Origin of the sequence: Parabacteroides sp. 20_3, from assembly GCF_964238835.1 — a bacterium.
GTDB classification, from domain to species: Bacteria; Bacteroidota; Bacteroidia; order Bacteroidales; family Tannerellaceae; genus Parabacteroides; species Parabacteroides distasonis.
Genome location: NZ_CAXSNO010000001.1, coordinates 865071 through 917485 on the forward strand (window position 1 = coordinate 865071; position 52415 = coordinate 917485).

Sequence of the window (52415 nt, forward strand, 5' to 3'; positions counted from 1 at the left end):
CCCGGATCCTCCACCATCGAGGAGATTCGCGTCAAGACGCTACGGGAGGCCGACGCTACCCAACCCAATGAACTGACACCCCTCTGGCACGCGCTCGACACGCTCGTGATCACCGGCGACCGCCACGAGGAGAAAGAGATATCGTTGGCCAAGAACACCAACAAGCTGCGCGTCGTCCTGCAAGATACCGAGGGATACAGCATGGACGTGAAGGACTTCTCCTTCCGGATCGTGGCCGACAACGGATACATGGACTATGACAATTCCCTGCTCGACGACGACACGATCTCCTACCTGCCCTACCATACGGAGAGCGTCGACATCGCCGCCGGATCCGCGGACGACCAGATCAACGGGAAGCCCGCCAACCAGTACGTGGCCGTGGCCGAGCTGAACACGCTGCGACTCATGGCCGGCGAGAACTACCGCCTCATCGTGCGCCACAAGGATTGGGAGAACGACGTGCTGAACGTCAACCTCAACCAGTACCTCCTGCTCACCCAGATGGAGGGGCACGACATCTCGGCGCAGGAATACCTGGACCGGCAGGACGAGTACTCCATCGTATTCTTCCTCACGCCCATCATTTGCCCTGACTGCCCCGATCCTGATCCTGACCCCGATCCCGATCCGGAGCCTGATCCCGATCCAGACCCGACACCCGATCCAGACCCGGAAATCCCCGATCCCGAGGTGCCCATCGTAGGCTACGCCTGCTACAAGATACAGGTGAAAGACTGGGTGATCCGACTCAACAATGGCGAACTTTAAAAACACGTAAACAAGAATGAGAAACAAACGATATTTTTCCATCCGGACAGCGGCAGTGGCGTTCACGCTACTGCTTCTGTCGTTCCTGCCCGCCTGCTCCGACGAGAACGGCGGCAACAGCCCGGACATACCCGACGGCAAGCTTTATACCCTGACCATCCACCTACAGCCCTCCGCCAACCATACCCCGGCCACAAAGGCGACGACGAAGGCCGAGGAAGACGAGGTGCCTGACAACGCCTACGAGCGCAAACTGGAACACTGGTGGCTGCTCGTCTACGGCATACATCCGGACACGCGGCTGGACGGCCTGATCGATGTGATATCCGACGAGACCTATAAAACGAACTCTACCGGCGAAGACTCCAAGACACCGGTAACGCTAGAACTCCCGATCGGCGAATACAGGCTGTACGCCTTAGCGAACCTCAATTCCTTGGATAATGGAGAAGAGCTTATAAAGAAGCTAAAGGATAAAAGCATCGCGGAGGATGAGCTGAAAGAAGCGACAGCGAACCTTAAAGAGATAAACAACTTCAACCCCACCGGTGGATCTGCGAGGCAAGCCATCCCCATGAGCAGCTACGCCACGAAAGCGCCCGTGAGTGAAAACGGGGAGAACACCGCCGATGTCACCCTGTTCCGTATGCTCGGAAAAGTCCGCATCGACCTATATAACCGGATGGGTACGACAGAGAATGTGACTCTGGAAAAATTATCGATGGGACAGTTCCGTAAGGGACCGATCTGGCTGTTGCCATACGGAGATGGGCCGGAGTTGCCGGAAATAGGTCCGAATTTCCCTGAATACAAGGAGGGTGTTGAGTTCTTAACTTACACGATCGTAGAGAATGGCTCGATTGCACTACCAACAAGTCCGGACGAATCGCGGTCCTATCCGTTTTATCAATATGAGACCAGTTATGCGAACACGGACGACTCAGATAGAGACTTTACCATCTCCGTAAAAGCGGGAAAGAAGGAACTGACAGATTACAAGATCGATTTCAACTGGATGCGCCGCAACGACTTCCTGACCATCCCGATCTACATCTCCAACATAGAGACCACACTCTCTTGGAGCGAATCCCGCATGCCGATCGGCGGCCTGCCGGAGAAAAAAGTTTATGGACCGGACAATGGCATACAAGTCGGCACCCCATTTGCCTGTACGGTAAACCATGCCGGTGACGTGACGGTGGAATATGAATTGGAATCCATAGCGGGGATAGGCGATGATGATTTGGCACTCAAATATAACCCCGGTGGTGAACAAGTATCAGGCCAAAAATTCTGCGAGGCAACCTTGGTGAACAACACGGCGACAGCCGGCCAAACCGTAGGCCTGTTGATCGACAAGAATAACGTGGTGTTGGAAGACAATGCTGAGATCACCTTGACCCTAGACAAAACAAACCCACGCAAAGGCAGTTTCACCGTCCGCACCCAAGAACTGGGCAACGCTTCCTCCGCCGAGATCAAGCTGACGCTGGTAGCCACGTATGGAACGGAGACCCCTAAACGTGAGATCGAAATCCCATACACCATTATCATAACGAATGAAAAGAAAGGAGGTAACTCATGAAGAAACACTATACATTATATAATATAGGCAAGCTACTCATCTTGTCCTGCGTGCTCCTACTCGGGGGAACCGAGGTGGCGATGGGGCAGCGGATTAACCCACAACCTGATAAGACGTTCCCGCAAGAAAACGTACCAACATTGGTAGATACGATTTATATCGATGGCGGAGAGTCTCGTACATTGACAATACCCAATAATCGAGATTATTACTATATACGTTGGTATAGGAAAGGAGGGAATGGCTCAACCATAGATAAATTAAGTATAAATCAGGGTTCTTCTCTTGATAAAACCTCCAGTGGAGATGCATCTTTTTTTTGGCTTAATGGTATCGGAGGTGATAGAAAGGACGCATTTGAAATAAACTATACAAGCGCCACTAATCTGACAGAAGATTCCGTCTTTTGCGATCTTAGCTTTAACGTAGACGGGTTAGGTATTAAACCCAGCGAATCTCCCTATACGGAGCCAACTATCGGTAAACGCTATAAGTTCTATATTAAGAATGCGGATGAGATGAGGAAGCGATTGAATAGCTTATCAGGTGAGCCTTTGGAAACGATTCACATTACGGTTCCCAAGGGGGCTACAAACGTGAATTTACAGATGAATATGGCACCGGAGAATTATTATTGGAATAATAGTCAAGGAAATGATTTTCAAATTACAGGTGTCACTAGAGCCACTTCTGATGGAAAACTTATTAAATTAGGAAATAATAGTATAAATACAGAAACAACAGTAAATGTATATGCTCTATACAATAGAACTCGAGGCCCACTCCTCGCCAAATATATTCTGACTCCGCAGGAAAACTCCGGATTTATGACAGAGAGGGAGATCCAAAGCTACGAAGACCGTAACCCGGCTAATAATGAAGATAAATATCAGCAAGTCGGGGTTGTTGATTTTGACTATGGAGGTCCTATACAGAGAGGAGCACTTAACGCAAACAACAATATGAGTTCCACTCCTATAGATCCGTCCACGGCGACGTATAGCTTTATGAATCCAATGTTGAAGTCTATATACGAGTCTAAGTTGATGCCGGAGGATTCCTACGGATTGTATCGCTCGGCGAATGTACCTAACATTTCGGAGAGAGACTCTTATGGAAGTCTCTGGGCTGAATCATATCTCCCAAATGGAAATCGTCAAAATAAATCATACGGCTGGTATTATACAAATATAGCAACGATTAATGACCGACAATTATTCGATAGAACGTATCACAATACCAACAGTCAAGAGTGTGGATATTTTTGCTATGTAAACGCTTCCAAAGAAGCCGGACGGGTAGTAACGATTCCTATAGAGGGTACGATTTGCCCCAATACGGAGTTGACGGTCGTAGCTTGGGTAGCAGACATAACCAATATTGAAACACCTCCGAATGTGAACTTGGTTTTGCACGGAAAGAATACGCAGACAGGAGAGTCCGGAATACTTCATCGTTTCTCATCCGGAGATATGTCGCGTTCAAATAGTAATGATCGTGCCATTTGGAAACAACTTTGCTACAAAATCACGATAAGCAGTGAGATGCTTGGATCGTACGACGAGTTTTCCGTAGAATTCCAGAATAATACGCCGAATTCAGATGGAGGAGACTATGCCATCGACGATATCCGCATCTACAAGACCCTGCCGAATATCTCCGTGCGTCGCAAGGACGCTTGCGATGCCTCCACCCTGTATGTCAGCTCGGATTACGCGACAATCCTGCGAAACATGGGATGGAAAAGGAACTCCGATGTCTTGAATGTTGATGAGCTGAATGATGTCAAATACCGTAAATATCGCTACGGATTGATGGGTGCTAACCCTTATGCGGATATTGACGATATCGCACATACAAATATCGGTAATGTTTATTATTCCTTCGCGTATCCGGGTGCGGATCGTACTGGCGCGGATCCCAATGATTGGGTGGTAGTCCGGAAAGATCTCAAGGAAGAACAGGCATTAACTAAGTTGGGCTTAGACAAGACCATGCGCGTATTTATCCCGACAAACCTAAATGAATACACAAGTGGCGGTCAAGAGGAACAATTGCCTACGGACGTTGCGGACGTACCTCATTTGGAGATCGTCATGAACGTGCGGGCGATGAACGACTTCATAGCGGATACAAAACGAGGGCCAGAAAGAGAAGATGATTCTGAGAAGTACTGGAGTGAAGAAGAGTTAAAGGATTTCGGAGTCTTCGAGGAGATCTCCTTCGAAAAGTTTAGAGATGAATTATTCCCGTCACTTTGTAAACTTGATGGTAATACTATCGAAGAGGTTTATTGGGAGAAAATTGTCGATAATACCGAAGGCTTAGGCGATGCCTATACATTATGTATCAGAGCATTATACGAATTTCTGGAAATCCCCCGTATCCATTGCCCGTGGACAGACGAGTCAAAAGAGAATATCTTTTTAGGCACGATCGACGTGGCCAACACGGATTTGCGATATAGGAACGAGATAAGACCCGGAGAAACACAGCCTGCCACAGGCGAATACCGGGTCGTGCTGTTCAGCGCACGAGAAGTAGCCGAGGGCATAGGGCAGTTTATCTCGTTGCAAGACGCATGTACCTTGATATCCGATTTTACGGTAGAGCCGGCAACGACCATCACAATCAAAACAGAGGCTAACGCTAGCACGGCCACTTGCGCCGGCGCGCTCCGAAAAGTGGAAGCCGTCTTGAATGGATACGACGCAAACGGCAATCCGATAGACGATCTGGGAAAGGTAGGTATTTCTTATCTTTTCGATTGGTTCCTTGGCTCGCAAGAGGCGTATGAGGAGGATTCCATCCAAAACCAAAGAAGTCTCAAATATGATTTGGAAACATTTAGAGGGGCAACCAATCATACGAGTACGATAACGGTTTCCGATCTTGATAACTGGGATGGGCAAGACACTGAAGGTAACAGTATACCTAACGCAAGCCGTATAAAAGAACGATTAAAAGGTTTACTGACAACCCCGGACGCGAACGGCAATATATTACTGAGAACCGGAGAGGCCGATACACAAAACTACGATCTGTTAATTACGGGAAACGAAATCATAGCGATGCCATATGTATATTCCGATAACAGTACTGGAAATTATGTATATTGCTCGAATGAGACTCCCGTGAATTTCGAAGTGGCAGACGCGGACACCCCGCAAATGTTCACCGGATTCGCTAATGTGCAGTATCCGATTGAGGGTAGCGCAGCCCTCCGTTTAGGACAGTTGAACCTAGGAGAGACTACATCATTGCATATTCCTGTAAGGGGAATTTCTAATATGGTTACTGATGAAACCCCTGTAGGAGTAAAAGATGAAGCACAAGTACTTCTCCAAACGGATGACACGGAATTACCCGTGGTAGGAACCGTATCCGCTTTTAAAATCACCTCAAATACCCCAAATGCCAACATTCCTATTAAATGGAATGAGGATGCGAAAAAGCTAATGAAGGAGGGGCAATCTTACGAGTTGCTGATCCCATTCGTGCAATTTGATGGAGATGAAGTATTAGCGAATGCTTGCGATGGATTGGTTTCCTTTACCGTCAAGATCGTTCCCGAATACCTGACATGGAAAGGCTCTAATTCGGATGCTTGGTACAATGACGGAAACTGGCACCGATCCACGAAAGCCGAGTTGTACAAGGATGATAAAGACGCGAATGAAGATGTCAACGGCAATACAGATGTAGAGAATGCTTTCTCTCCGCTGTATTTCTCAAAGATCACGATTGATCCGAAAGGGAGCAATGTGCTGACCCTAGAAGACATTGCTTCTTCGGGTAATGCCCCCATTGATGGCTTAGACGGAAGCAAAGCGACCTCAAATATCCAATACGACATGGCCGTAACGGATGAAAACGGAGGTATATCCTCTTATTATGTTAACAAGGTAGACCAAATCTACTTCAAGCCGGAAGCGAAGTTGATGGATCAACATTACTTGAATTACGAAAAGGCTTGGGTAGAATTCGAGATTGCCAACAACGCGAAACGCTGGATGGCCTCCCCGCTGCAAGACGTGTACGCCGGGGATATCTACGCTCCTAACAACGGTAAGCAAGAGACGGAAGCATTCAAGGATATCAACTATACAACGGACTCCTATAGCCGTTGGACCCCGGCCTTCTATCAAAAGGCGTGGAACAAGGCGATCCAATACTTCCCGCAAAATCCTACAGATGGTAATACGGGAGCTGAAGAGGTAGCAGCCGTTAAATCCAACTGGAGCATCGAATACAATGACGTAAGAGTTCCTTACAAGATCGGTAAAGGTTTCTATCTGAGCGTGGAGGATGTTCCGACTACAGATGGTACTGAAACAGCCTTGGTACGTCTTCCGAAAGCAGACACGGAGTATGCGTATGAGGCCAAATCCTCTTTGCGAAGTGGTGAGGGATTGGACAAAACTGATTCCGGCAAATTGGTAGAGTTTACAGATGGTAAATATACACTTACATTGGATAAGGACGTAGATGGTGACGGTACCCACTTCTTGGTAGGAAACCCGTTCATGACGTATCTGAATATGGAAGTCTTCTTGAATGCAAATGAAGAGGTATTAGCCCCCAAATACTGGACATTGGCAAACGGCGCACCGGATGCCTCGGTAGGCACACCGGACGTAGACTTTGAGGATGAAAGCACGAATGGCACGGTAGCCCCGATGCAAGCATTCTTCGTGGAGCTGAGCGACGCTGCAAAGGCAAGTACAGATGCGAAGAGCATCACCTTCACCCCCGCCATGATGTCGGCAACCGAAACACCCGCGACCGAGGCGACCACCAAATCCGCCTCCGCCACCAATCCGGTCATCACCCTGACCGCCGAGCGCGGCGACGTGAAGAGCAAGGCCAGCCTACTGGCCTACGACAAGGCCGACAACGGCTATAAGGCCGACGAGGACGCGGTCGTACTCCTCGACTCCGAGCTGGACGCACCGATGGTCTACACCGTATCCGGCAGCAAGGCGGCGCAGGTGAACGCCGTGAAGTCCATCCGAAACATCGGCCTCGGTGTCTATAACGAGACCAACGACGAGGTGACGCTGACCATCGAGGGACTCAGCCGCCTGGCCGAGCCGCTCTACCTCTACGACGCCCATACACGCAAGAGCGTGAAACTGGAAGACGATAGCTACAGCCTGCAAGTAGCCGGCGACAGCCACGGACGTTACTTCCTTCGCGATAGCGAGCTAGGATCCGAGCTGGAGAACACGATCTCGATCTACTCCGCACGACGCGGACAAGTGATCGTCTCCTCCCTCCGGCCGGTGAAGGAGATCAAGGTATTCGGCCTGAACGGTTCGCAAGCGCGTCAGTTCTCCGTGAACACGACGCAATACAGCTTCGACCTGCCCGCCGGTATCTACATGATCCACGCCAGCGACGGCGAGCAAGCCCATACGGAGAAAGTAATCGTTCGATAAATCAATCTACCTAATTATCTTAAACAAGCAGAAAGCCCCGGTGCCCTTTGCGGCATCGGGGCTTTCTCATTTCCCCCCCTCCCCCGACCGCCGCCGGCAAACACCGGTATAGGCATCGGGCCAAAACAGTAGTGGCGTAAGCCCACACCGATAGTGCTTACGCCACATGCCGATACCGATAGTTTCTTTAATGGCCTGCCCCTTAGTATTCCCGATACAAACAGTACTTTTGTCATAAATCCCGGAAGGAGGCTGTCATCACATGCTAGTGTTTTCTGCTCAAACATGCGCGAAGTGTGCAAATTCCTTCACAAAGTTCTTTGTTATAAAGAATGTTTGATTACTTTTGCAACGCAAGATTAATAAATAAGTAGAAGTATTATATCAATATAAAAATCTAATATTCCTATATAAAATGAGTTTAAGAATTATTGTTTTAGCGAAACAGGTCCCGGATACACGAAACGTGGGAAAGGACGCCATGAAAGCGGACGGTACGATCAATCGCGCCGCCTTGCCTGCGATCTTTAACCCGGAAGACCTGAATGCGTTGGAACAAGCGTTACGCTTGAAAGACGCTTACCCCGGGACGACAGTTACGCTGCTGACGATGGGCCCGGGACGTGCCGCCGAAATCATCCGCGAGGGTTTGTATCGTGGTGCTGACGGCGGTTTTTTGTTGACCGACCGTGCGTTTGCCGGAGCCGACACGTTAGCCACATCCTATGCGCTTGCCACGGCTATCAAGAAAATCAACGATTATGATATTATCATCGGTGGTCGCCAAGCGATCGACGGCGATACGGCACAGGTAGGTCCGCAAGTCGCCGAGAAATTGGGACTGACCCAGATCACGTATGCCGAGGAAATCCTGAACGTAGATAAAGAGGCCGGACGTATCACCGTAAAACGTCATATCGACGGGGGTGTCGAGACCGTGGAAGGTCCGCTTCCGATCGTAATCACCGTGAATGGTTCCGCCGCTCCCTGCCGTCCTCGTAACGCGAAGTTGGTACAGAAGTACAAATACGCCATGGGCAAGCAAGAGCGGAACACGCAACCCGCCTGTCACCAAGATGGAGAACCAACCGTTCGCTACCCGGAATTGTACGAGACCCGCCCGTATCTGGATATCCAGGAATGGAGCGTAGCCGACGTGAATGGAGACTTGGTTCAATGCGGCCTTAGCGGTTCGCCGACAAAGGTAAAAGCGATCCAGAACATCGTCTTCCAGGCCAAGGAAAGCAAGACGATCTACGGTTCCGACCAAGATGTAGAGGATTTGATTGTCGAACTATTAGCTAACCACACCATCGGATAAGATTATGAACAACGTATTTGTATATTGTGAGACAGAAGGCACGAGCGTTGCCGATGTAAGTCTTGAGCTTCTGACCAAAGGTCGTAAGCTAGCCAATCAATTAGGCTGCCAACTGGAAGCGATTGTTGCCGGCTCCGGCCTTGAGGGTGTAGAGAAACAAGTATTGCCTTTTGGCGTCGACAAGGTTCATGTGTTCGACGCTCCGGGTTTATTCCCTTATACATCACTTCCTCATTCTTCCATCTTGATTAATTTGTTCAAGGAGGAGAAACCGCAGATCTGCTTAATGGGCGCTACGGTGATCGGTCGCGACTTGGGTCCTCGTGTATCCTCGGCCTTGACAAGCGGCTTGACGGCCGATTGTACCTCTTTGGAGATCGGCTCGCACGAGGATAAAAAAGCGGGTATTACCTATGAGAACTTATTATATCAGATCCGTCCGGCGTTCGGTGGTAACATCGTAGCCACGATCATCAACCCGGAACACCGCCCGCAAATGGCGACCGTTCGTGAGGGCGTGATGAAAAAGGAAGTCCTTGACGAGAACTATAAAGGCGAAGTGATCCGCCACGACGTAGCGAAGTATGTCCCCGAGACAGACTATGTGGTGAAGGTGATCGACCGTCATGTAGAGAAAGCGAAGCACAACCTGAAAGGCGCTCCGATCGTAGTGGCCGGAGGTTATGGCGTAGGCTCCAAGGAGAACTTTAATTTATTGTTCGATTTGGCGAAAGAGCTTCACGCCGAGGTAGGCGCCAGCCGTGCGGCTGTCGATGCCGGTTTCTGCGACCACGACCGTCAGATCGGTCAGACCGGTGTCACGGTGCGTCCGAAATTGTATATCGCTTGCGGTATCTCCGGGCAGATCCAACATATCGCCGGCATGCAAGACGCCGGTATCATCATTTCGATCAATAATGATGAGAATGCCCCGATCAATACGATCGCCGATTACGTAATCAATGGTACGGTAGAAGAGGTGATTCCTAAGATGATTAAGTATTACAAAAAGAACAGTAAGTAAAGATGGCTAATTATTATACAGACATACCGGAACTCAAGTATCACTTGAACAATCCGATGATGGAACGTATTTGCGAGCTGAAGGAACGCGAGTACAGAGACAAGGAAGAGTTCGACTACGCGCCGCAAGATTATGCCGATGCGATAGACTCGTACGATAAGGTGCTGGAGATTACCGGAGAGATCACCGGAGAGATCATCGCCCCTAACGCGGAAGGCGTAGATGCCGAAGGTCCTCACTGCGCGAATGGCCGTGTGGAATATGCTTCCGGCACGAAGCAGAACCTCGACGCGATGGTAAAAGCCGGTTTGAACGGTATGACGATGCCTCGCCGTTTCGGTGGCTTGAACTTCCCGATCACGCCGTACACCATGTGCGCAGAGATCGTAGCGGCGGCTGACGCCGGCTTCGGTAATATCTGGTCATTACAGGATTGTATCGAAACCTTATATGAGTTCGGCAACGAGGATCAGCACAGCCGTTTCATCCCACGTATCTGCGCAGGAGAAACCATGTCTATGGACCTGACCGAGCCGGACGCTGGCTCCGACCTGCAATCCGTGATGCTAAAGGCTACCTTCGACGAGAAAGAGAATTGCTGGCGGTTGAACGGCGTAAAACGATTCATCACGAATGGCGACGCGGATCTTCACCTCGTATTGGCCCGTTCCGAGGAAGGTACCAAGGATGGACGTGGTTTGTCCATGTTTATCTACGACAAACAGGAAGGGGGCGTAAACGTACGCCGTATCGAGAATAAATTGGGAATCCACGGCTCTCCTACTTGCGAATTAGTTTACAAGAACGCGAAAGCAGAGCTTTGTGGCGATCGCAAACTGGGCTTGATCAAATACGTGATGGCCTTGATGAACGGCGCGCGCCTAGGTATCGCCGCACAATCGGTAGGCCTCAGCCAAGCCGCTTACAACGAAGGATTAGCCTACGCCAAAGACCGCAAGCAGTTCGGTAAGGCAATCATCGACTTCCCTGCTGTTTACGACATGCTCGCCATCATGAAAGCGAAGCTGGATGCCGGACGTGCGTTGTTATACCAAACCGCTCGTTACGTGGATATTTACAAGGCACTGGACGACATCGCCCGTGAGCGTAAACTGACTCCGGAAGAGCGTAAGGAACAGAAGCAATACGCCAAATTGGCGGATTCTTTCACCCCGTTGGCAAAAGGTATAAATTCCGAATACGCCAACCAGAATGCCTATGATTGCATCCAAATACACGGAGGTTCCGGTTTTATGATGGAGTATGCTTGCCAACGTATCTACCGCGATGCCCGTATCACCTCCATCTATGAAGGCACGACGCAATTGCAGACCGTAGCGGCCATACGTTACGTGACAAACGGGTCTTACCTGGCTACCATCCGTGAATTCGAGGCGATCCCTTGCTCTGCCGAGATGGAACCGCTGAAGGCTCGTTTAGTAGAGATGGCTAATAAGTTCGAGGCTAGCATGGCGAAAGTAAAAGAGTCTCAAGATCAGGAATTACTCGATTTCGTGGCTCGCCGCTTGATGGAGATGGCCGCTGATATCATCATGGCTCATCTATTGATCCAAGACGCGACGAAAGCGCCGGAGCTGTTCGCTAAGTCCGCGGTTGTTTACACCAATTACGTAGAGGCTGAGATAGAGAAACATCAGGGTTATATCGGACGATTCAACCCAGAAGAATTGATCTCATACAGACAACGATAAACAACTATCATTCCACATAACAAAGAAGGCGAGACTTGATTATCAACCAGATAGAAGTCTCGCTTTCTTTATTTATTACAATGGGCATTATAAGCTCCTTATACTGGGCATTATAAGCCGCTTACGATGGGCATTGTCAGTTGCTTATAATGGGCATTGTAATCTTCCTATATCGCCAAAGTATCCATTGCATACCACCTCGCAAGGAGAGATATCCAAGGAAAGCCATCCATAACGCATGATTTCCCATCGATCGATAAAACAGGTAATAAATAATAAAGAAAGTAGCCGAGGCCACAAGCATCGAGTAAAGCATCTGGCGTGTAGCCGTGGCCCCGATAAAGATACCGTCCCAAAGGAAAGCGGAGAATCCACATAAAGGGATCGCCAATACCCAATAGAAATAATCCCCGGAAGCCTTAATGACCGAGGTATCGTTCGTCAACAGCCCCAGAAAATCCCTCCCCAAAAACGCATAAAGAATCGTGAATGATAAAGAGAGGCCGATTCCCCATAGAAACAATAAACGAATGCATCTACGTAACCCCACATCGTTTTTAGCCCCAATAAACCGGCCGGCTAATGCCTCTCCCGCATAAGCGAAACCATCCATTATATAAGAGAACAAGGTAAACAACTGCATCAACAAGGTATTTACGGCCAATATCACATCCCCTTGTCTCGCACCTGTAGAAGTAAAGAAGGTAGTAACAGCGACCAAACACAAGGTCCGGAAAAATATATCACTATTGACCGAGAAGAAGCGACGCATCTCCTCCCCACCCCAAAGACCATTCCAATCGATATACGCTTTCAGACGCCCATAATATTTCAACCAAAGAGCAAACGCCATGAAGAGGCCCGCATATTGGGCGATCAGTGTTCCCAACGCTACACCTTCCACTTTCATACCCAACACAAACACGAAACATAGGCTGGCCGCAATATTCACGATATTCTGCGTGATAGCGATAAACATCGGGAAACGAGAATTCTGCATACCGATGAACCAACCGGCAAAGCCATATAAACCCAATATGGCCGGCGCTCCCCAGATACAGATATTAAAATAGAGAGAGGCCCATCGCTTCACCTCCTCCGTCGCGTCGATCAAAACAAACGCACCCCTCAGGATCGGGGATTGAAGGATCCAAAGCCCGAGGGAGATCAAAAGCCCTACCCCGACAGCCCGCAGCAAGGTCCGGACTACCTCCGTCAAGTCCCGTTTCCCATAGGCTTGGGCGGTCATCCCACTTGTCCCCATCCGGAGAAAGCCGAATATCCAATAGATCATGTTAAACAGCATCCCGCCCACGGCGATCGCCCCAATGTACGACGCCGATCCCAGATGCCCTACGATCGCCACATCCACCAGGCCCAACAAAGGCACGGTTATATTGGAGACGATAGAAGGTATGGCCAGCTGAAGTATTTTTCGATTCATATCCTATCCTAAATTTATCCTACGCAAGAAATTATAAACGTCACTTGATAACCCGGCACAGAGCGCTGCGCCAAACAAAGATCCCCGCCTTGCCGCACCATCATCTGCCGGGAAAGCGACAAGCCGATACCGGAACCCGTCCTTTTAGTCGTGAAGAAAGGAATAAAAATCTCCCGTTCGATAGCCACCGGAATAGGCGCACCATTGTTGCTGACCCACAACCCCTTCTTCCAACGCACATCCACGGTCGTAGCCCCTGCCTCGCAAGCATTCCGGATCAGATTAATCAGCACTTGCCGCAACATATTCTGATCCGTACGCATCATAGCAGACAAAGGAATGGAAAGATGCCACTCTAAATCGGGATAAAGAGCCCGGATCCCTTCCATAAAATCAGTCAAATAGACCTCTCCGATAACAGGTTCTTGCAGTTCCGCCAGTTTCCGGTAGCTGTCCACGAACAGGGCAAGTCCCCGGCTGGTATCGTGAATGGCACGGATCCCCTCCTCGTAAACCGTTCCGGCAATCACGGGATGCTCCAGATAGGCCTGGCTGATACTGGCGATAGGCGTAGTGGCATTCATGATCTCATGCGTAAGCACACGGGTTAGCCGTTGCCACGATTCCACCTCATTGCGGGCAAGCAACCGCCCGATGTCCCTGCCCGTCTCGTTAAGGGCCTCTTGCAACGCCCGCTCCCCGAAGAACAGGCCTTTCACAGGAAGACGAAACGTAAATTCTTGGTTACGAATCGCCTCACGCATCAGATGCGCCCGGTCTCTCAACAATACCTGATGGCGGTAGAACCATCCGATAAAGAGAACGACAACGACTCCCAAAGTGCCTATCAACATCATCGCTTTTTTATTTTAGCATACAACGTCTGCCGGGTAATTCCCAACAATTCGGCGGCCCGGCTGATATTGCCGTGGCAACGCTCCACCACCTTGCTCACATGCTCCGCCTCGACCTGTTCCAATGGAACCACTTTACGCCCGGCATCAATCGCATCTTTTAAGACACGGATCAGCTCTTGATTATCCCACGGCTTGGCAACAAAGTCTGCCGCCCCCATCTTCAAACCACGCACCGCCAACTTGATATCAGCGTATGCCGTCACCAGTACCACCGGGATAGCCGGATGCTTCTTGTGGATCGCCCGAAGCCAAAGCAAGCCGTCTTGTCCGGAGTTTCCCCCTTGCGTGAAGTTCATGTCGAGCAAAATCCCGTCCACCACCTCTTGTGCCAATACCGTAAGAAGCGTGTCGGGAGAAGCGAGTGTCAATACCCTGTCAAACTCACCGGCCAAGCAGATCTTGACCGCCGTAAGAATCGCCGGATTGTCATCTACCACCACTATTGTCCCGTAATTCGCCATATCCGATTCGTTTGTTTTTCCTTTATCTCTTTTATCGGGGATAAAGGTACGGAAAAAGGCTGTATGAATATCATACAAGCGGGTGTATGATTTTCATACAAACTACCGCAACCGGGCATCCAAGCCCTTGCCAGATGCCAACCGCTCTATACCTTTGTATCAAAAACAAGCAAAATATGAAATCGTACTTTACCTTTCTCGGCCGCAACAAACTCTACACAGCCATCCAGTTCTTCGGATTAGCTATCGCACTGGGAGTTGTCATCCTTCTGACCTCGTATGCCGACACCGAATTTAATATCGGTAACAATCAATCGTACTCTCACCAATTATATGCTGTCGGCTATGGAGATGGGATCGGTATGACAACCGGGACTGCCCCGGAATTGTTCCCTTCCATTCCGGAAATAAAAGAGTGGACACGCCTGATCCATATTGAAGCGGCCGACTTCATGGTAGACAACCAATATTATCAAGTAAACGGCATCGCGGCAGATCCTAATTTTTTCCAGATGCTCAACTATACGCTCATCGGATGCGACCGCAACAAAGCACTGATCGGAACAGACGAGGTCATCCTCTCCGAGCCATTCGCCCACAAAGTATTCGGGAATGAAAATCCGATCGGCCGTACCGTGATGTACTTGAACCAGACACCGCTACGGGTCATTGGGGTTCTCCCGGCTTTCAGCTCGACAGAGCTGTTGAAACCGATAGACATCTTGATTCCTTTCAAACTGGCAGAAAAGGATTATGCATGGATGGACAGTTATGGTTCAACGCAAATACTCATTACGTTGGAAGAAGGGGTAACTCCCGATGTTGTTACCCGTAAACTACTCGATAAGTATAAAGGCTATTGGGAATACTGGAAAGAAGACAACAGCACGAACAGGCTTTTTTGGGGTTCTTCGGTGACACGCATGGACGAGATTTATTTCTCTCCCCTGAACCAATACGGCCCTTTCCGTAAAGGGACACGGAAACAGGTACAAATCTTGTTCTCGTTGGCATTCGTGTTGCTCCTCTCGGCTATCTTCAATTACATCAACCTAACTGTATCGCAAACCAGCAAACGAGCCCATGAAATGGCAACCCGCCGGTTGATGGGTGACTCGGCGGGGCAAATCGTATTGCGCTACCTCGCAGAGTCCGCCATCTTCACAACCGGTTGTTTCATCGGCGGTTGCTTAGTTGCCATCATCGCAAAACCCTATTTCGAGTACTTGCTCTCCACCCGGATCACTTTGGTCTCTTCACCGGCGATAGTAGCCTATTCACTGTTGCTATGGGTAGGAATCGCTGGCATATCGGGATTGTTACCAGCCATTATCACCTACAAATACAGTCCGATAGATATCGTAAAAGGAAATTTCCGAATGCACAACAAGCAATTGTTCAGCCGTTTGTTCATCATCGTGCAGAATGTCATCAGCACGGTACTCATCACCTTGGGACTCACCATGGCCTTCCAAATATACCACCTTGCCACCCTGCCGACCGGTTATAATACAGACCTTGTATTTGTCAAGACATGGGAATTAGGACATACCTACGACAAGCAAGTCATCCTCCAGAAACGCTTACAGGCATTACCCCAAGTGACAGAAGTAGCATTGGCACGAAGACTGCCTTTCTTCACTGGTCACGATGGTGTACTGCAATCGGAAGAAGAAGGATACTCGTGGCTCCACCTTTCGGATATGGACAGCGCCGCATTCCGGCTGTTGGGCTTCGAAGTGGTAGAACGTTGGTCTGACCCACTGCCCGGCATGGTTTGGGTAACGGAAGAGACTTGCCGTCGTTACCAGCTTTCATCCGGCAGACCCCATTTTGGAAAAAATAGCGACAAGGGCGGCTATCGATACAACGTCTGTGGTGTCATCCGCAACTATCGTTCGCTGGGCGCGTTGAACACACCCCAACCCGATTCGCATGGAGCCGTTATGGTGTTGAACCCACAAGGCTACATCATCCGTCAAATCGTCAAGACACAAGGCGATCGGGCGGAAGCCTTAGCCGCCATCCGCCGCACTTGCAGGGAAGTGTCCAATGAAGTGATCGGGATACCGAAAGACTTGGAAGCCGATTATATCGACGATTATATGGACAAGGATTTAACCCATGAGAAGAACACGTTGATGCTTGTCCTTTGCTTCATGACCATCTCCATCCTCATCTCTGCCTTGGGACTGCTGGCCATGTCGATAAGCTACACCGAACAGCAAAGCAAACGGATCGCCTTGTGTAAGGTGATGGGAGCCGAGACAAGTGGCGCGGTATGGGAACTTTCCAAACGATTCATGGCACTCTCGTTGCTTGCCGCCTGTTTCGCCCTGCCCATCAGCGTGAAAGCGGTTCAAATCAGTTTAGAGTCGTTCTATAACCGCATCGCCTTCCCGTGGTATCTCATAACTGCGGCAGTTTTGGCAACCATAGCCATCGCTTTCGTGTCAATCATCGGGCAAACCCTAAAAGTCGCCCGCCGTAACCCCATCAAAAGTATCCGGACCGAATAAAAGCAACATTCTATAATAGGTATACATTCTCACAAAAACAAGACAAGTCATGATTCAAATAAAGAACCTCAGCAAAAACTTCCGGACGGAAGAAGTAGAAACCATCGCGCTCAATGGCATAAGCATGGAAGTGAAAAAGGGCGAGTTCATCGCCATCATGGGACCCAGCGGATGCGGCAAATCAACCCTGCTGCATATTCTCGGCCTGCTAGATAACCCGGACGAGGGCAGCTATCTATTAGAAGGCGAAGAGGTGGGACACCTAAAGGAGAAAGACCGTACACGCTATCGCAAGGGACGCATTGGTTTCGTCTTCCAAAGCTTCAATCTCATTGACGAGCTTACAGTCGAGGAAAACGTAGACCTCCAATTGAAATACCTCGGCATCCCCAAGGCTGAGCGCAAACAACAAGTACTCGACATCCTGCGCAAAGTACGCCTCAGCCAACGTGCCAAACATTATCCGCAGCAACTCTCCGGCGGCCAGCAGCAACGTGTCGCCATCGCTCGCGCCGTCGTAGGTAAACCGATGCTGATATTGGCGGACGAACCGACTGGAAACCTCGACTCTAAAAACAGTCTTGAAATTATGAAATTACTCAGTCAACTGAATGCCGAAGGGACTACGATCGTCATGGTGACACACTCGCAACATGATGCGACCTACGCCGACCGTATCATCAATCTCTTCGATGGGCAAATCGTCGACGAGCTGGAAGGAAAACTTTAGCCTCTTCACACAAAAACGAAGGCCGCGGGATTCACATCCGACGGCCTCCTACACTAACCCTTAACTTTAACCAATGAAAAACAATAATCTACTACATTTATTTCAATGCAGCTAAAGCCGCATCGTAATTCGGCTCGGTAGTAATCTCGGGAACAAGTTCCTCATAAACCACCTTACCAGCTCCATCGACCACTATCACGCCACGGGCTAATAACCCTTTCAGCGGACCGTCTACCAGAAGCATCCCGTACTTATCCTCAAAACATGAACACCGGAACACAGACAATGTAATCACCTTATCAATACCTTCCGTAGTACAGAAACGTCCATGCGCAAAAGGTAAATCTTTAGAAACAGCTAATACTACCGTATCCGGATGCGAAGCGGCTTCTTTATTGAAGCGTCTTACCGAGGCCGCACATACACTTGTATCCAAGCTCGGGAAAACATTTATCACCACTTTCTTTCCTTTCAAGTCGCTTAACGACAATTCGGATAAATCACTTTTTACACCCTTGAAGTCCGGAGCCTCTGTCCCAACTTTCGGCAACTCGCCGTTCGTATGAATCTCGTTACCTTTTAATGTTACTTTTGCCATCTTTGTATGTAAATTTAATAGTCTTACTTAAGTTGGCTGCACAAATATAAGCAGCTTTCTGTCGATAAAACAAACGAAAATAAACAATGTTCTTTTATTTAACTCTATTTAACTACTGTTGCAAAATACAGATTACCTATCTTTGACGTCAAAATCAAAAACAGATGGATTGGATTATTATCGGCGGACTTCTTATAATCATCGTGATGCAAATCCTTTTGCGTCCTAAACAGCTAAATAATAACAAAGAAGACCTGGAAAAGTTGCTAAACGAGATACAACGCTCGTTCGACCGTATCGAGAAAAACTTTAGGGAAGACTTCCGCCTGAACCGGGAAGAAAGCCGTTTGGTAGCGAAAGATAACCGAGAAGAACTGGCTCATTCCATGAACGAGTTCAGGGAAGCTTTCGAACGTGGTATCGATTCTTTTAACAGGTTGCAGAAAGAGAAATTCGCCGCCTTGGACGAACGCCAGCAGAGATTAGTGGATAACACGGAAAAAAGACTGGAAGAAATCCGAGTCACCGTAGACGAGAAACTTCAAAAGACATTGAACGACCGTATCGGGCAATCTTTCCGTTTAGTCACCGAACAATTAGAAAGTGTACAAAAAGGACTGGGCGAGATGCAAACCTTAGCGCAGGATGTAGGAGGATTAAAACGGGTACTTAGTAATGTTAAGACCCGGGGAAATATCGGGGAGATCCAACTCAGTATGTTATTGGAGCAGTTATTGGCCCCCGAGCAGTACGAGGCGAACGTGCGTACCCGGAAAGGTTCGGACGCTGTCGTTGAATTCGCAGTCAAGCTCCCCGGGCGGGATGATGCCCGAGAATTCGTATACCTTCCCATAGACGCTAAATTCCCGAAAGATGTATACGAACAGCTCCTAGACGCTTACGATGCCGCAGATTCCCAAGCGATCGAGACAGCCGGAAAATTATTGGAGACAACGATCAAGAAGATGGCTAAAGATATTTCGGACAAATATCTGGCGCCTCCCGCCACGACCGATTTCGGCATTATGTTCCTGCCGTTCGAGGGCATTTACGCCGAGGTCGTACGCCGTTCCGCTTTATTGGAGGACTTGCAACGAAACTACAAGGTAGTCGTAACAGGTCCCACTACCCTAGCGGCCATACTAAACAGTTTACAAATGGGCTTCCGTACATTGGCGATCCAAAAGCACTCAGGGGAGGTATGGACGATCTTAGGGGCCGTGAAAAAAGAATTCGAGAAAGTAGGCGGTATGCTCGAGAAAGCCCAAAAGAACTTGCAAACCGCCAGCGGGCAAATAGAAGAGGTTTTAGGTACCCGTACCCGTGCCATCCAACGTAAACTCAAAGACGTAGATACGCTTAGTGACCGTGAGGCCCGAGCTATCCTTCCCGAGATCGGAATATTAACAGAAGAAGACGAAAAAACAGAATCATGAAAAAGAGACAAATACCCCACACATACGTAATTATCTTTTACATCATCTTATTTTGCGCCATATTGACATGGGTTATTCCCGGTGGGCAATATACGGAAAGTATCAGCCCGGACGGAGAGCGAACCGTTGTATATGAATCCGTGGAAAGCGTACCTCAGACTTGGGAAGTACTCTCCGCCTTTTATAAAGGATTTGTAGACAAGGCGGATATCATTGTCTTTATCCTTATCATCGGTGGTGCATTCTGGATCGTGAACGACAGTAAGGCATTTGATATCGGAACAGTCAGTTTCCTGCGGAAAGCACGCAAAATGGAGAACAACCCTATCCTTCGTAAAATAGGTGTGGACAATTTCTTATTAACTGCTATCATGCTACTTTTCAGCCTATTCGGAGCCGTATTCGGGATGAGTGAGGAAACCATCGCTTTTTGTCTGGTCTTGGTCCCGATGGCGATATCTATGGGGTACGATTCCATAACTGGCGTATGTATGGTTTTTATAGCGGCGGGATTAGGTTTCGCCGGGGCGATTTTAAACCCTTTCACGATCGGTATAGCGCAAGGCTTGGCGGGGATTCCTCTTTTCTCCGGTATCGAGTATCGCATCGTTTGCTGGTGTATTATCAATGTGGTAGGCTTCACATGGATATTGCGTTATGCCGCCAAGGTAAAAAAGAACCCTCAATTGTCACCAGTCTATGAGGATGATCAATATTGGAGAGATTTGCATAGTACCAATTCCTTGGAAATCGTATACAGAACCCCGAAAGCCGCATGGATCAGTTTCGTCCTATTGGCTATCGTACTCGTTATCTTTTCGTTCTATTACCCCCAGACATCCTTAAAAATAGGAAATAGCGTAATCAAGGGACTACCCTTAATTCCGATTCTTAGCGTAGCGTTCGTGATCAGCTCGATATTTGCCCTACGGAAAACCGTGCACTTATATATATTGAACCTTTTATTCTTCACGATCTTTTTCTTGATAACAGGCGTAATGGGCTACGGTTGGTATATTATGGAAATAGCGACCTTGTTCTTCGCCTTGGGCATAGCGGCGGGAATTGCCAATGGACGCGATCCGAATGAGCTTGTGAAACTATTCTTAGAGGGCTGCAAGGATATTATGAGCGCCGCCTTGGTTGTCGGCTTAGCTGGAGGTATTATCGTAATCCTGCAAGACGGTAAAGTGATCGATACGATTCTCTTTAACCTAGCGAAAGGGATGGAAGGTTTGGGACAAGTAGCTACGGTCGGGATGATGTACGTTATTCAAACGCTTATCAATTTAGTTATTCCTTCCGGAAGCGCCAAAGCGGCCCTTACCATGCCTATCATGGCCCCATTCTCGGAGTTGATCGGTTTATCCAAGCAGGCCACCGTCATGGCCTTTCAGTTTGGCGATGGCTTCACGAACCTGATAACTCCCACATCAGGTGTCCTGATAGCGGTTCTAGGAGTAAGCCGTATCCCGTATGATAAATGGTTCAAATGGGCATGGAAGTTCATCCTTGTCCTAGTGATCCTTGGATTCCTTTTATTGATCCCGACGGTATTGATCCCGATGAACGGCTTTTAATCAATATAGCTTTGCACCTTCTGTAAAAGGCTTCCGTGGTCCATCACGCCGGAAGAGCGCCATACGATCTCACCTTTCTTGAAGATGATCAAAGTGGGTACAGATTGAATCCTCAACTGTGTGGCAAGTGCCTCGTTCTTATCTACATCAATTTTAAGGACACGCACTTGTCCCGCCAACTCCTTCCCCAATGCCTCGACCGTCGGACTCAACACCTTACACGGGCCGCACCATGTCGCAAAAAAATCCACCAATACAGGTTTATCCCCTTTAATGATATCGTCAAATGTTTCCATCTTATCTACTTTTTAAATATTTACAATCTGTTTAATCTCAAATACAGGAATCCTGCTTAATAGCCCTTATCCCATCAAAAACAAAATTATGAAATTCTATCTCGAAATCTTCTATATAATAACCGATAGATAACACTCAAAGTTTTCCATAAAAGATCAATAAACAACGATCAAAACAAGCAAAAGAAAAAAACTGGCATCTGATTATAACAAAAAAAGGGAGACTCTAAAAGAGTCTCCCTCGTGATCGGGCTGGGATTCGAACCCAGGACCCACAGCTTAGAAGGCTGTTGCTCTATCCAGCTGAGCTACCTGACCATCCTTATTTTCGTGGTGCAAAGGTAAGGATTTTTCTTTTCCTTGCAAACTTTTAGTACACTTTTTTACATATTGAATTTAGAATGGATAACCAACGGCAAAATGCAAGGCGAAATTATCCTTGAAATTAGGACGGGTTATCGCCCAACGCCTAGACTTTTTCTCCTGAGGATTATAAGCCTTGAAGCCTGTATCTAAACGTAGTAGAAAGAAATCAAAGTCCAAACGAAGTCCCAAACCATAGGAAACAGCGATCTCCTTGTAAAAACGAGAGAAATCAAAGTTTCCAGCCTTATAGCGTTCATCTGATACATTCCGGGTCCATATGTTTCCGGCATCTATGTAAGCCGCCAATTCAAACTTCCAAAAAAGTTTCGTTCGATATTCCAAGTTCAAATCCAAGCGGATATCCCCCGATTGAAGAGCGAAAGAAGTCGTGCTGTCAACTTCCATACTACCCGGACCTAACTCTCGTACAGACCATCCCCGGACACTATTCGCTCCCCCCGAGAAATAAGCACGCTCAAAAGGTAAATAGTTTGAGTTACCATAAGCCATCCCCACTCCCACTCCTATATGGAAAGCTAACTTGTTACGACTGTCAAGCACGATTCCTTTACTAAAATCGAAATCCAATTTCACATATTGCGCATATTCCGTACCAAACAACTCATAATAACCGTCATCATTTTTCTTCGCCCCCGTAAGATGCGAAAAGGCACTCAACAAATTCCCTGCGACCTCGACCGACGCACGTAGGGAATGCGTGTTTCTCAAACGATTCTGGGGAGAATAATTACTGAAGGAATAAGTATATCCCGAACTCATGATAAAATGGTTCGTATAGTTATACAACACCATATAATCCGGCAAGCTATTGATAAAGTCCATATTCTTATCCGGCAAATACACATAATTCAAGTCTACAAGCTTAAAGGTATGGCGTGCCTGTGTATTGCCCCGATCTTGCCAAATATAACTCCAACCACCAGATAGAATCGCCCTCGTATACTCCGGACGTTTTTGCAGGTTGTAACTTATTTTCGCTTCAGTTGACGCACGTAGCCGCCTACGAAAATCCGAACTCAAGAATGGGAACAAGAAACGAGGAAACAGCAAGGACCCTTCCGCACCTAACTCCCAGTAATTACCAAAGCCATTCGCCTTATTTCCGGATAACGCCTCGTAAGCCCCTCTCACCCTCGCCGAGAATAGCTCCGATCCTCGGAAGATATTCCTATGCTGATAATTCAAGCTGGAGGCAAACCCATAATCACCCGCCGAGTTAGTACCTTCCAAATCCACTCCCACCGTATTTATCTTCGCGGGAGAAGTGAGAATGTAACAATCCAACTTCATCGTATCCCGCTCCTCTACTTCCGTAAAACGTATATTTACGTTCCTCAAAGCCCTTAGAGAAGCGAACGCCGAATAGGTCTGCTCTATATTCTTCTCACTAAATAATTGCCCCGGACGAATATAAGTACTCCTCCGGAGCACGCTCGGACGGATACTCTTCCCGTTCCGGCCATATACGATATTCACCCCTGCGCTGAGCATCGTATCTGTAGCCATGAAACTAGCGTCCTCTCCTACCCCCATCGGATTATAATCGGTTAAGACCGTTACATCCTTAATATAATACTGACGATGCGGCTGATCCTCTACCGACCCATTGGGCAACACCTTCCGATAAGGTTTCATGGACATATCAAGATCCACGACATTTTGGTTAAAAGAACTATCAGCGATATATCCTAAATAATCCCGATTAAAACCATAATATCCGTTCCAGCGAAGTAAGGTCGTAATACGCTCCCGCTCCTTGTCCAATATATCCCGGTCAAATAAAGTTCCTTCCTTAACTAATTGGTTATACTCTTCCTGTGAGGACCGGAACGCAGAAGCTAAGGGAGAGCGGCGAGGCGCTTTCAGATGTGCCAAACTATCAATTTTCGGATCGGGGAACTTCATCGTGTAATTGCGTATCCTATACGGATCGTTCGCCTTTATATGGTAAGTTACAACCGCTTTCTTATGGCGTGTCGTATCGATCGTCGTTGATACATCCGCATGGACATACCCTTTATTAATGTAAAAACGCTCTAGTTCCATGGCGGACTGTTCCACCAACATCGTATCCAGCACCACGGGAGGCTCACCAATCCTACGTAACTGTTTATTGATCCATTTCTTCTCATTCTTACCAGACCAATCATAGACAAACAACTGCCACTTCATCAGACCAAACACCTTGAAGTTGGGTTGCTGCCTAAGATAAGATTTTAAATCCGCAGACTTATAATCCTTGTTATCCGACACGATCTCCACCTTATCCAGCAAATATTCCCCATCCGGCACAAACTTGGTCGTACTACAAGAGGCTAGCAGTAGTACGATACAGATAAAATAGCATATACGTAGAGATCGATTCATCATTCCAAGCTTTTTACGATCGCGAATGTACTGGAATTTAAAGAATTTACCGTACTTTTGTTTTGTAAAAAGAACTAAGATGCTAAGCAAGACCAAAGTCAAATACATCCGTTCTCTGGAATTAAAGAAATTCCGGAATGAAAATAATGTTTTTGTAGCCGAAGGAAATAAATTGGTAGCCGATATGTTACCGGCCTTTGAATGTGAGTTATTAATAGCCAAGCCATCTTGGATGGCTACACAAGGCGATATTCCGGCCAAGGAGTTATTGGTAGCGGAAAAAGATGATATTCGTAAAGCCAGCTTCCTGAAAAATCCCCAAGATGTACTCGCGATCTTTAAACGCCCCAATTGGGATATAACGGAAATAACGCCGGAAAAGGAGCTTGTTCTCGCATTAGACGGAATCCAAGATCCGGGCAACTTAGGTACGATCATCCGGTTAGCGGACTGGTTCGGTATTTCCCATATCGTATGCAGCAAAGATACCGCCGATGTTTTCAGTCCAAAAACCGTACAAGCCACTATGGGTGCGCTCGCCCACGTAAAAATACATTACACCGATCTGGAAACGTTCTTACAGGCCCAATCAGCCCAAGCCATACCTTTATACGGCACCTTCCTTGGCGGAGAAAACTTATATGAGAAAACCTTATCCGGAAACGGTATCTTGATAATGGGTAATGAAGGAAATGGAATACGTCCCGCCATCGAGGCTTTTGTAAACGAAAAATTATATATCCCGAACTATCCGGAAGGAAGAGACACCTCAGAGTCTCTCAATGTGGCCATCGCTACAGCTGTGGTCTGTGCCGAGTTTCGCAGACGCCAAGGGAATCCCGCTTAAACGATATATATGGACTGAACAACCCGGCGTAATCTTTTCGGTTAACGCCGGCCAAGATCCCATCACCTGCTTAAAACCAATCGCCGGTTCCGAGGAAAGAACCGGCACCAGCACTCCATCATAAAAAGCGGTTCCAGCTATCTCCTCATTCAACGGGTAAACACCATGAAACGCACCATTATCATCCAGTTCGATATAATGCATACGATAAACCTGCTTACACCAAACGTAATGAGCGGCAATTCTTCTCATAAGTACAATAAACAAATAGAGAGATTACTTAATAGAATCCTTTGGTAATTCGGCAAGCTCCTTACCATAGTTATATTTCATCAAGCTTAAGCTATCTATATACACCTTATAATAAGTCGTATCCATATTATCCATACGGATATATCCAAACACACGCTTTACTTTCTTAGTTGGTATAGTCTTCAAGATCGTCTCGTGATATCCATCTTTCGTGATCTTACTATTCACAGTCAAGGTCGTATCACCTTGGTCTGCGCTTAAACGTACCTCCGGCTTATAAGCCATTTTGTTATTCAATCCCCAGACACGCATGCCCAGCACGAAACTACTGCCCGAGGAATAATTCGTTTCCGGACGTATATCGAAAGTCACCCCATTAAATACAGAGGTAGGAGACAAGACCAGATAAGAACGGCGAGGCCAAATATCCACGGAATCCCGGTTAGATACGGGCGCAGCGTCTGCCTGCACATCCCCTAAGTTATTGATCCGTTTATTAAGATCGGCCAAGACCCGGTTGTAGACCTCCATGTAAATATCCAAGTTACGGCCGTACCACACCAACGAGCTATCATACACCGCTTGTGTAATATCATGCTTACGGAATACAGACTCATACAAGGCAAGCTTCATGGTATCGGATTTATAAGCGTTATAATCCACATTTACCATGGCCTCAGCCAGCAACATATCCGTCAAGACACCCTGCATCTTTTTCTCCGACAGAATACCATCCGGAACCTTACTACATGCCGCCAGCAACGTCGTGGCTAATAAAGCCATACCATATATCCGTAATTTTCTCCGCATTTATTTCTCTTCTTTCGAAAGGCTAGCCGACAAAGTATGCCGATAAAATATTAACAAAAGGAAAACTCCCACGCAAATCGCCGAGTCCGCCAAATTAAAGATCGGACGGAAGAAAACGAACTCCTGTCCACCCCAGATCGGAACCCAATCAGGGAATACGGTCTCTATCAATGGGAAATAGAACATATCCACCACCTTACCATGCAGCCAAGAGGCATAACCACCTCCCTCCGGCATAAAAGTAGCAAGTTGCCCGAAACTATGGTCGAAGATCACGCCATAGAATATCGAGTCGATTATATTTCCCACCGCCCCTGCGAAAACCAAAGATATACAGGCAATAAAACCGAATTTATAATTTTCTTTAACCAGCTTATACAAATAATATCCGATAAACAATACAGCCACGATACGGAATACGGAAAGGAATAATTTCCCAATCACCTCTATACCGAATGCCATACCCGGATTCTCGGTAAAATAGAGATAAAACCACGGAGTTATCTCTATACTCTCATGCAACTGCATGTGGGTCTTAATCCATATTTTCAGCGCTTGGTCAAGAAGAAGGAGCAGTATTATGATTAACACTGCTCCCCAACCTTTAGAATATCTCATTTACTTTGCACCTCCTTGTTTTGCTTCGATACTTAAAGTCGCATGAGGCACGGCACGTAGCCTTTCTTTCGGGATCAATTTACCAGTCTCCCGGCAAATACCGTAGGTCTTATTCTCGATACGGATCAAAGCGGCCTGCAAATTCTGGATGAATTTCATCTGGCGTTGCGCCAAACGGCCCGCCTCTTCCTTCGATAACGTAGAAGCGCCTTCCTCCAGCACCTTGAATGTAGGAGACGTATCAGCCACGTCGTTACCGTCGGAATTCGTAACCCCTGATCGCAAAAGCTCGTAATCCCTCTTCGCGATTTCCAGTTTCTCTAATATAATAGCGCGGAACTCCTCGAGCTCAGCGTCTGAATATCTTGTCTTCTCTGCCATGGTTCTAAAAAAATTTAGGTTCAACAATCGTTCAAATATCAATCAAAAAGAAGAATTAAGAATGAATATAAAATCATATTATTTCTTCTTTGCATGCAAAGATAATATAATTATCGATTTTCCTATATTTCATTCCTAATTCTTCCGCAAGAAATGCTATTCTATTTTTAAGCTTTCTCGATCTTTACGGACAATTTAAAGTCCTCGAAATCGAGTTCCGTAGCGTCGCTGATCGCATTATCCATGATTTCGATAGATTCCGCCAATACTTGGTTAGCGATATAATCCTTATAATCATGGATCGCCTCATCCATCTCCTCGCAAGAAAGAATGGATACATGGATCTTATCCGTTATATCGAAACCGCTGCTCTTACGCAAGTTTTGGATACGATTCACCAACTCACGGGCCAGCCCCTCCTTACGCAAATCCTCGGTTACGGTAATATCCAAAGCGACTGTCAAGCGACCTTCATTAGCGACCAACCAACCCGGGATATCCTCAGAGATGATCTCTACATCCGTACGCTCCAAAACGGCCTCCTGTCCATCTACCATCAAGGTAAACGTTCCGGCTTTCTCGAAAGCGTTGATATCTTCTTGGCTCATCGATTGAATCGTGGCGGCCAACGCCTTCATGATCTTTCCGTAGCGCGGGCCCAACTTCTTAAAGTCCGGTTTGATCTTCTTCACCAAGATACCTGCCGTATTATCCACGAACTTCAGCTCCTTCACGTTCACCTCGTTCAAGATCAGGTTCTTCACGGCCTCGATACTCTCTTGTTGATGAGCGTCTACAACCGGAATCATTACCGTATGCAACGGCTGGCGAACCTTGATATTCACCTTGCGGCGAAGAGCCAATACCATAGAAGAAACATCTTGAGCCATTTGCATACGCTCTTCCAAATTCTTGTCGATCTTAGACTCGTCGTAAACCGGGAAATCGGACAAGTGTACGGACTCAACGTTCTCACGTCCCGTAACAGCGACCAAGTCTAAGAATAACTGATCGGCATAGAACGGAGCGATCGGAGCCATCAACTTAGCCACTGTCTCCAAGCAAGTATATAAAGTCTGGTAAGCGGACAACTTATCCTCCGTCATACCACCACCCCAGAAACGGCGGCGGTTCAAACGCACATACCAGTTACTCAAGTTATCATTTACGAAATCAGAGATAGCACGTCCGGCACGAGTCGGCTCGTAAGCCTCCAAGTAGCCATCCACATCCTTCACCAAGCTGTTCAACAGAGAAAGGATCCAACGGTCAATCTCCGGACGCTTGCTCCATTCCACATCCGGATCGGAGTAGTCGAAGCCATCCACGTTCGCGTACAAAGCGAAGAATGAATACGTATTATATAATGTACCAAAGAACTTACGGCGAACTTCCTCGATACCATCGATATCAAACTTAATATTATCCCATGGTGAAGCGTTCGTGATCATGTACCAACGCAACGGGTCCGAACCATATTTCTCGATCGTAGAGAATGGATCAACAGCGTTGCCCAAGCGTTTAGACATCTTGTTTCCGTTCTTATCCAATACCAGACCGTTAGACACGACAGCCTTGTAAGCCACGCTATCAAAGATCATGGTGCCCAGAGCATGCAGGGTAAAGAACCAACCGCGTGTCTGGTCAACACCCTCAGCGATAAAGTCAGCCGGATAGATCTGACGATTATCGAACTCCTTCAAGTTCTCGAACGGATAGTGGATCTGGGCATAAGGCATAGCACCGGAATCGAACCATACGTCGATCAAGTCTGTCTCACGCTTCATCGGCTTGCCGGAAGCGGAAACCAAGATAATATCATCCACATACGGACGGTGCAAATCGATCTTCTCGTAGTTTTCCTTCGTATAATCTCCCGGAGCGAAGTCCTTATAAGGGTTAGACTCCATAAAGCCGGCCTTCACCGATTTCTCGATCTCGCCGAACAGCTCTACCACGGAACCGATACACTTCTCCTCGCTACCATCTTCCGTACGCCAGATCGGTAACGGAGTACCCCAATAACGACTGCGGCTCAAGTTCCAGTCTTGCAAGTTCTCCAGCCATTTGCCGAAACGTCCCGTACCCGTGCTCTGCGGTTTCCAGTTGATCGTATTGTTCAACTCGATCATGCGCTCACGGCAAGCGGTCGTGCGGATAAACCAGCTATCCAACGGATAATACAATACCGGCTTATCAGTACGCCAGCAATGCGGGTAATTGTGGACATGCTTCTCGATCTTGAACACCCGGTTCTGGGCCTTCAGCATCATGCAGATCTCAATATCCAATGTCTCATCTTTATCCGTCTTCGTATCATCGTAAGCGTTCTTCACGAATTTTCCTTGCCATGGATCATAATCAGAAGCGTTCATACAATTTTGTACAAACTCCGGAGCCAAGTCTTCTAGCTTATAGAACTTACCGGTCATATCCACCATAGGGCGCATATTTCCATCCTTATCCTGCATCATCAAAGGAGGGACCCCGAATGTTTTCGCCACACGGTTATCGTCCGCACCAAACGTCGGCGCAATATGTACGATACCCGTACCATCCTCTGTCGTAACGAAATCACCCGTGATCACACGAAATGCACCTTCACCCGGATTTACCCATGGGATCAATTGCTCATATTTCATACCGGCCAACTCGGAACCCTTCCACTCACCTACTACGCTGAAAGGAACCAGCTTGTCACCCGGTTTGTAATCAGACAAAGAAAGCTCCGCAGCTTTCGGATTGAAATAAGCAGACAATAAATCTTTCGCTATAACAGCAGTCATCGGGATACCCGTGTAAGGGTTATAAGTCTGTACAGCCAGATAAGTAATATTCGGGCCTACGCAAAGCGCCGTATTGGAAGGCAACGTCCAAGGAGTCGTTGTCCATGCCAAGAAATAAGGATCGCCGAATTGTGCCATCTCCGGTTTCGGGTCCAATATATGGAACTGTGCCGTACAAGTCGTATCCTTCACGTCACGATAACAGCCTGGTTGGTTCAACTCGTGCGTGCTCAAGCCCGTACCCGCGGCGGGAGAATACGGTTGGATCGTATAGCCTTTATATAAAAGGCCTTTCTTATAAAGCTCTTTCAATAGATACCACAAGGTCTCGATATAGCGGTTATCATATGTGATATACGGATTCTCCATATCCACCCAATAACCCATCTTCTGCGTCAGATCCTCCCACTCTTTCGTGAACTTCATCACGTCCTTACGGCAAGCGGCGTTATACTCAGCGACAGAAATCTTCTTACCGATATCTTCCTTCGTGATGCCCAAAGCCTTCTCCACGCCTAACTCGACAGGCAGACCGTGTGTATCCCAACCCGCCTTACGATTCACCAAGAATCCCTTCATGGTTTTATAGCGGCAGAAAATATCCTTAATCGAACGGGCGATAACATGGTGAATACCCGGCATACCGTTTGCGGATGGAGGACCCTCGTAGAATACGAATGTAGGATGTCCCTCTCTTGTTTCAAGACTCTTATGGAAGATGTCTCCATCCTTCCATTTCTTCAGCACCTCTTTATTTACGTTCGACAAGTCAAACTTAGAATATTCGGTAAATTTCTTACTCATATCGCGATGTATTTATCTTGCTTCTAAAAAATTGCCGCAAAGTTAGTGATTTCTTTCGAATTAGACAATAGCGATCAATAAGGCGATCACCTCCGAATAATTAGCGGTTCCAGTAGGTATCTTATTGCCTTTCAGGAAAAGATTATAGACCACGTCTTGTGCCTCGCCGATCAACGGGCTGTATAAGGATTGCCAATAGGCGACTTTCTCGTTATACAAGTCCTTGATCTCGGGGCGTAATCTTTTCTTCCATGCCTCAAAAGCGTCCTTATCCAAAGCCACATATGCGTTACTCAGCGCATAAGGCAGCAAAGAGAAGTAACCAGAGAACCGGATTTCCGGCACGGAAGAACCCGTGCATATTAAATAACTGTATAGATTAGCCTCGGCCTCGTTGGATATACTAAGCACATGAGCCATCTCATGGGCGTAGGTGGCGGGATATTGCACGGGCAAGAGCTGGCCGTTCAAATTGAACTCCGTAAAAAACGGCCCCATATATCCCATCACCCCTACTCCACTCATCAACCGGGAGAACAGCATCGTTTTAGGATGAAGATAGGTTCCGGGAGTGGTAAGCCCGAAACGAGTAGGCAATTCCCGATATCCTTCCTGCACCGCCTCTTTCACGACCTCCCGATCGATCGTCTCTATCGGAACCCATGAGGCGTTCAGGGAATCCGTGTAGGCATCCAAGAAGGATTGGAAATGTTCCGAGGAAAAAGGCACATAAGTGGTTCGCGTACGAGTGAAAAAATCTTCCCGGAAATAATTCAATCCCCAAGCGATATAGAACCAGACATACACCCATGCCAGATATTCCACGACATGCCTTATTGTCCTCCCGATCCTCCGCCTCCTTATAATCGCATACGACAGATACCCTAATAACCCGGCGATGCTACCATAAATAAAACAATCCCCTACGGAAAAAGGGAACAAGCAGGAGAAACGAGATAGCATACCCGATACCCATGGATAAATCGAACGGGAATACCATTCGCCTAATCTGGGATTTCCCATCACGATCCATATTGCGACAAGAAAAATCGCCAATATAATCCAACGAACACGTATCTTTTTTAGATATTCAAGTTTAATCATAGGAGGCAAATATATCATATCCTTTTCAGTCCACACAGTTTTATTATTAAAAAAGAACTAACGCTCCACAACTACAGAACATACAGACAACACAAAGCATATAAACTAACACTTGCATCCTGTTATTTCCATTTATCTTTAAGGAAAGATGCAAAAAACGTCTTCGTCCATATAATATAGCTTGGTCAAATACTAAACCGGAACATTGCAATACATCCAACAATTTTTCCGGCCCATCGGCAACATAGCAATCTGCCGCTTCTCCTTTCAAGTGTTGGCTGGTAACGACCCCGCCAGCAAGACGATTTACCTTCTCATTCCGATATCCACTCAATATAGCAATCGGTGCCCCATACAATAGACGTAATGGTTCCAATAAACCAACTGCCAAATTTTGAAGCGCTAGACATGCACAAGGAGGAGGCTGATTATTTATCGCATTGTCCACGGCAATACCACTATAAGTAAACTCATCCAAACAAAAATGCTCTGTTAACCTTTTATCATGTCTTTCCATAATTTTCAATTTTCAATTATTAATTTTCAATTTATAAGAGTAGTCCACTCCAAAAAGGGCCCCGGCAAACGTACTGATCTCACCGAAAGCCACCAGTACACTGTTATCGATCAATCCTTGCGGATCAATCCAGAATCCGCTGAAGAGAAGTGTGATCCCGCTCATTGAGAGCAGGATCGCAACAATTAATTGAATCGTCAAACGCCTCATAGCTCTTAGATTTCATCCGGACTTTCACTATCACTCCCGTTTCCACCCGTATCTTCTTCATTTGGAAGCACAGTCTTCTCAAAACTTGTCCGGCTCTTGGCTACGCGTAGCGCCTTGCCCGGGTAGAACCGTACTTTCGGCTCCCGAATCAAGTTCGTTGAAAACGTCTTCTCATCCGGTACCCCCGACGATCCGAAACAAAAGCGGAAAAGTCCCAGCTCACCTACACTGACACGCCTGCCATGCTGTAAATGACGGACCAACACCACATTCATACGATCCAGAACCGCCTTCACGCTAGCGCTACCTACACCAGAGCTATCTGCCACCTCCTCCGCAAATTCATCAAAAGTAACCAGATCTCCATACACCATTTGAGCGTATACCTTTTCAGGAATAGATTCGTGATCCTCACCTAGATTCTTTCTCATTACTAATTTAAATTTCAATGCCATAACTATACGTTTTTAATGAATAAATGAATGTAACCATGCTTCGAACACATGACAAAGGTATAATAGCCACAAAGCCTGACTTCGATGACGCAAAACAGTTAACGACCTAGCAGCCAACACACACATTCCCAAATCAACGAAAAACACACCAAATTTCATCGACTTCAATCCACGTACATTTAACATTTATCAATAAAGAATCACATCTCATCCGTTATTTCCCTCTTCCCCGCCAGTTCCAAAATATCACTTGGTAATATATTCAATGCGCTCAAACGGCTAGCCAAGGATTTCGGCAAGACCTCCGAATTAGGATCCGATAAACTCCGGACGGAAAACGCCATACATAAACAAGCCGCCAAATGAGAATAAGGCAAACGCCCATCCCGATCCGTAAACTCCACCAGCTTCGCCATCCGCAAAAACAAGTCCGGTCGATGCAACTCATAACGGGCATTCTTCCACGGCGTATGCCTTGTCAAATACCACACCATCAAGTTCTCCCCTCGCTCCCTATCCAAATAACCATCCACCAATCTCCGATATCCCATCGGCAACTCTTCATAATGCCCGAAAGCCAGCTTACAAAACCCCAGCAAATGCCTTTCCCTATCTTCCGCCGACAATCCGGCCAGACGCACACTAAACAACTCAACGGTAGGCCAACCCCGAAATTCGCCTAATAGTCCCTTCAAATCTTTCATAAGATTTTTCATTTCCACGATCACAGGGGGAATATTTATCCCTGCGCCGCAGAAGGCCGAATCCCACATTTATATATGGATCATCAAGGCATACATAAAAACAGAACCGGCCTCCTTACCTCCCCGAAGGGAGAAAGAAGACCGGTACAAAATCTTTATTCTATATCGATTCTACAGTCTATTCTATCATCTACACATTCATCATCGCACCTTTGTGGTTCTCATTTCTTGCAAACACTTCCATGGAAGTTCCTCTTTCTTTTTTGGCGTTATACCGATAAGCATATCGGCGATATGTACTCCCATGATTGACACCATGGGAGTTGAAGACATAGAAGAGGAGATATCTTAAAAATCGACTCCACATAAACAAAAGTAAACCGCCAATAGTGCTTTCCTAATTAATTTATGGCAATCACGCAACACCTTTGTTGGTACTCTAATTAGAGCATGCACCAATGTATAGGCTCTTTTGTAGCACCTACCTAATTTTATGTTAAAAACATTGAATTTAACCATTAGTACATACCAACTCTATATTCTGGGGTATGAGATTAACAAAGTCCTTACAATCATTAAAAATATTTTTAAAATATTCACCAAGGAAATCCCAAGCTCACTTCCCCCGCTGCCTCACAGTACTGATTACACCATGATATGCAGCTGCCATTTCTACACCTTCGTCACGACCAAAGTGTAACATACTGTTACATTGCATAGTAAGTGATCATCAGACTCTTTCTTCAAGAATAAGATTCTCTTCATTATAATCACGTTCCTTTCTAAAGAAGAAATCCAAACTGTCCGTAAAGACCAAGGCTCTCTTTTCACCTCCTTGATCATACGCTTTAACATATTAGCCCGGACATGTGACAGGCACAGTTGATGTTCAGCCTCCTTAAATGTACGGATTTCAACCCATCTCCTATGAAAACATCTTAACCATTTTTCAAACAGGTTATACGGTACCTTATTTCTAAAACAGAAGGATCGGATGGAATCCTTGTTCGTGACCGCTTCGGATTTGTAGCGGAGGAAAAAAATTTCAGAATTGTTATTGCTCTACATATTAATTGGGTTTTAATTACAGCAACAAAGATCTATATTTCTGTTGAATGATGCTATACGTCATTTTTGGACGCTAACCTTAATTTAGATTAATCCCTTCTATATACATCTCGTGTATATACCTTATTTTTCACATCATCCAATTCCACATCATATCGATTGGCTATAATAGCCGCACTACGTTTTTTAAAGAGATCCAAATCATTAACAACTTCTGACCCAAAAAATGTAGTATTATCCGACAAGGCTGGTTCATAAACAATCACAGTAGCTCCTTTTGCTTTCACTCGTTTCATTATTCCTTGAATAGAAGATTGTCTAAAATTATCAGAATTAGACTTCATCGTCAATCGATAAACACCGATCGTAACAGGATGTTCCCGTACACTACTCCATTCATTCTCTTCCCCGTAAGCATAATAACCCGCCATACGAAGTACTTGATCTGCTATAAAGTCTTTCCTAGTCCGGTTACTCTCCACAATCGCTTCTATCAAATTTTCGGGTACATCCGCATAATTAGCGAGTAATTGTTTTGTATCTTTCGGCAGACAATACCCCCCATAGCCAAAAGAAGGATTATTATAGTGATTACCGATACGAGGATCCAAACACACACCATTTATGATCGATTGAGTATCCAACCCCTTCATTTCCGCATACGTATCCAACTCATTAAAATAAGAAACACGTAGTGCAAGATATGTATTTGCGAATAGTTTTACGGCCTCAGCTTCTGTCAACCCCATAAATAAGGTATCTATATTTTCTTTTATAGCACCTTCTTGCAACAGTTCAGCAAAAATATGAGCGGCATCTACCAATTCCGGATCAGACAAATCCGTACCCACGATGATCCGGCTAGGATACAAATTATCATACAAAGCCTTAGACTCTCTCAAGAACTCCGGACTAAAAAGAATACGCTTTGTATGAAACCGCTCACGTACGGAAATCGTATAACCAACAGGTATCGTACTTTTAATGACCATAAAAGCATTTGGATTAAAACGAAGCACCTGCTCTATCACAGCCTCAACAGCGGACGTATCAAAGAAATTTCGCTGGCTATCATAATTTGTCGGAGCCGCTATCACCACAAAATCAGCGTCCTTATAAGCCATCTCCGCATCTAGCGTAGCTTTCAAATTCAATTTATGACTAGCCAAATACTCTTCTATGTAATCATCTTGAATCGGTGATTTTTTATTATTGATCAAATCTACCTTCTCAGGAACTATGTCTATGGCTACCACCTCATGATGCTGTGATAACAAAGTGGCAATTGATAAACCAACGTAACCGGTACCGGCTACGGCTATTTTGTATTGTTTGTTGACTATATAGCTCATTTTATAATTATTTTTCAACGATTTCCATACATTTCTACATAGTAATCTTGGTATTCACCATTAATAATATTTTCACACCATTCATGCTTCTCCAAGTACCATCTCACAGTCCTCTCGATACCCTCCTCGAATTGCAAGCTAGGCTCCCAGCCGAGTTCCTTTTGCAACTTTGTTGAGTCGATGGCATAGCGTACGTCATGGCCTAAACGGTCAGTCACGTAGGTGATAAGATCCATATCCTCACCCTCTTTACGTCCTAACAGACTATCCACCGTATTGATCACCACCTTGATGATATCGATATTCTTCCACTCGTTGAAGCCACCGATATTGTAGGTCTCGGCGATCTTTCCGTTGTGGAAAATCAAGTCTATCGCACGGGCATGATCCTCCACGAACAGCCAGTCGCGCACGTTCTCGCCCTTGCCATAGACCGGTAGCGGCTTGCGGTGACGGATGTTGTTGATGAATAGGGGTATCAGTTTCTCCGGGAATTGATAGGGGCCATAGTTGTTTGAGCAATTTGTCACGATGGTCGGCATGCCGTAAGTATCGTGATAGGCACGTACAAAATGGTCTGAACTTGCCTTACTCGCTGAATAGGGCGAATGAGGATTGTATTTCGTTGTCTCATAGAAGAAATCATCTCCGTATGCCAAGTGATGCTCACCGGAGGAAGCCGCTGTCATGAACGGGGGCTCGATTCCTTCCGGATGGTTCATCGTCAACGCTCCATACACCTCATCGGTAGAGATATGATAGAAGCGTTTACCCTCATACTTCTCCGGCAGGCTTTCCCAATACAACTTAGCGGCTTGGAGCAAAGCCAAAGTACCCATCACATTGGTCCGGGCGAATGTAAACGGATCCTTGATACTTCGGTCTACATGGCTCTCGGCCGCCAAATGGATGATACCATCGATCTGCTCATCCCGCATCAATTGATAGAACGCCTCAAAGTCGCAAATGTCCATCCTCACAAACTTATAGTTTGGTTTGTCCTCCACATCCTTTAGGTTTGCCAAGTTGCCGGCGTAGGTCAGCTTGTCCAAATTAATGATGTTATATCCCGGATATTTGTTTACAAACAGACGTACAACGTGAGAGCCGATGAAGCCCGCACCACCGGTGATTACTATATTTCGTTTTGCCATGATTCTTAACAGTTGTTTTTTAAATTAGTGATACATCGTTTTAAGGATTCCGTCCAATAAGGAACTCGAACGCCGAATGTTTCTTTGATTTTTGTTTTGTCCAATACCAAATAGGACGGACGTTTTACGGGGCTGGGGAACTCGTCGCTATGACAAGGCCGGATATCACAAGCGGTCGTGCCATTGTATTCGGCGATCATCTTCGTGAAGTCGAACCAAGAGCAGACCCCCTCGTTGGAGTAATGATAGATGCCGCTCTTGCCATAAATAGCGCAAGCTATGTCCGTCGCATAATCACGCAAGACTGCCGCTATGGCTTTCGCCAAATCGTAAGCGTATGTCGGTGTACCAGCCTGATCGAATACCACCTTCAGTTGGGGCCGAGTAGCCGTAAGGTGCATCATCGTTTTGCAAAAGTTTTTCCCGAACTCACTGTACAACCAAGCGGTACGAATTATCACATGCTTGCAACCTACAGTCATGATCTTCTGCTCACCCCGCAATTTTGTCATACCATACACACCGGTTGGCGTACCCTGTTGATCCTCTTGGCAGGGCACATTGTAAGGCTCTTTGCCAAACACATAATCCGTAGAGATCTGCACCAACAAACCATTGACCGCCTTCATCGCCTTGGCCAAATTTTCCGGGGCCTCGGCATTCAGCCTCTCGGCCAACGCCTCATTACTCTCCGCCGCATCTACGTTGGTATAGGCGGCGCAATTCACGATAACGTCGATGCGCCGCTCCGCAACCAGTACCCTCACCGCTTCCAAATCCGTAATATCCAAAAAGACAGTCTCTACTCCTTCCACTTGATTCACATCCGTGAATACATAGTGGTCATCACTTTCCCGGGTGATGATACGTATCTCGTTTCCCAACTGCCCGTTGGCTCCTGTCACCAATATATTCATCTTATTCAAATTCAAGGTATAAATTTACATGATAATCAAACGGTGAGTCAAAATCCTCCAAGCATGGATGCTTTATATCCTTCTCCGAGAGAAGGGCCTTATCCATTGGTATCCGCCAATCTATGCCCAGACTCTCATCCTTTATACAGATGCCCCCATCCGCTTGCGGAGCATAGAAATTATCGCATTTGTATTGGAAAACAGCTATCTCACTCAATACCGCGAATCCATGAGCGAACCCTCTGGGCACGAAAAACTGGCGATGGTTATCCTCACTCAATTCAACGGCTACATGCTTACCATAAGTTGGACTTCCTTTGCGAATATCCACGGCTACGTCAAGGACACATCCTTTCACGCAACGCACCAATTTGCTCTGCGTAAAAGGGGGCCTCTGAAAATGCAAGCCGCGCATCACTCCGTATGAGGACATACTCTCATTATCCTGTACGAAATTTATCTTACGAACCTTCTCCTCGAACTCTCGCTGCGAGAAACTCTCGAAGAAGTATCCCCGAGCGTCATCAAACACCTTCGGCTCAATGATCACCACGCCCTCTATATCTGTCTTTATTACCTCCATCTTAACCTAAATTCGGATCTCCTGTCTCCTTTAATTCCTCAATTACCTTTAGTAGATATTGCCCATATTGGTTCTTAAGCATGGGTTGCGCCAGCTCTCGCATACGCTCCTCGGTTATCCATCCCTGACGGTATGCAATACCCTCCAAGCAGGCCACTTTCACCCCCTGACGCTTCTCCAATACCTCGATATACGTAGATGCCTCGCTCAGGGAGTCGTGCGTACCGGTATCCAGCCAAGCGAAGCCTCGGCCTAAAGTCTGGACTTTCAGCGCTCCATCCTCCAAGAATCGTTGGTTGACCGTAGTGATCTCATACTCTCCACGTGCGGACGGTTGAATGCTACCCGCTACATCAACAACCTTGTTCGGGTAGAAATACAATCCGACCACGGCGTAGTTGCTCTTGGGACACTCCGGCTTCTCTTCGATACTCAGGCAACTGCCGGCCTGGTCGAACTCGGCCACGCCATAACGCTCCGGATCACTCACCCAATAGCCAAAAACAGTAGCCCTATTCTCTTCCTCCGCAGTACGAACCGCCTCCTTTAGCATCAAGGTAAATCCATTACCATGGAAGATATTATCACCTAGCACCAAGCAAATGCTGTCATCACCGATGAATTCTGCTCCAATGGTAAATGCCTGTGCCAATCCATCCGGAGAGGGCTGTTCTGCATACTCGAAACGCACCCCATAATCAGAGCCATCCCCAAGCAGACGCTTGAATCCCGGCAAATCATAGGGCGTTGATATAATCAAGATATCCCGGATGCCCGCCAGCATTAACACACTGATAGGATAATACACCATCGGCTTATCAAAAATAGGGAGCAACTGCTTGCTCACTCCCTTAGTGATTGGGTAGAATCGGGTACCCGAGCCACCGGCTAAAACAATTCCTTTCATAATTATGAATTTTCAATTATTAGTATTTAACTCAGAATACCTCACAAATAAAGATCCGGTAAAACAGGACAAATACATTTACAAAGAAAAATCATTCCAACACTTTCCCTAAAAGTCCAATTCCTTTATTTTCCATAAATCCCCCAACATCAAATCAGCTTCAATAGGGGAAATCTCCTCAAATCCACTACCATTAGTAAATGTCATTTCACCAAAATAAATTTTCCCATCAACATTATATAGATCTACTCGAACATGAGAAAAGCCTCGAGATAATTTTTTTACTATTTCAATCATTATATCGAAATTTTTCGGCTTATCTACTACACCTTTAAAATTACCATATGATCGTTGATTCCACGCTTGAATATTCCATTTCAAATCATAAACATTTCTAGTATGATTTGTAAATCTATCCATATCAACCCAACAATAGTAAGGCACTCCATCAAAACATAAAAACTTATAGTCAACCAAATCAGAGCCTCTAGAATCTATAAATTCTTCTGCGATAATTTTAGGCGAAATATCCTTATAATGCATTTCACAGTACCTACAACTATAATCCGTCTCTAAAGAGAATTTCAATTTCCTTTTCAACTCTATTTTTTTAGCAAGTGTTATCGCTTTTTTATTGCGAATAATCACCGCATCTCCAGAACCATGATTAGTTTTAAGAACAAATTGATTAGGTAATATATCGAGATTTACATCGTCATATTTATCCCATACCGCTAGTAATGGGACCAAATACTCACTTCCAACTTTATCTGCGACCCAATCTCTCACTTTATACTTATCTGAACACAATGTTTTTCGAGGATCTTTATCGAATAATTTCGCCCACTGCATTTTTTCAGTATAAGTTTTTAGGTTTTCCCAATCCAGTTCTTTACCTTGCCTATTTTTATAAAGACACGCATCATAAGCTTTAAGTTCCTCATCAGACATTCTCGAAACAGCCAAAGACATTTTTTGTTTCTTAAAAAATCTTTATAATATTTAATATAAGCAATCGATTGGTATATCAAAGGCAATTTAGCTTGAATAAAATGTTTCATAATATATATAATAAGCGACTAATATCTTACTACAAATTTTCTCAACAAAACCATCAACCGTGTTCTACTTTTTAACATAAGTAAAAACACACCAACAGCATAAATAAACATACCTACCAGAAGTTGAAGTATTAATGTAACAATATTTATATTCATTACATTTCCTATTTGAAAAACAAAAACAAACATTACTATCCCAATTAGTATAGGCGGAATCGTATTTAACAAATATTTTTTAATGAAAATTTTTTTTCTAACAAAATACGATTGATATATACAAACAATAATTTCAGCAAAAATAGTTCCTATAACAGCTCCTCTTGCAGCCATATATGGTATCAAAATTATATTCACAATCAAATTAACAGCAGCACCTAAAAACAAGGAAACAACAAATATTTTATCCTCTTTATAAGGTATTAAATATTGAGTTCTTATCACATTGGCAAAAGCCATAAACGGGACTGTCACAGCCAATCCCATTATAAGAATTCCACATTCTTCAAATTCATAACCAAAAAAGATGGGGGCTAACACAAATGAAATACCTGCCAATCCAAAAGAGATAGCTATTGCTAATAACATAACAGCTTCCATCGACATGTCAATTAACTTAAAAACCTCTCCTTTATCCTTACTCGTCACCATATTTGCAATTCGAGGCATAAGAACTACACCAAATGCCATTATCAAACTCATTGGCACATTAATTATTTTTTCAGCATTTTCATAAAACCCGACTTGAACATTCGAAGAAATGGATCCTAGCATAATTTTATCCATATACTTATAAAGACTCAATGCCAATATCGGCAAAAACAATACAAATAGGGGTCGAATATGTTGTTTCATATTAGCCCAAGAAGGCCTCCTCCATGAGACATATTGCTTTAAAGCAAACCAAACTACTGACTGCCCGACAAAAACAGAAAGGGCTAATATTAGCGCATAAATCCAAAGATCAGTTTGTGTCTTAACAAAAACTAAAACTAAAAATACAGACAAAATTTTCACAAGAGTATTTCTTCCTACTGTCAGCTTAAACTTCTCTATTCCAAAGAAAAACCAATTAATATCAAAGACTGCAGCAAAAACATAAATGCTCTGAATAAGAAATATGACCAGATTATCCTCTACAAAAAAAAACAAAAGCACTAAATAAACAAATATTACAATTATTGAAAAAATAATGTGAATTGATAGAATTTCAGAAAAGTTCCTATTCAATTCTTCTTTATTATTTCGAACCATAGCAATCGTTCGACTTCCATAATTTTTAATTCCAAGATTTGCAAACAAAACAAAATAGTTAGCAACTGCATATGTATAAGAGAAAAGTCCTATATTCTCAGCACCTAAAACTCTTGATACATAGGGGATCGTAAATAGAGGAATGAAAACTATCAACAATTCATACAAGAACTGATATACTATATTTCTCCTTAAACTTGGCAAATTTTTACAATTTATATTTTTAAACACCTCACAATCTAATTCTTTTATAAACAAAAAAAGCCATTAAAAAGCTTATGCCTTGAACGGGCTGTGTAAAATAGAATCTAACAAATGAGAAAATCAACTTTTGCAACAATAATAAATAAATTAGCGTATATTTATCATCTGTACCATTTTTCGCTTTTTTATAAAAATGCATAACAAAAAAACCAAACAATACCCCCCCAACAAAAACACCAAACATCCCACCATCTAAGTAAAATTGAAAAAAAGTAGTTACAAATGCATTCATTCTAGCACTCCCAAGTAACACCACATTTTCTAAGTTCATAAATGAAAGATCACGTATAGTAGTTAACCATATTGGATATTTCCAACCCGCAAGCGTTAAAATAAACATAAAAGGATAAAAAACACCATAAAACGAAGCCATACCATACCCATAAACATTAAAAAAAGAAGCATTCAATTCATTTATTCTATATTCTAAATGAGCAATTGGAACAACGAAATATTGATACATTTGAAAGAAAAAATCAACATTTTCACCTTTCCTTGATATCGTTGTAAAAATCAATGATATAATACAAGACAAAACAACCAGTACAATTTTTCTCCTATTTTCTTTTTTCAATTTTATCTTTACACCCTTCCACTTATATAAATATATAACATAAATAGCCATCCATAGAATAACAGATCGACCTCCAGAAGTAAGAACCCAAGCAATAATCATCAGAATAGTTGAAACAATAAAAATCTTATTTCTATTACCTTTAAACCATTCTATTGGGAGTATCGCTATAGCTAAATAGACAGTAGGTGTCGCTATAAAATTTTGTATAGCAACCATATAATTTGATTGTCTCAACAAATTTAGATCTGAAGAAGTAAACAACTCTCGAATTGCAGATAGGGTTAGGCCTGATTGCAATAATCCAATAACAATAACCGCTTGATAAGCTAAATATACAAATGTTATAGAGTATAGAACAATTACAATTTTAAAATTCAATACATATGAATATTTTACATCGCTTTCAAATTTTCTAAAAAAAATATTTTTTCTCCCAAACCATTTCTTTAAATCAACAGATACAAACCCAACAAAAAAAGAGAATAATCCTATAAATAACAACAAATACGTATCACTATTTGGTACAGGAACGCCAAACAACCCTAATCTTGAAAAAGCCAGCAACAGCATCCAAATCAAAAAAAATACAGTACTAGGATTATATAATTTACCATAAACAAACTTACTAAAACAAGCAGCAAAAACACACAACAAAAACGGTGCTATCATAAAACAAATATAAATTAAATTTTATTCAAATAACGATCTAATTTATCCACAAATAACACAGGCGAATATCTCCCATCATACCCATAATCCACCTTATCTACACATTTTAAAAAATCACTTAATAAAACAGATCCACAACTTAGCAAATAAATATTTTGTTCTCTATAAAATGGAGAACAAAGTATTTTCTCATTATCTGTTACTAATTTCCTATTATAACAAATTGCCTCTAAAGTACGCAACGTAATTCCTGCATTATTTTTATCCATTATTTCCACAATAAACTCAGAACTTAAAATCTCTTTCAACACTGATTTATATGGCAGCCAAGTATTATAAACAATTCCCTTCCTTCTTTTTTGCTTTTTCCTAGGTACTCCTGATATATAAAAAATTGGATTACATCCACAAAGTTCCAATTTATCATAAATACGGATCAATTTTTCCAGCCGATCTTTTGCAACCCCCACAAAAAAACATTTACGCTTTATCATTTCAACATCACCCACATCTACCATTGAATAAACAGTAGGATAATAAGAAAATCCAAATAACTTTGCCTCCTTTTCATCATATGTGTATATCAAATCAAAATTCTTCAACATAGGCTCAATAATACGTCTCATTCTATAAAATGAATTTATTAAGACAAGAACCATAGTCACATTAGATTTCCTCTTCAACTTCTCAAGAAAATTATTTCTATAATTACACAATGAAGGATCTGTAAACAGAATCACATATTCATTCGATTGATCAAAATCATAATGATCTAAAGAATAATATTTCTCCCAAAATCGTTTTAATGGCAATTCTATTTTCATATTCAATTTAAAGCTAAAATGAATACGAAAAAGCAGATCAATCAACACATTATTAACAAACAATGGTTTATTAATAAAATCCACATTATCGAGTTTTTCTAAATCTCTCCACATCAATCTACCATAATCCCGATTTGGATATACCAACAAATATTTTCGCATTACTCTTATTTATCTAAAAAGATGATTTTTCTGATAATCCAATAACTTGCTTATAGTTGATTTCATTCTCAGTGAGCTCAAGACAAAAAACACCAAGGCTTCCTTTGATTTCTTTATATAAAAACTATTTCTATAATATTCCATAGCCACTTTTTGATTAAAAAGAACCACTTCGTTTCCTAATCTAAACAAATATTTAGCATAAGTAGTCGGATTTTTTTGTATATCCTTTTTATATTTATTATATAATGATTCCCATGCATTTTTATTGGCCAAACTACTTTTTGATATACTATCTTTTTGTACAAAAGAGTCCACTAAACTTTCCCTCAAGTAACCTATGGAATAAATTCGAGCAGCTTGTAACGCAAAATCCCAGTCTTGAAAACGCTTTAATGTAACATCAAAACGTATTTTTTCAAAACATTCTCGCTTACATATAATCGTTTGAGTACCAACTCTATTTAAATAAAGAAGTTGATCAAAATAATCTTTATTATCATCCATATCTACATTTGGATAATAATATTTCCTATTGGGATCCTCCAACATAATCCGAGTCATGCCACAAAAGGAGAAATCCAAATTTCTATCAATCATAAATTGGTATTGCTTCTCCAATTTATCAAGATGCCATTTATCATCACTATCTTGAAAGGAGATAAACTCTCCTCTTGCAGATAATGCTCCTATATTTCTCGCATTACAGGCCCCAGATCTTTGCTCTAATCGCAAATAACGAATTCTATCATCTGCGATCTGAGTAACAACATCTTGGGTTCCATCCGTAGAAGCATCATCAACAATAATCAACTCAATATCTCGATATGTCTGGTTTAATACACTATCCACTGCCATACGTATTGTCTGAGCACGATTATATGTAGGTATAACAACTGATATCATTCCACTTATGTTTAAAATATTCAATTTTTGTACACATTTTCCCTACGAAGAACAGATTTTAATGTCATAATAATAATTCTACAATCTAAAAGAAATGAAACATGTTCCGCATAGTAAACATCATTTCTATACCGTTCCTCTAGTGTAGCACTGTTCCGTTTTAAGGCTTGATTATATCCAGTAATACCCGGTCTAACACCAAATTTTTTTCTTATAAAATCCGTATAAGTATTTTCATTACCCATCGGGCTAGGTCTTGGACCAACCAAACTCATATCCCCCAAAAGTACGTTAAATATTTGAGGAAGTTCATCGATACTTGTTTTTCTCAAAAATCCACCGATCTTGGTTAATCGAACATCTTTTTCAGAATTAAAAGTAGTACCATCAGCATTCCTTACATCAGGAGCATTCATTTTCATACTCCTAAACTTAAACATTTTAAATTTTTTCATATTACATCCATAGCGTTCTGCATTATAAAAAACATCACCATGATCTTCTAATTTTATAAACAAAGCCACCGGGATTATTAATATCAAAATAAAAGGAATCAACATCAAAGATATTATAATATCTATAAGACGCTTAATTACATTTTTATACATCTAATCTATTCGATTTTTCAATTCATACAAAGCTTCTTTCATTGTTTTAGGCTTAAAGCCTAAAAAACTAACATAGCGATGAGTATCCATAAAAGAGGAGTCAATATTTTCATCTATATCCTCTTGATAATCTATTGAATTAGTATTTTCAAATACTGAATTTACCGTATTTGCAATTGACAAATTTGTATAAGCCTCTTGCATACCAACATTCAAAATGATTGATTCCTCTTTCTGCTTGATTGCACACAAAACAAAAGTCTCAGCCAAATCATCAACATAAATAAATTGACGTTTAGCTACACTCTTACCTTTCACTATCAATTGTTTTCCTTGATATGCAAATTCGATGAAATTATTCATCATGCCTTTACGCTTTTCCTCTAATCCCAAAACTTGAGCAATTCTCAAAATAGTATATCGGAATTTAAACTTATGGGTATAAAAAGCACAGAGATATTCACAAGATGCCTTTGATATCCCATAAAGAGTTTTAGGAGAAAGACTGATATCCTCTTGCCACGGTATTTTTGTTGTATCTGAATAAACTGCAATAGAAGAAGCAAAAACCAGATGCTTAATATTCAATTCATTCATTGCCAATAAAATATTTTCAGTAACAATCTCATTCACATGATAATCGGAAATCAAGCCTTGTGTACCTCTTGTAGCCGCTAAATGAATAATCACATCTACATTCTTCAATACTTTATTTAATGAATCTACTGAATAATCGGTCTTTACCCATCTTACTTTATTATAGAGTGTTCTATCATTTTGAACTCTTGACAACGCAAGAATATCTATCTCATCATAATCAGCAAGTTTTTCCAATACTTTTGAGCCTATAAATCCACCTGCTCCCGTAATAGCAATTCTCATTACCAAAAACTCCTTTATAGACTATGGATAAAATACCCCACCTTGTCAAAACGTCCATTTACCGGACGTATATTATCACCTGTCGCATAATAGAAAAAACTGTCCTCCGAATCTTTGGGTATCAAGAAAGCAGATTGATCCATTATTGTTTTTGGCTTTTGGCAAAAGAAAACCAACTCCATCGGTTTAATATCCGAATTCAAACATTTTAGTTCTGAAATATCATCATATAGCAGATGCTCAAATACTAACTTCATCAAATTAACCCCTGTAGATCTAGCCAATAAATTCCACATATGACATCCATCCAAACGTGGTGTCATTTCTATGATGTACGGATGACCGTTCATTACTTTCATCTGGAAATAAACCGGACCATTCAATATTCCAATCCGATTACAAGCATCTTCTACGATTCTTTTTATTTTAGAATTAGCTGTATTACAAACGGCTTTACTTGGAACAATATGTTTATGTATCAACCCGGTATATTCCGGCCAAGTATCCCGATCCGAAACAATTAAGAATCGCATTACTCCGTTGACCATATAACCGTTAACTGAAACCTCTGGCCCTTCGATGTACTTTTCAACAATAACTTTTCCCTCTCTAGAATATTTAACCACATCTTGAAAATGAGACTCAAATTCAGATTGTGAACGAATTAAAAAAATACCTCTTTGCCCTTGCGCATCTGATGGTTTTAAAATAGCAGGATATTGAATTGCTATTTTATCTATAGAATCTAACACTTGAAAAGGTATATTTCCTTCACATTCCAATGTTAGTCTCTCACGCATCAAGTTCTTATGATTACAAACATTCGCTGCATAAGAAGAAACAAAATGAGGTAATCCAAGTCTCTCACTCAATCGACATGCTACAGGCATCGCTAAGTCTGATCCTGTTGAATAGACCACATCAATTTTATTATCAACTATAAAAGTTGCTAATTTCTCCTCATCTAATATATTAATCAAATTAAAATGATCTGATAAATCCGCAGCAGGTCCATCTTTAGCCATTGCACATGTGAATGTCTCACATCCCATTTTTTTTAATTGGCTAACTGCATCCATTTGTACTGCCGCAACTCCCAATATTAGAACTTTCTTTCCCATCATTTTTATTAGTAGATCTCATTTTAAACATTCCTTCACACACTCAATCACATAATCCACATCTTCATCAGACAAGCAGGTATGAAGCGGCAATGTCACAACATTTTTAAATTGCTTATAAGCATTTGGATAGTCCTCTATCTTGAACCCCAATTTCTTATAGCCTGTGTGCATAGGAAGCGGTTTATAATGTACATTGGTCGCAACTCCTAATCCGGCCATTTTCTCTATAAATTTGTTCCGTTGTTCGGCATCTTTGTCATTCAGATTTATAATATATAAATGTCCAGAAGAGACAATATCTGAAGTATAATGCGTTACCACCGTAATAGGTAGCCCCTTCAATCCTTTATTATAACGGTCTATAATTTCTTTTCGACGGGACAAAATCTCATCATACCTTTTTATTTGTCCTAGACCTATGCCCGCACAGACATCTGTCATATTACATTTATACCATGGCCCAATAATATCATACTCCCACGCTCCCAACTTCGTTTTTGCCAAAGCGTCTTTACTCTGACCATGAAGACTCAATAACATATATTGGTGATATAACTCATCATTATCTATCCCTTCAATATCTCTCCAAACAACCGCACCGCCTTCCGCTGTTGTTAGGTTTTTCACCGCATGAAATGAGAAATTCGTAAAATCGGCGACAGAACCTATTGGGAATTTTTTATATGAGGCTCCAAAAGAATGAGCACCATCAGCCATAACAATCACTCGATTCAAGGCTTTTTGAATCGGGTTATCATTTGGATGGAATAAATTCTTTTTCCGTTCTACTATATCGAAAATCGTATCATAGCCACAAGGAATACCAAACAAATCCACCGGGATTATAGCTTTTGTTCTCTCGGTTATCGCCGCTTCTAATTTCTCATAATCCATCGTGAACTTTCCATGCTCACAATCTATCATGACCAATCTTGCCCCCACATGCTCTACCACACTTGCGGTAGCTGTATAAGTATAGGCTGGAACAATAACCTCATCACCGATTCCTATACCTAATATACGCAAAGTTATCTCAGCACATGCCGTATTTGAATTCAAACAAACAGCTTTTGAGGTATGACAACGTTCTGCTACCAGCTGTTCTAATTTTTTAGTTTTAGGTCCGGTAGTTATCCAACCGGACTTCAAAGCATCAACAACTTCACTGATCTCTGCCTCTGTTATATCAGGGGGACTAAATAATACGTGTCTCATGACTCTTTATAAATTTCCTTATTATTTCTTTTTCTTATTCTCCGCCTCAAAACCATACCCATAGCCGTATCCATAACCATAATGTTTACCATAGCCATAACCGTATTTCTTACCATAACCGTAACCATAGGTGTTCTTACGTTTGCTCAGGTCGATTCCATTGATCACTACCGCCAACTTGTCAAATTTATGCTCGTCCCTAAGAACATTAATGTAGCAGAAAGCGGCTTTCGGGGTCACGTCCGCACGGCAGACATAAACACACATGTCGGCCACACGGCTTATTATGGCCGTATCAGTTACCATACCGATCGGGGCTGTATCCAGCAACACGTAGTCATAACGGGATTTCAATTGCTCTATCGCCTTCTCCAAGGTATCACGGGCTACCAGTTCCGTCGGGTTCGGGGGAATCGTTCCTCCTAAAAGGATATCCAGGTTCGGACTGATGCCGGAAGGCTGCACAAGATCAAAAAGATCCTTATCCTCCGGATCCATCAGATAATTAGATATTCCTTCCTGCCTTTTCGATAAATCGAAGACCTTATTCAAGCCCGGCTTACGGATGTCCATACCAACCACTACCACCTTCTTTCCCAAATAAGCCAAGCTGACAGCGAGATTTCCAGTCACGAAAGACTTACCTTCTCCGGGCTGCGTAGAAGAGAAAAGTATGACCTTTTGATCTTTCCGGAGCATAAAGAGCAGATTGGTCCGCAAACCTCGGAAGGTCTCCTCCATCATGTCGTTCTTATTCTCGCGCACCACGATCGCTCCCTTATCGGAGGATTTATGACCACACAAGGGCAATTCGCCCAAAATCGGAACATTCGTCAATTGCTCCACATCGCCACGATTCTCGATCTTATATTTCAATAATTCCACGACAAAGATGATTCCCACCGGAATAAACAGGCCCACCACAAACGCAGCCAATAAAAACACGAGCTTCTTGGGAGCCACAGGATCCTTCCCGGGTAATGGTTCCTCTACAATACGACCATTATTAGCCGTGGCTGCCAATGTGATCGCATTTTCCTCCCGCTTCTGCAACAGCATGATATATAAAGTCGCCTTGATTTCTTGCTGGCGAGAAATAGTCATGAACTCTTTCTCTTGCTTTGGAGCATCACTAATCCGGCTCTCAAATTTACTAGCCTGACGCTCAATATCTTTCTGGGCGATTTGTAGTCCTCGCAAGACACTATTCACGGTTGTCTCGACATTACGTCTCATCGCCTCAACGCCGGTGTTCATGTTTATCACCGCCGGGTTATTTTCCGAAGAGGTACGTAATAAACGTTTACGCTCGATGATCATCGTGTTATATTGTTCAATCACCCTAGTGAGGTTTTGATCCTGTAACCCTACGTTTGCAGGAATTATCTCTTCCTTGTTGACCGGATCGTTGATATAGGTACGCAGAAATTGAACCAAGCTGATCTGTGTAGCGTTCTCCGTACGTTGCTGCTCATACTTGGAACTCTCTTGTAAGGCTAGACGGGCATCACTTGTCAAATCCGTCAGACCGGATCGTTGCTTGAAATCCGCCAACTCGCTCTCCGCCGTACCCAACTCATGGTTAATTATACCGATACGCTCCTCTATGAACTCAGCGGTTTTCTGAGCTACCTCATTCTTCTCATCGTTCGCGTCTTGATTATAGAACGCAACCAAACGATTCACGAAATCCACGCCTCGCTCCTTTACTGTATTGTTCACGCTGATCTTCGCTATCGTCGTGGTCTGGGAAGAGGCGGTCACGCTCAAGTCTTTCATATAATCCTCGGCGGTCTCCGTCGGCGTATTTATGGTAACACGTAAAGCGATTTCCTCTTCTTCCATATACAAGGTATCGCCTCGCGTAAAGCTTAAAACACCCACAGGTGTTGGTAACACCGCCGGCAATTGATCAAATGCCTGTTCTATCTCTTGCTCTTCCTTATCTTGCACATATTCAGCCTTAACAGACAATTTTCCTGTTTTTGTAAATGTAAGATCCAGCTTAATCGGCTCCTCCAATTTATCGGCCTCTTCCGGTGTCATATAAATCCGCACCGGACTATTCTTATAAAGAGGCATCGCATAACCGAACGCTCGCTTTTCCGCTACACGAACATATAAATTCAGGTCGTTCACGACTTTTTTTATCAATGTACGGGATTTCAATATCTCCACCTCGTTATCAAAATTATTTGTCATGGAAAACATTCCCAAATCTTGAATGGCCGCCAACGGATTGTTGCCCGAACCGCTTCGCTTATCCTCCTCCTTTATCAACACGGAACTGGAAATGTTATATACAGGCGTTTGATAACGAAGAAACAGGTAAGTAGCGATGCAACATATCAATATACTAGCAACAAACCAACGCCAATAAAAAAGGTATTTGAATAAAAGAGCGACCAAATCAATCTCTTGTTCCTCGTTCTCTATCCCAGTGTTATTAATTATCCGTTCGTCTATCATCTCTCTTAATTTTCAATTCTCAATTTTCAATTTTCAATTACTTAAGTATGTTTACCAACAGGCCGGCAATAGATACCAGAATCGAGAGTGAGCTTACCCAAAGGGTCGTGCTGTTACCGATATCGGAGTTCTTAGCCTTCGTCTTGTTCGGGGTCACGTAAATAATATCGTTTTGCTTCAGGTAATAATACGGGGAAGTCACGACTTCGGCATTATTCAAATTCAAGTTAATGATCTCACGCTTACCGTTCACGTCCTCACGGATCAGCTTGACGTTATCACGGACACCGTAAATCGTCATATCGCCTGCCATCGCCAAAGCCTCCAGAACGTTCACCTTCTCGT

The 52415-nt window shown here is 44.0% G+C and carries 41 protein-coding genes, 1 tRNA gene and 1 pseudogene (1 of these 43 only partly in view); 11 read left to right on the forward strand and 32 right to left on the reverse strand.

Annotated features, from left to right (window positions below; genetic code table 11):
* From ACESPU_RS03650 to ACESPU_RS03675, 6 genes are all read left to right on the forward strand, one after another.
* Positions 1-771, forward strand: the 3' portion of a protein-coding gene (locus ACESPU_RS03650; protein ID WP_158532489.1) for a FimB/Mfa2 family fimbrial subunit. Its footprint begins 342 nt before the window's first position; the window shows 771 of its 1113 coding nt (coding positions 343-1113); the start codon falls outside the window, past its left edge; its stop codon occupies positions 769-771.
* Positions 772-787: 16 nt separating this feature from the next.
* The gene (locus ACESPU_RS03655; protein ID WP_158532490.1) at positions 788-2356 is read left to right on the forward strand and encodes a hypothetical protein; all 1569 of its coding nucleotides are present in this window, start codon (positions 788-790) and stop codon (positions 2354-2356) included.
* The gene (locus ACESPU_RS03660; protein WP_373133137.1) at positions 2353-7797 is read left to right on the forward strand and encodes a T9SS type A sorting domain-containing protein; all 5445 of its coding nucleotides are present in this window, start codon (positions 2353-2355) and stop codon (positions 7795-7797) included. Before ACESPU_RS03655 ends, ACESPU_RS03660 begins: the two co-directional genes overlap by 4 nt.
* Positions 7798-8212: 415 nt before the next feature.
* A complete protein-coding gene (locus ACESPU_RS03665; RefSeq protein ID WP_057329207.1) occupies positions 8213-9118 on the forward strand; it encodes an electron transfer flavoprotein subunit beta/FixA family protein in 906 nt (301 codons plus the stop codon).
* A gap of 4 nt (positions 9119-9122) precedes the next feature.
* Positions 9123-10142 carry an electron transfer flavoprotein subunit alpha/FixB family protein gene (locus tag ACESPU_RS03670; protein ID WP_008771673.1) on the forward strand — a complete coding sequence of 340 codons (1020 nt, stop codon included), beginning with the start codon at positions 9123-9125 and terminating at the stop codon, positions 10140-10142.
* Positions 10143-10144: 2 nt separating this feature from the next.
* The gene (locus tag ACESPU_RS03675; protein WP_158532492.1) at positions 10145-11854 is read left to right on the forward strand and encodes an acyl-CoA dehydrogenase family protein; all 1710 of its coding nucleotides are present in this window, start codon (positions 10145-10147) and stop codon (positions 11852-11854) included.
* Between the two features lie 136 nt (positions 11855-11990).
* On the opposite strand, the gene ACESPU_RS03680 is transcribed toward ACESPU_RS03675, so the two are convergent.
* Genes ACESPU_RS03680 through ACESPU_RS03690 form a run of 3 tightly spaced genes read right to left on the reverse strand, consistent with a single transcriptional unit; the run spans position 11991 to position 14676 of the window.
* On the reverse strand, positions 11991-13298 hold the full coding sequence (locus ACESPU_RS03680) for an MATE family efflux transporter (RefSeq protein ID WP_158532493.1): 1308 nt from the start codon (positions 13296-13298) through the stop codon (positions 11991-11993).
* A 14-nt stretch (positions 13299-13312) separates the two neighbouring features.
* Positions 13313-14155 carry a PAS domain-containing sensor histidine kinase gene (locus ACESPU_RS03685; protein ID WP_158532494.1) on the reverse strand — a complete coding sequence of 281 codons (843 nt, stop codon included), beginning with the start codon at positions 14153-14155 and terminating at the stop codon, positions 13313-13315.
* Positions 14152-14676 carry a response regulator gene (locus tag ACESPU_RS03690; RefSeq protein ID WP_057327320.1) on the reverse strand — a complete coding sequence of 175 codons (525 nt, stop codon included), beginning with the start codon at positions 14674-14676 and terminating at the stop codon, positions 14152-14154. Before ACESPU_RS03690 ends, ACESPU_RS03685 begins: the two co-directional genes overlap by 4 nt.
* Positions 14677-14852: 176 nt before the next feature.
* Between ACESPU_RS03690 and ACESPU_RS03695 the strand changes: the two genes are divergently transcribed.
* Both ACESPU_RS03695 and ACESPU_RS03700 read left to right on the forward strand, forming a co-directional pair.
* A complete protein-coding gene (locus ACESPU_RS03695; protein ID WP_158532495.1) occupies positions 14853-17195 on the forward strand; it encodes an ABC transporter permease in 2343 nt (780 codons plus the stop codon).
* A 49-nt stretch (positions 17196-17244) separates the two neighbouring features.
* Positions 17245-17925, forward strand: a complete 681-nt coding sequence (locus ACESPU_RS03700) for an ABC transporter ATP-binding protein (RefSeq protein ID WP_005865277.1) — start codon at positions 17245-17247, stop codon at positions 17923-17925.
* A gap of 97 nt (positions 17926-18022) precedes the next feature.
* Here ACESPU_RS03700 and tpx read toward each other — a convergent pair whose 3' ends face one another.
* Positions 18023-18523 carry a thiol peroxidase gene (tpx, locus tag ACESPU_RS03705; protein ID WP_005865275.1) on the reverse strand — a complete coding sequence of 167 codons (501 nt, stop codon included), beginning with the start codon at positions 18521-18523 and terminating at the stop codon, positions 18023-18025.
* A gap of 164 nt (positions 18524-18687) precedes the next feature.
* On the opposite strand from tpx, the gene ACESPU_RS03710 reads away from it, so the two are divergent.
* Together ACESPU_RS03710 and ACESPU_RS03715 are read left to right on the forward strand one after the other, a co-directional pair.
* Positions 18688-19959 (forward strand): DNA recombination protein RmuC, encoded by a 1272-nt coding sequence (locus ACESPU_RS03710; RefSeq protein WP_122144508.1) that lies wholly within the window; start codon positions 18688-18690, stop codon positions 19957-19959.
* The gene (locus tag ACESPU_RS03715) at positions 19956-21539 is read left to right on the forward strand and encodes a YfcC family protein (protein WP_048927735.1); all 1584 of its coding nucleotides are present in this window, start codon (positions 19956-19958) and stop codon (positions 21537-21539) included. Before ACESPU_RS03710 ends, ACESPU_RS03715 begins: the two co-directional genes overlap by 4 nt.
* Here ACESPU_RS03715 and trxA read toward each other — a convergent pair.
* The 3 genes from trxA to ACESPU_RS03730 all read right to left on the reverse strand — a co-directional run bounded on the left by trxA (position 21536) and on the right by ACESPU_RS03730 (position 24592).
* On the reverse strand, positions 21536-21835 hold the full coding sequence (gene trxA, locus ACESPU_RS03720; protein ID WP_158532496.1) for a thioredoxin: 300 nt from the start codon (positions 21833-21835) through the stop codon (positions 21536-21538). The two genes, ACESPU_RS03715 and trxA, sit on opposite strands and share 4 nt — an antisense overlap.
* A gap of 244 nt (positions 21836-22079) precedes the next feature.
* Positions 22080-22153, reverse strand: a tRNA-Arg gene (locus tag ACESPU_RS03725).
* Between the two features lie 78 nt (positions 22154-22231).
* Positions 22232-24592, reverse strand: a complete 2361-nt coding sequence (locus tag ACESPU_RS03730; RefSeq protein ID WP_005865267.1) for a BamA/TamA family outer membrane protein — start codon at positions 24590-24592, stop codon at positions 22232-22234.
* A gap of 76 nt (positions 24593-24668) precedes the next feature.
* Here ACESPU_RS03730 and ACESPU_RS03735 point away from each other — a divergent pair, with 76 nt between their 5' ends.
* Entirely contained in the window at positions 24669-25436 is a 768-nt protein-coding gene (locus tag ACESPU_RS03735; RefSeq protein WP_057329213.1) for an RNA methyltransferase, read from the forward strand.
* 276 nt (positions 25437-25712) lie between these two features.
* Here the strand turns inward: ACESPU_RS03735 and ACESPU_RS03740 are convergent, their stop codons facing one another.
* The 25 genes and pseudogenes from ACESPU_RS03740 to ACESPU_RS03860 form a co-directional block, all read right to left on the reverse strand.
* Entirely contained in the window at positions 25713-26498 is a 786-nt protein-coding gene (locus ACESPU_RS03740; RefSeq protein WP_008778515.1) for a DUF4296 domain-containing protein, read from the reverse strand.
* A complete protein-coding gene (locus tag ACESPU_RS03745) occupies positions 26499-27116 on the reverse strand; it encodes a lipoprotein signal peptidase (protein ID WP_005865261.1) in 618 nt (205 codons plus the stop codon). It lies immediately after the preceding gene.
* Positions 27117-27497 (reverse strand): TraR/DksA C4-type zinc finger protein, encoded by a 381-nt coding sequence (locus ACESPU_RS03750; protein ID WP_005855535.1) that lies wholly within the window; start codon positions 27495-27497, stop codon positions 27117-27119.
* A 167-nt stretch (positions 27498-27664) separates the two neighbouring features.
* Entirely contained in the window at positions 27665-31087 is a 3423-nt protein-coding gene (gene ileS, locus ACESPU_RS03755) for an isoleucine--tRNA ligase (RefSeq protein ID WP_005865260.1), read from the reverse strand.
* A 60-nt stretch (positions 31088-31147) separates the two neighbouring features.
* A complete protein-coding gene (locus ACESPU_RS03760) occupies positions 31148-32191 on the reverse strand; it encodes a DUF3810 domain-containing protein (protein ID WP_250788684.1) in 1044 nt (347 codons plus the stop codon).
* Between the two features lie 46 nt (positions 32192-32237).
* Positions 32238-32708 carry a D-Ala-D-Ala carboxypeptidase family metallohydrolase gene (locus ACESPU_RS03765; RefSeq protein ID WP_005865254.1) on the reverse strand — a complete coding sequence of 157 codons (471 nt, stop codon included), beginning with the start codon at positions 32706-32708 and terminating at the stop codon, positions 32238-32240.
* A 12-nt stretch (positions 32709-32720) separates the two neighbouring features.
* Complete coding sequence (locus ACESPU_RS03770) at positions 32721-32918, reverse strand: hypothetical protein (RefSeq protein WP_005865252.1); 198 nt, start codon at positions 32916-32918, stop codon at positions 32721-32723.
* A 5-nt stretch (positions 32919-32923) separates the two neighbouring features.
* Positions 32924-33373 carry an HU family DNA-binding protein gene (locus ACESPU_RS03775; protein WP_005865250.1) on the reverse strand — a complete coding sequence of 150 codons (450 nt, stop codon included), beginning with the start codon at positions 33371-33373 and terminating at the stop codon, positions 32924-32926.
* Positions 33374-33573: 200 nt separating this feature from the next.
* Positions 33574-34077, reverse strand: a complete 504-nt coding sequence (locus ACESPU_RS03780) for a hypothetical protein (protein ID WP_130882283.1) — start codon at positions 34075-34077, stop codon at positions 33574-33576.
* Positions 34078-35234: 1157 nt separating this feature from the next.
* Positions 35235-36497, reverse strand: a complete 1263-nt coding sequence (locus ACESPU_RS03785) for a nucleotide sugar dehydrogenase (RefSeq protein WP_005865246.1) — start codon at positions 36495-36497, stop codon at positions 35235-35237.
* 14 nt (positions 36498-36511) lie between these two features.
* On the reverse strand, positions 36512-37651 hold the full coding sequence (locus ACESPU_RS03790) for a dTDP-glucose 4,6-dehydratase (RefSeq protein ID WP_005865244.1): 1140 nt from the start codon (positions 37649-37651) through the stop codon (positions 36512-36514).
* 5 nt (positions 37652-37656) lie between these two features.
* Positions 37657-38568 (reverse strand): dTDP-4-dehydrorhamnose reductase, encoded by a 912-nt coding sequence (gene rfbD / locus ACESPU_RS03795; RefSeq protein ID WP_005865242.1) that lies wholly within the window; start codon positions 38566-38568, stop codon positions 37657-37659.
* A gap of 1 nt (position 38569) precedes the next feature.
* Positions 38570-39151, reverse strand: coding sequence for a dTDP-4-dehydrorhamnose 3,5-epimerase (gene rfbC / locus ACESPU_RS03800; protein ID WP_005865240.1), 582 nt, complete (start codon positions 39149-39151; stop codon positions 38570-38572).
* Position 39152: 1 nt separating this feature from the next.
* On the reverse strand, positions 39153-40058 hold the full coding sequence (gene rfbA, locus ACESPU_RS03805; protein ID WP_005865238.1) for a glucose-1-phosphate thymidylyltransferase RfbA: 906 nt from the start codon (positions 40056-40058) through the stop codon (positions 39153-39155).
* 108 nt (positions 40059-40166) lie between these two features.
* Positions 40167-41030: an ATP-grasp fold amidoligase family protein gene (locus tag ACESPU_RS03810; RefSeq protein ID WP_005865236.1), complete on the reverse strand. Its 864-nt coding sequence runs from the start codon at positions 41028-41030 to the stop codon at positions 40167-40169.
* Between the two features lie 107 nt (positions 41031-41137).
* On the reverse strand, positions 41138-42628 hold the full coding sequence (locus ACESPU_RS03815; protein WP_227793695.1) for a flippase: 1491 nt from the start codon (positions 42626-42628) through the stop codon (positions 41138-41140).
* Positions 42603-43880 (reverse strand): O-antigen polymerase, encoded by a 1278-nt coding sequence (locus ACESPU_RS03820; RefSeq protein ID WP_005865232.1) that lies wholly within the window; start codon positions 43878-43880, stop codon positions 42603-42605. The genes ACESPU_RS03815 and ACESPU_RS03820 overlap by 26 nt, the downstream gene beginning before the upstream one ends.
* Positions 43881-43894: 14 nt before the next feature.
* Positions 43895-44866, reverse strand: a complete 972-nt coding sequence (locus ACESPU_RS03825) for a hypothetical protein (RefSeq protein ID WP_005865230.1) — start codon at positions 44864-44866, stop codon at positions 43895-43897.
* Between the two features lie 9 nt (positions 44867-44875).
* On the reverse strand, positions 44876-45772 hold the full coding sequence (locus ACESPU_RS03830) for a glycosyltransferase family 2 protein (protein WP_005865228.1): 897 nt from the start codon (positions 45770-45772) through the stop codon (positions 44876-44878).
* A 20-nt stretch (positions 45773-45792) separates the two neighbouring features.
* A complete protein-coding gene (locus ACESPU_RS03835) occupies positions 45793-46380 on the reverse strand; it encodes a sugar transferase (protein ID WP_373133138.1) in 588 nt (195 codons plus the stop codon).
* Entirely contained in the window at positions 46381-47262 is an 882-nt protein-coding gene (locus ACESPU_RS03840; protein WP_373133139.1) for an NAD-dependent epimerase/dehydratase family protein, read from the reverse strand. It abuts the gene before it with no gap.
* 14 nt (positions 47263-47276) lie between these two features.
* Positions 47277-48386, reverse strand: coding sequence for an acetyl-CoA carboxylase biotin carboxylase subunit family protein (locus ACESPU_RS03845; RefSeq protein ID WP_008778521.1), 1110 nt, complete (start codon positions 48384-48386; stop codon positions 47277-47279).
* 15 nt (positions 48387-48401) lie between these two features.
* Positions 48402-49601, reverse strand: coding sequence for a DegT/DnrJ/EryC1/StrS aminotransferase family protein (locus ACESPU_RS03850; RefSeq protein ID WP_005865220.1), 1200 nt, complete (start codon positions 49599-49601; stop codon positions 48402-48404).
* Positions 49602-49622: 21 nt separating this feature from the next.
* Positions 49623-52070: a polysaccharide biosynthesis tyrosine autokinase gene (locus ACESPU_RS03855; RefSeq protein ID WP_122297437.1), complete on the reverse strand. Its 2448-nt coding sequence runs from the start codon at positions 52068-52070 to the stop codon at positions 49623-49625.
* Between the two features lie 37 nt (positions 52071-52107).
* Positions 52108-52415, reverse strand: a pseudogene (locus tag ACESPU_RS03860) (polysaccharide export protein); the annotation flags it as partial.

Bases quoted from the DNA above. Each gene is read 5' to 3' on its own strand.
- ACESPU_RS03655 (WP_158532490.1), top strand. From the start codon at position 788: ATGAGAAACAAACGATATTTTTCCATCCGGACAGCGGCAGTGGCGTTC.
- ACESPU_RS03660 (WP_373133137.1), top strand. From the start codon at position 2,353: ATGAAGAAACACTATACATTATATAATATAGGCAAGCTACTCATCTTG.
- ACESPU_RS03665 (WP_057329207.1), top strand. From the start codon at position 8,213: ATGAGTTTAAGAATTATTGTTTTAGCGAAACAGGTCCCGGATACACGA.
- ACESPU_RS03670 (WP_008771673.1), top strand. From the start codon at position 9,123: ATGAACAACGTATTTGTATATTGTGAGACAGAAGGCACGAGCGTTGCC.
- ACESPU_RS03675 (WP_158532492.1), top strand. From the start codon at position 10,145: ATGGCTAATTATTATACAGACATACCGGAACTCAAGTATCACTTGAAC.
- ACESPU_RS03680 (WP_158532493.1), bottom strand. From the start codon at position 13,298: ATGAATCGAAAAATACTTCAGCTGGCCATACCTTCTATCGTCTCCAAT.
- ACESPU_RS03685 (WP_158532494.1), bottom strand. From the start codon at position 14,155: ATGATGTTGATAGGCACTTTGGGAGTCGTTGTCGTTCTCTTTATCGGA.
- ACESPU_RS03690 (WP_057327320.1), bottom strand. From the start codon at position 14,676: ATGGCGAATTACGGGACAATAGTGGTGGTAGATGACAATCCGGCGATT.
- ACESPU_RS03695 (WP_158532495.1), top strand. From the start codon at position 14,853: ATGAAATCGTACTTTACCTTTCTCGGCCGCAACAAACTCTACACAGCC.
- ACESPU_RS03700 (WP_005865277.1), top strand. From the start codon at position 17,245: ATGATTCAAATAAAGAACCTCAGCAAAAACTTCCGGACGGAAGAAGTA.
- tpx (WP_005865275.1), bottom strand. From the start codon at position 18,523: ATGGCAAAAGTAACATTAAAAGGTAACGAGATTCATACGAACGGCGAG.
- ACESPU_RS03710 (WP_122144508.1), top strand. From the start codon at position 18,688: ATGGATTGGATTATTATCGGCGGACTTCTTATAATCATCGTGATGCAA.
- ACESPU_RS03715 (WP_048927735.1), top strand. From the start codon at position 19,956: ATGAAAAAGAGACAAATACCCCACACATACGTAATTATCTTTTACATC.
- trxA (WP_158532496.1), bottom strand. From the start codon at position 21,835: ATGGAAACATTTGACGATATCATTAAAGGGGATAAACCTGTATTGGTG.
- ACESPU_RS03730 (WP_005865267.1), bottom strand. From the start codon at position 24,592: ATGATGAATCGATCTCTACGTATATGCTATTTTATCTGTATCGTACTA.
- ACESPU_RS03735 (WP_057329213.1), top strand. From the start codon at position 24,669: ATGCTAAGCAAGACCAAAGTCAAATACATCCGTTCTCTGGAATTAAAG.
- ACESPU_RS03740 (WP_008778515.1), bottom strand. From the start codon at position 26,498: ATGCGGAGAAAATTACGGATATATGGTATGGCTTTATTAGCCACGACG.
- ACESPU_RS03745 (WP_005865261.1), bottom strand. From the start codon at position 27,116: ATGAGATATTCTAAAGGTTGGGGAGCAGTGTTAATCATAATACTGCTC.
- ACESPU_RS03750 (WP_005855535.1), bottom strand. From the start codon at position 27,497: ATGGCAGAGAAGACAAGATATTCAGACGCTGAGCTCGAGGAGTTCCGC.
- ileS (WP_005865260.1), bottom strand. From the start codon at position 31,087: ATGAGTAAGAAATTTACCGAATATTCTAAGTTTGACTTGTCGAACGTA.
- ACESPU_RS03760 (WP_250788684.1), bottom strand. From the start codon at position 32,191: ATGATTAAACTTGAATATCTAAAAAAGATACGTGTTCGTTGGATTATA.
- ACESPU_RS03765 (WP_005865254.1), bottom strand. From the start codon at position 32,708: ATGGAAAGACATGATAAAAGGTTAACAGAGCATTTTTGTTTGGATGAG.
- ACESPU_RS03770 (WP_005865252.1), bottom strand. From the start codon at position 32,918: ATGAGGCGTTTGACGATTCAATTAATTGTTGCGATCCTGCTCTCAATG.
- ACESPU_RS03775 (WP_005865250.1), bottom strand. From the start codon at position 33,373: ATGGCATTGAAATTTAAATTAGTAATGAGAAAGAATCTAGGTGAGGAT.
- ACESPU_RS03780 (WP_130882283.1), bottom strand. From the start codon at position 34,077: ATGAAAGATTTGAAGGGACTATTAGGCGAATTTCGGGGTTGGCCTACC.
- ACESPU_RS03785 (WP_005865246.1), bottom strand. From the start codon at position 36,497: ATGAGCTATATAGTCAACAAACAATACAAAATAGCCGTAGCCGGTACC.
- ACESPU_RS03790 (WP_005865244.1), bottom strand. From the start codon at position 37,651: ATGGCAAAACGAAATATAGTAATCACCGGTGGTGCGGGCTTCATCGGC.
- rfbD (WP_005865242.1), bottom strand. From the start codon at position 38,568: ATGAATATATTGGTGACAGGAGCCAACGGGCAGTTGGGAAACGAGATA.
- rfbC (WP_005865240.1), bottom strand. From the start codon at position 39,151: ATGGAGGTAATAAAGACAGATATAGAGGGCGTGGTGATCATTGAGCCG.
- rfbA (WP_005865238.1), bottom strand. From the start codon at position 40,058: ATGAAAGGAATTGTTTTAGCCGGTGGCTCGGGTACCCGATTCTACCCA.
- ACESPU_RS03810 (WP_005865236.1), bottom strand. From the start codon at position 41,030: ATGTCTTTGGCTGTTTCGAGAATGTCTGATGAGGAACTTAAAGCTTAT.
- ACESPU_RS03820 (WP_005865232.1), bottom strand. From the start codon at position 43,880: ATGATAGCACCGTTTTTGTTGTGTGTTTTTGCTGCTTGTTTTAGTAAG.
- ACESPU_RS03825 (WP_005865230.1), bottom strand. From the start codon at position 44,866: ATGCGAAAATATTTGTTGGTATATCCAAATCGGGATTATGGTAGATTG.
- ACESPU_RS03830 (WP_005865228.1), bottom strand. From the start codon at position 45,772: ATGATATCAGTTGTTATACCTACATATAATCGTGCTCAGACAATACGT.
- ACESPU_RS03835 (WP_373133138.1), bottom strand. From the start codon at position 46,380: ATGTATAAAAATGTAATTAAGCGTCTTATAGATATTATAATATCTTTG.
- ACESPU_RS03840 (WP_373133139.1), bottom strand. From the start codon at position 47,262: ATGAGAATTGCTATTACGGGAGCAGGTGGATTTATAGGCTCAAAAGTA.
- ACESPU_RS03845 (WP_008778521.1), bottom strand. From the start codon at position 48,386: ATGATGGGAAAGAAAGTTCTAATATTGGGAGTTGCGGCAGTACAAATG.
- ACESPU_RS03850 (WP_005865220.1), bottom strand. From the start codon at position 49,601: ATGAGACACGTATTATTTAGTCCCCCTGATATAACAGAGGCAGAGATC.
- ACESPU_RS03855 (WP_122297437.1), bottom strand. From the start codon at position 52,070: ATGATAGACGAACGGATAATTAATAACACTGGGATAGAGAACGAGGAA.